This window comes from Nocardioides acrostichi (genome assembly GCF_015319165.1).
GTDB classification, from domain to species: Bacteria; Actinomycetota; Actinomycetes; order Propionibacteriales; family Nocardioidaceae; genus Nocardioides; species Nocardioides acrostichi.
The window spans coordinates 796453-853461 of the sequence record NZ_JADIVZ010000001.1; the positions used below are offsets into that span (position 1 = coordinate 796453).

General features: G+C 71.1%; 56 protein-coding genes (2 of these 56 cut by a window edge). 45 read left to right on the plus strand and 11 right to left on the minus strand.

Annotated features, from left to right (window positions below; genetic code table 11):
• The 3 genes from ISG29_RS03735 to ISG29_RS03745 form a co-directional block, all read left to right on the plus strand.
• On the plus strand, nt 1–156 hold the 3' portion of the coding sequence (locus tag ISG29_RS03735; RefSeq protein WP_194501964.1) for a TetR/AcrR family transcriptional regulator. The gene continues 411 nt to the left of window position 1, outside the view; the window shows 156 of its 567 coding nt (coding positions 412–567); the start codon falls outside the window, past its left edge; the stop codon is at nt 154–156.
• A gap of 340 nt (nt 157–496) precedes the next feature.
• A complete protein-coding gene (locus ISG29_RS03740) occupies nt 497–2305 on the plus strand; it encodes a hypothetical protein (protein WP_194501965.1) in 1809 nt (602 codons plus the stop codon).
• Nucleotides 2302–3756, plus strand: a complete 1455-nt coding sequence (locus ISG29_RS03745; RefSeq protein WP_194501966.1) for an alpha/beta hydrolase domain-containing protein — start codon at nt 2302–2304, stop codon at nt 3754–3756. Before ISG29_RS03740 ends, ISG29_RS03745 begins: the two co-directional genes overlap by 4 nt.
• Before the next feature lie 262 nt (nt 3757–4018).
• Here the strand turns inward: ISG29_RS03745 and ISG29_RS03750 are convergent, their stop codons facing one another.
• On the minus strand, nt 4019–5203 hold the full coding sequence (locus ISG29_RS03750; protein ID WP_328827840.1) for a CaiB/BaiF CoA transferase family protein: 1185 nt from the start codon (nt 5201–5203) through the stop codon (nt 4019–4021).
• Nucleotides 5200–6294 carry a phosphotransferase family protein gene (locus ISG29_RS03755; protein ID WP_194501967.1) on the minus strand — a complete coding sequence of 365 codons (1095 nt, stop codon included), beginning with the start codon at nt 6292–6294 and terminating at the stop codon, nt 5200–5202. The genes ISG29_RS03750 and ISG29_RS03755 overlap by 4 nt, the downstream gene beginning before the upstream one ends.
• A gap of 183 nt (nt 6295–6477) precedes the next feature.
• Here ISG29_RS03755 and ISG29_RS03760 point away from each other — a divergent pair, with 183 nt between their 5' ends.
• The 7 genes from ISG29_RS03760 to ISG29_RS03790 all read left to right on the plus strand — a co-directional run bounded on the left by ISG29_RS03760 (nt 6478) and on the right by ISG29_RS03790 (nt 15241).
• Nucleotides 6478–7698 carry an ABC transporter substrate-binding protein gene (locus ISG29_RS03760; protein WP_194501968.1) on the plus strand — a complete coding sequence of 407 codons (1221 nt, stop codon included), beginning with the start codon at nt 6478–6480 and terminating at the stop codon, nt 7696–7698.
• A gap of 26 nt (nt 7699–7724) precedes the next feature.
• Nucleotides 7725–8597, plus strand: a complete 873-nt coding sequence (locus ISG29_RS03765; RefSeq protein WP_194501969.1) for a branched-chain amino acid ABC transporter permease — start codon at nt 7725–7727, stop codon at nt 8595–8597.
• Nucleotides 8598–8602: 5 nt separating this feature from the next.
• A complete protein-coding gene (locus ISG29_RS03770; protein ID WP_194501970.1) occupies nt 8603–10636 on the plus strand; it encodes a branched-chain amino acid ABC transporter ATP-binding protein/permease in 2034 nt (677 codons plus the stop codon).
• The gene (locus ISG29_RS03775; RefSeq protein ID WP_194501971.1) at nt 10633–11349 is read left to right on the plus strand and encodes an ABC transporter ATP-binding protein; all 717 of its coding nucleotides are present in this window, start codon (nt 10633–10635) and stop codon (nt 11347–11349) included. The genes ISG29_RS03770 and ISG29_RS03775 overlap by 4 nt, the downstream gene beginning before the upstream one ends.
• Before the next feature lie 75 nt (nt 11350–11424).
• Nucleotides 11425–12561, plus strand: coding sequence for an acyl-CoA dehydrogenase family protein (locus tag ISG29_RS03780; protein WP_194501972.1), 1137 nt, complete (start codon nt 11425–11427; stop codon nt 12559–12561).
• Between the two features lie 2 nt (nt 12562–12563).
• The gene (locus tag ISG29_RS03785) at nt 12564–14237 is read left to right on the plus strand and encodes a class I adenylate-forming enzyme family protein (protein WP_194501973.1); all 1674 of its coding nucleotides are present in this window, start codon (nt 12564–12566) and stop codon (nt 14235–14237) included.
• A complete protein-coding gene (locus tag ISG29_RS03790) occupies nt 14234–15241 on the plus strand; it encodes an NADPH:quinone oxidoreductase family protein (protein WP_207792657.1) in 1008 nt (335 codons plus the stop codon). The genes ISG29_RS03785 and ISG29_RS03790 overlap by 4 nt, the downstream gene beginning before the upstream one ends.
• A gap of 146 nt (nt 15242–15387) precedes the next feature.
• On the opposite strand, the gene ISG29_RS21505 is transcribed toward ISG29_RS03790, so the two are convergent.
• Nucleotides 15388–15534 carry a hypothetical protein gene (locus ISG29_RS21505; RefSeq protein ID WP_328827845.1) on the minus strand — a complete coding sequence of 49 codons (147 nt, stop codon included), beginning with the start codon at nt 15532–15534 and terminating at the stop codon, nt 15388–15390.
• A 12-nt stretch (nt 15535–15546) separates the two neighbouring features.
• Between ISG29_RS21505 and ISG29_RS03795 the strand changes: the two genes are divergently transcribed.
• Nucleotides 15547–17340 carry a helix-turn-helix domain-containing protein gene (locus tag ISG29_RS03795; RefSeq protein WP_328827848.1) on the plus strand — a complete coding sequence of 598 codons (1794 nt, stop codon included), beginning with the start codon at nt 15547–15549 and terminating at the stop codon, nt 17338–17340.
• Nucleotides 17341–17440: 100 nt separating this feature from the next.
• Nucleotides 17441–18580 carry a thiolase family protein gene (locus tag ISG29_RS03800; RefSeq protein WP_456237955.1) on the plus strand — a complete coding sequence of 380 codons (1140 nt, stop codon included), beginning with the start codon at nt 17441–17443 and terminating at the stop codon, nt 18578–18580.
• Nucleotides 18581–18710: 130 nt separating this feature from the next.
• Here ISG29_RS03800 and ISG29_RS03805 read toward each other — a convergent pair whose 3' ends face one another.
• Nucleotides 18711–19478 carry an enoyl-CoA hydratase-related protein gene (locus ISG29_RS03805; protein WP_194501976.1) on the minus strand — a complete coding sequence of 256 codons (768 nt, stop codon included), beginning with the start codon at nt 19476–19478 and terminating at the stop codon, nt 18711–18713.
• Between the two features lie 173 nt (nt 19479–19651).
• Here ISG29_RS03805 and ISG29_RS03810 point away from each other — a divergent pair, with 173 nt between their 5' ends.
• The 10 genes from ISG29_RS03810 (at nt 19652) to ISG29_RS03855 (ending at nt 28791) form a co-directional block, all read left to right on the plus strand.
• Nucleotides 19652–20944, plus strand: a complete 1293-nt coding sequence (locus ISG29_RS03810; protein WP_194501977.1) for an acyl-CoA dehydrogenase family protein — start codon at nt 19652–19654, stop codon at nt 20942–20944.
• 54 nt (nt 20945–20998) lie between these two features.
• Nucleotides 20999–21907, plus strand: a complete 909-nt coding sequence (locus tag ISG29_RS03815; protein ID WP_194501978.1) for an SMP-30/gluconolactonase/LRE family protein — start codon at nt 20999–21001, stop codon at nt 21905–21907.
• Entirely contained in the window at nt 21904–22737 is an 834-nt protein-coding gene (locus ISG29_RS03820) for an enoyl-CoA hydratase/isomerase family protein (RefSeq protein ID WP_194501979.1), read from the plus strand. Before ISG29_RS03815 ends, ISG29_RS03820 begins: the two co-directional genes overlap by 4 nt.
• A complete protein-coding gene (locus tag ISG29_RS03825; protein ID WP_194501980.1) occupies nt 22734–23528 on the plus strand; it encodes an SDR family NAD(P)-dependent oxidoreductase in 795 nt (264 codons plus the stop codon). The genes ISG29_RS03820 and ISG29_RS03825 overlap by 4 nt, the downstream gene beginning before the upstream one ends.
• A gap of 11 nt (nt 23529–23539) precedes the next feature.
• A complete protein-coding gene (locus tag ISG29_RS03830) occupies nt 23540–24397 on the plus strand; it encodes an SDR family NAD(P)-dependent oxidoreductase (RefSeq protein WP_194501981.1) in 858 nt (285 codons plus the stop codon).
• On the plus strand, nt 24382–25626 hold the full coding sequence (locus tag ISG29_RS03835; protein WP_194501982.1) for an acyl-CoA dehydrogenase family protein: 1245 nt from the start codon (nt 24382–24384) through the stop codon (nt 25624–25626). The genes ISG29_RS03830 and ISG29_RS03835 overlap by 16 nt, the downstream gene beginning before the upstream one ends.
• A gap of 17 nt (nt 25627–25643) precedes the next feature.
• Entirely contained in the window at nt 25644–26420 is a 777-nt protein-coding gene (locus ISG29_RS03840; RefSeq protein WP_194502276.1) for an SDR family oxidoreductase, read from the plus strand.
• Nucleotides 26417–27445 (plus strand): phosphotransferase family protein, encoded by a 1029-nt coding sequence (locus ISG29_RS03845; protein ID WP_194501983.1) that lies wholly within the window; start codon nt 26417–26419, stop codon nt 27443–27445. Before ISG29_RS03840 ends, ISG29_RS03845 begins: the two co-directional genes overlap by 4 nt.
• A 39-nt stretch (nt 27446–27484) precedes the next feature.
• Nucleotides 27485–27946, plus strand: coding sequence for a MaoC family dehydratase (locus ISG29_RS03850; protein ID WP_194501984.1), 462 nt, complete (start codon nt 27485–27487; stop codon nt 27944–27946).
• 71 nt (nt 27947–28017) lie between these two features.
• A complete protein-coding gene (locus ISG29_RS03855; protein WP_194501985.1) occupies nt 28018–28791 on the plus strand; it encodes an SDR family NAD(P)-dependent oxidoreductase in 774 nt (257 codons plus the stop codon).
• Nucleotides 28792–28888: 97 nt separating this feature from the next.
• Here the strand turns inward: ISG29_RS03855 and ISG29_RS03860 are convergent, their stop codons facing one another.
• Entirely contained in the window at nt 28889–30073 is a 1185-nt protein-coding gene (locus ISG29_RS03860; protein ID WP_207792658.1) for an excalibur calcium-binding domain-containing protein, read from the minus strand.
• A gap of 123 nt (nt 30074–30196) precedes the next feature.
• Between ISG29_RS03860 and ISG29_RS03865 the strand changes: the two genes are divergently transcribed.
• Nucleotides 30197–31450 carry a cysteine desulfurase-like protein gene (locus tag ISG29_RS03865; RefSeq protein ID WP_328827860.1) on the plus strand — a complete coding sequence of 418 codons (1254 nt, stop codon included), beginning with the start codon at nt 30197–30199 and terminating at the stop codon, nt 31448–31450.
• A 10-nt stretch (nt 31451–31460) separates the two neighbouring features.
• A complete protein-coding gene (locus ISG29_RS03870) occupies nt 31461–31853 on the plus strand; it encodes a YchJ family protein (protein WP_194501987.1) in 393 nt (130 codons plus the stop codon).
• Here the strand turns inward: ISG29_RS03870 and ISG29_RS03875 are convergent.
• Nucleotides 31835–33127, minus strand: coding sequence for an MFS transporter (locus ISG29_RS03875; protein WP_194501988.1), 1293 nt, complete (start codon nt 33125–33127; stop codon nt 31835–31837). The two genes, ISG29_RS03870 and ISG29_RS03875, sit on opposite strands and share 19 nt — an antisense overlap.
• Before the next feature lie 66 nt (nt 33128–33193).
• Between ISG29_RS03875 and ISG29_RS03880 the strand changes: the two genes are divergently transcribed.
• The 3 genes from ISG29_RS03880 (at nt 33194) to ISG29_RS03890 (ending at nt 37034) form a co-directional block, all read left to right on the plus strand.
• A complete protein-coding gene (locus ISG29_RS03880; protein ID WP_194501989.1) occupies nt 33194–34243 on the plus strand; it encodes a helix-turn-helix domain-containing protein in 1050 nt (349 codons plus the stop codon).
• A 201-nt stretch (nt 34244–34444) separates the two neighbouring features.
• A complete protein-coding gene (locus ISG29_RS03885; RefSeq protein WP_194501990.1) occupies nt 34445–35725 on the plus strand; it encodes an HNH endonuclease signature motif containing protein in 1281 nt (426 codons plus the stop codon).
• A gap of 328 nt (nt 35726–36053) precedes the next feature.
• Complete coding sequence (locus ISG29_RS03890; protein WP_194501991.1) at nt 36054–37034, plus strand: ADP-ribosylglycohydrolase family protein; 981 nt, start codon at nt 36054–36056, stop codon at nt 37032–37034.
• 170 nt (nt 37035–37204) lie between these two features.
• On the opposite strand, the gene ISG29_RS03895 is transcribed toward ISG29_RS03890, so the two are convergent.
• Together ISG29_RS03895 and ISG29_RS03900 are read right to left on the minus strand one after the other, a co-directional pair.
• Entirely contained in the window at nt 37205–37627 is a 423-nt protein-coding gene (locus ISG29_RS03895; RefSeq protein WP_194501992.1) for an organic hydroperoxide resistance protein, read from the minus strand.
• A 29-nt stretch (nt 37628–37656) separates the two neighbouring features.
• Nucleotides 37657–38061, minus strand: a complete 405-nt coding sequence (locus tag ISG29_RS03900) for a MarR family winged helix-turn-helix transcriptional regulator (protein ID WP_194502278.1) — start codon at nt 38059–38061, stop codon at nt 37657–37659.
• Nucleotides 38062–38297: 236 nt separating this feature from the next.
• Here ISG29_RS03900 and ISG29_RS03905 point away from each other — a divergent pair, with 236 nt between their 5' ends.
• The 12 genes from ISG29_RS03905 (at nt 38298) to ISG29_RS03960 (ending at nt 48913) form a co-directional block, all read left to right on the plus strand.
• Nucleotides 38298–39122, plus strand: coding sequence for an amidohydrolase family protein (locus ISG29_RS03905; protein ID WP_194501993.1), 825 nt, complete (start codon nt 38298–38300; stop codon nt 39120–39122).
• A gap of 86 nt (nt 39123–39208) precedes the next feature.
• Nucleotides 39209–39733, plus strand: coding sequence for an MSMEG_0572/Sll0783 family nitrogen starvation response protein (locus ISG29_RS03910; protein WP_194501994.1), 525 nt, complete (start codon nt 39209–39211; stop codon nt 39731–39733).
• Nucleotides 39734–39749: 16 nt separating this feature from the next.
• Nucleotides 39750–40892: an MSMEG_0568 family radical SAM protein gene (locus ISG29_RS03915; RefSeq protein ID WP_194501995.1), complete on the plus strand. Its 1143-nt coding sequence runs from the start codon at nt 39750–39752 to the stop codon at nt 40890–40892.
• On the plus strand, nt 40889–42340 hold the full coding sequence (locus ISG29_RS03920) for an MSMEG_0567/sll0787 family protein (protein WP_194501996.1): 1452 nt from the start codon (nt 40889–40891) through the stop codon (nt 42338–42340). The genes ISG29_RS03915 and ISG29_RS03920 overlap by 4 nt, the downstream gene beginning before the upstream one ends.
• Nucleotides 42337–43215, plus strand: coding sequence for a carbon-nitrogen hydrolase family protein (locus ISG29_RS03925; protein ID WP_194501997.1), 879 nt, complete (start codon nt 42337–42339; stop codon nt 43213–43215). Before ISG29_RS03920 ends, ISG29_RS03925 begins: the two co-directional genes overlap by 4 nt.
• A complete protein-coding gene (locus tag ISG29_RS03930) occupies nt 43208–43510 on the plus strand; it encodes an MSMEG_0570 family nitrogen starvation response protein (RefSeq protein ID WP_194501998.1) in 303 nt (100 codons plus the stop codon). The genes ISG29_RS03925 and ISG29_RS03930 overlap by 8 nt, the downstream gene beginning before the upstream one ends.
• Nucleotides 43507–44838: an MSMEG_0569 family flavin-dependent oxidoreductase gene (locus ISG29_RS03935; RefSeq protein ID WP_194501999.1), complete on the plus strand. Its 1332-nt coding sequence runs from the start codon at nt 43507–43509 to the stop codon at nt 44836–44838. The genes ISG29_RS03930 and ISG29_RS03935 overlap by 4 nt, the downstream gene beginning before the upstream one ends.
• Before the next feature lie 9 nt (nt 44839–44847).
• The gene (locus ISG29_RS03940) at nt 44848–45741 is read left to right on the plus strand and encodes a carbon-nitrogen hydrolase family protein (RefSeq protein WP_194502000.1); all 894 of its coding nucleotides are present in this window, start codon (nt 44848–44850) and stop codon (nt 45739–45741) included.
• A 1-nt stretch (nt 45742) separates the two neighbouring features.
• Entirely contained in the window at nt 45743–46837 is a 1095-nt protein-coding gene (locus tag ISG29_RS03945) for an MSMEG_0565 family glycosyltransferase (RefSeq protein WP_194502001.1), read from the plus strand.
• A 29-nt stretch (nt 46838–46866) separates the two neighbouring features.
• Nucleotides 46867–47838, plus strand: coding sequence for an aldo/keto reductase (locus tag ISG29_RS03950; RefSeq protein ID WP_194502002.1), 972 nt, complete (start codon nt 46867–46869; stop codon nt 47836–47838).
• Nucleotides 47835–48470, plus strand: coding sequence for a DUF305 domain-containing protein (locus ISG29_RS03955; protein WP_194502003.1), 636 nt, complete (start codon nt 47835–47837; stop codon nt 48468–48470). Before ISG29_RS03950 ends, ISG29_RS03955 begins: the two co-directional genes overlap by 4 nt.
• Nucleotides 48471–48484: 14 nt before the next feature.
• Complete coding sequence (locus tag ISG29_RS03960; protein WP_194502004.1) at nt 48485–48913, plus strand: GNAT family N-acetyltransferase; 429 nt, start codon at nt 48485–48487, stop codon at nt 48911–48913.
• 74 nt (nt 48914–48987) lie between these two features.
• Here ISG29_RS03960 and ISG29_RS03965 read toward each other — a convergent pair whose 3' ends face one another.
• Nucleotides 48988–49311, minus strand: a complete 324-nt coding sequence (locus ISG29_RS03965) for a hypothetical protein (RefSeq protein ID WP_194502005.1) — start codon at nt 49309–49311, stop codon at nt 48988–48990.
• A 49-nt stretch (nt 49312–49360) separates the two neighbouring features.
• Here ISG29_RS03965 and ISG29_RS03970 point away from each other — a divergent pair, with 49 nt between their 5' ends.
• Nucleotides 49361–50143 (plus strand): GNAT family N-acetyltransferase, encoded by a 783-nt coding sequence (locus tag ISG29_RS03970; RefSeq protein ID WP_194502006.1) that lies wholly within the window; start codon nt 49361–49363, stop codon nt 50141–50143.
• On the plus strand, nt 50140–51354 hold the full coding sequence (locus ISG29_RS03975) for an MFS transporter (protein WP_328827876.1): 1215 nt from the start codon (nt 50140–50142) through the stop codon (nt 51352–51354). Before ISG29_RS03970 ends, ISG29_RS03975 begins: the two co-directional genes overlap by 4 nt.
• A gap of 34 nt (nt 51355–51388) precedes the next feature.
• On the opposite strand, the gene ISG29_RS03980 is transcribed toward ISG29_RS03975, so the two are convergent.
• Nucleotides 51389–52216: an undecaprenyl-diphosphate phosphatase gene (locus tag ISG29_RS03980; protein WP_328828012.1), complete on the minus strand. Its 828-nt coding sequence runs from the start codon at nt 52214–52216 to the stop codon at nt 51389–51391.
• A gap of 109 nt (nt 52217–52325) precedes the next feature.
• On the opposite strand from ISG29_RS03980, the gene ISG29_RS03985 reads away from it, so the two are divergent.
• From ISG29_RS03985 to ISG29_RS03995, 3 genes are read left to right on the plus strand one after another with little or no spacing between them, the layout of a single operon-like run.
• The gene (locus ISG29_RS03985; protein WP_194502008.1) at nt 52326–53351 is read left to right on the plus strand and encodes a lysylphosphatidylglycerol synthase transmembrane domain-containing protein; all 1026 of its coding nucleotides are present in this window, start codon (nt 52326–52328) and stop codon (nt 53349–53351) included.
• The gene (locus ISG29_RS03990) at nt 53348–54493 is read left to right on the plus strand and encodes a glycosyltransferase family 4 protein (protein WP_194502009.1); all 1146 of its coding nucleotides are present in this window, start codon (nt 53348–53350) and stop codon (nt 54491–54493) included. Before ISG29_RS03985 ends, ISG29_RS03990 begins: the two co-directional genes overlap by 4 nt.
• Nucleotides 54490–55317: a PIG-L deacetylase family protein gene (locus tag ISG29_RS03995; protein WP_194502010.1), complete on the plus strand. Its 828-nt coding sequence runs from the start codon at nt 54490–54492 to the stop codon at nt 55315–55317. The genes ISG29_RS03990 and ISG29_RS03995 overlap by 4 nt, the downstream gene beginning before the upstream one ends.
• A gap of 59 nt (nt 55318–55376) precedes the next feature.
• Here ISG29_RS03995 and ISG29_RS04000 read toward each other — a convergent pair whose 3' ends face one another.
• Nucleotides 55377–56864: an aldehyde dehydrogenase family protein gene (locus ISG29_RS04000; protein ID WP_194502011.1), complete on the minus strand. Its 1488-nt coding sequence runs from the start codon at nt 56862–56864 to the stop codon at nt 55377–55379.
• Nucleotides 56865–56928: 64 nt separating this feature from the next.
• Here ISG29_RS04000 and ISG29_RS04005 point away from each other — a divergent pair, with 64 nt between their 5' ends.
• A protein-coding gene (locus ISG29_RS04005) for a hypothetical protein (protein ID WP_194502012.1) crosses the window boundary here: on the plus strand, nt 56929–57009 show its start. It continues 642 nt past the right edge of the window; the window shows 81 of its 723 coding nt (coding positions 1–81); it begins with the start codon at nt 56929–56931; the stop codon falls past the right edge of the window.

The window sequence follows — 57009 nt, forward strand, 5'->3', positions numbered from 1 at the left end:
GGCGAGCACCGATCGGCGCTTCCGGAGCGCTACCTGGTCTCGTGCGTGCGCGCGCTCGTCGTCTCCGCGGTGCTCGACGAACGCCCGGTCGATCCGGCGGCCACCGAGCTGGCCACGGCCCTGCGGCTGCTGCTGGGACTCCCGCCGCACGGATGAGCCACGACCCTCGGCTCGTGCTTCCGGGGTGAGTTTCACGTGCGTGGCCATAACCCCGGGCCACCGAGCGCCGTTCTAGCCAGAGACGTCGTGACGATGGTCACGACCGGCAGTGAGGAGACGGTGGATGCCAGCAGCGGATCCGGCAGCGGATCGGTCAGGGTCGGACGCCGTGTCGGGGCTGCCCCGCACGTCTCGTCGCGGTCTGATCGGGGGAGCAGGCGTGGCCGGTGCGGCGCTGGTCGGTCTCGGCGTGCCGGGCGCACGCTCGCGGGCGGATGCTGTGGCGTCCATCCGGCGAACGCGTGTGCGGCCGGTGCCGCTCCCGTCCCCTGCGCGCGTGCGACGTGACTTCACGACGATGGTGGAATTCGGACCGCGCCTGACGGGCAACGCCTCGCACCGGGCCTTCACCTCCTGGCTCGAGCGCGAGTTCGTCCGGGCCGGCGCCGTGCTGCGTCCCTGCGACCAGTACGCCTACCGGCGCTGGAGCGTCCGCGACGTCGACCTTCACCTGCTCGAGGGCCCGCAGGCCGGTCCGACTCGGGTGGCGACCTACTACCCGCGATCGCGACAGACTCCGCAGGCGGGCATCGAGGCGCCCCTCGTGTACGGCGGCACGCTGCCCTCGCCGTCGGTGGACCCGGCCGACCTGGGTTCGCTGCCCGAGGCCCTGGCCGCCTACCCCGGCCGGCTGACCACCTGGGCGCAGGGGCTCTCCGGCACGCTCGGCGGCCCCGGCTCGCTCCAGGGCTCGGTGCTGCTGGTCGACCTGCCAGTGCCCGTGCCGCTCACCGCCGGTGCCTTCTTGCCGTTGACCACCTACCTGCACTGGCCCGGGCACAGCGAGGCCGACGTGGCGGTCAGCGACTACAGCCGTTCGTGGAGCATGCCGGGACTCGGGGTGCCGTTGGCCCCCTTCGAGGAGCTCGGCGTCGCTGCCGTCGTGTTCGTCGTCGACCGCTCCTTCGAGGCGCTCCAGGGCAACTACCTGCCCTTCGACAGCGGCCACGAGCCCCTGCCCGCCCTCTACGTCGACCGAGACGAGGGCGCTCGGCTGCGCGCCGCCGCTGCGACCCGGCCCACGACGAGGCTGCGCCTGACTGCCGGCGAGAAGGACGTGTCGGTGCCCTCGGTGACCGCCGTGATCCCCGGGCGTGGCGACGAGACCCTCATCTTCAACACCCACACCGACGGACAAGGGTTCGTGGAGGAGAACGGCGCCGTGGCCCTGGTGCACCTGGCCCGGCACTTCGGATCCCTCCCACCGGGCCGACGCCTGCGGCGGACGCTGGTGTTCGCCTGCTGGCCCGGCCACATGAGCGGCGAGCTGCCCGAGCTCGAGGGGTGGATGGCCGCCCACCCCGACCTCGTGGCGTCCGCAGCCGCTGCCATGACCATCGAGCACCTGGGGTGCACCGAATGGCTGGATTCCGCGGCCCTCGGCTACCACGCAACCGGCGAGAACGAGTTCTTCGGAGTCTGGACGACCCAGGGGCCCATGTTCGAGCTGGCGCGGGACTCACTGGCGCCGCGCCCGAAGCTGGCTCGCACCGCTCTGCTGCGTCCGCCCGTGCAGTTCGGAGTGGGAGGGGCCTTCCAGGACAACGGCGTCCCGCAGATCGGGGCCTTGGCCGGGCCCGAGTACCTGCTCACCGTCAGCGAGAACGGCGACCTGGACAAGCTCGACGAGGCGCTGGCGGCCGAGCAGATCGCCTGGTTCGCCGACATGGCCCGGCGCATCGACGCGCTGGACGCCGAGACGCTGCGCAGCGGGGATCCGACCCTCGGCGACCAGCAGTACACCGACGACCCCAGCACCCCGACGCAGTGCGGCCCGGGCGGCCTGGTCGTGGCCGACGCCGGGGACGGCCGTTCGCTGCGCATCGACCTCGGCGACCGCGTCGACGCAGGGCGACGGCTGGTCGCGACGGTGAGCGCGATGGGTGCCGCGGTGCGCGACGTCCGGATCGAGCTGCGCCGCAACGGCGTGCGTGTGGGCGCGGCCCAGCTTCGGCGAGTGGGTCGACGGGGCGCCCGGCTGCGACTGCGGCATCGGGCAGGCGCCCACTGGCGCCGAGGTCGACACGTGCTGGTCGTGTCGGTTGAAGGCCGGCAGGTGCTGCGGCGTCCGGTGCAGCTGCGATGACGGCGGGGTCGCGACGGAGCCGGGCACTCGGCCTCCTCCTAGCCGCCCTCACGACGGCCCTCGGCGCCTTGCTCGTGGTGGGGCTCGGGACGGGGCTCGAGCCCGCGGCGTCCGCCTCGGACGGCGCCGCGCGGTCCGGCCCGCTCCTCGATCCCGTGGTGCCGGTCCCGAGCCCCGCGGTGACCGGGCCGATCCCGGCCGACGCCGTGGGCTCGCCGGACCACGACTACCCCTTCGGCGCGGCGTCACCACGCGCACTACGGCGACACGGCTACGTCGAGCGGGAGTTCTTCTTCTCCGGCACGGCGGCGGGGCAGCCGTACACCTCGCGGATGGTGGTGCGGCGTCCGGCCCGGGCACGACGGTTCAGCGGCAACGTGGTGGCCGAGTGGACCAACGTGACCAACGGCTTCGACCTCGACTGCCTCTGGGCGCGCTCGGGGGAGCACGTGATGCGTCGACGCGACGCCTACGTCACCATCGACGCCCAGACCGCGGGTATCGACACGCCGCAGACCGGTTTGAAGGCCTTCAGCGAACAGCGATACGGCTCACTGAGCATCCCGACCTCGGGAACGTTCGTGGCCGAGGCCGGCAGCTACGACATCTTCGCCCAGGCACTGCAGGCGATTCGTCGCCCGACGGGCACCGCCCCGCTGGGGCCTCTCAGGACGCGGCACCTGGTCGCCACCGGGTGCTCGCAGTCGGCCGGCACCATGAGCATCTATGCCAACGCGATGGGCGCTGCGCAGAGCCTCGCGGACGGCTACCTGATCGCCGCACTCTCCTCGGCGACCCTCGACGTGCCGCCGACCGGCGTGGTCTTCCCCGTGCCGTCCCCGGCGCTCACGGGCGCGAAGGTGATGCAGGTCAACACCGAGACCGACGAGGGCCACCTGCGCGTCGAGCCCGACAGCGACGCCTACCGCTACTGGGAAGTGGCCGGTGCCAGTCACGAGGACGCTCGCCTCTCGGCCTACGGCGATCGGGTCGTGCACCGCGACCTGGGCATCACCCGGGTGCATCGGTGCACGCTGCCGCCCTTCAGCCGGATCCCGTTCGCACACGTGCAGGACGCCGCGATCGACGCCCTCTTCGGCTGGATCGCGACGGGGTCGCCGCCACCCTCGCAGCCGGCGTTCCGCTACGAGAGCGACGGCTCACTGGCGCGCGATGCCGACGGCAACGTGCTCGGCGGCATCCGGCTGCCCGAGCACGCGGTGCCCACGGCGACCAACAGCAGCCTGAACTCCGGCTCCGACTTCTGTGCCTCCTTCGACGGCAGTCATGTGCCGTTCAGCCGACGCCGCCTGCGCGAGCTCTACCCGAGCCACCACGCCTACGTGCACCGTTTCGTGCTCGCCACGCGGGCGGCTCGTCGAGCCGGCGTGCTCGGTGCCGCCGACGCGCGTCGGAGCGTGGCCCGGGCCCGGCACTCCGACATCCCCTGAGGACGTCGCGCGGCTGCTCGACGGTGTCCGGGCGTTCTGCGGGAACGGGTGAGCGCGGCCGCGTGCGTCATGCCACTCCCGGGCCGCGAGGGGCGTACCGATCAGGACCGTTCCCGCGACGGCGACGGCGACGGCGACGTGACGGCGACGGTAACTGCCGCGGGCGCTTCGATGCGGTCGGCCAGGAGGCCGGCGGCCACCGGGCCGACCCCTTGGCCGGTCATGGTCCCAAGCGCCGGCTGGAAGGATCGCTGACCTGCGGTCACGCGGGCGGATCTTCTCGCTTTCTGGCTTGCACGACTCCCCGCCGGACGAGATCGCGCACGCGCTCGTCCGGCACGCCCCAGTCGTGCAGGACAGCTTCTGAGTGCGTGCCCGGCACGGGTGGGGGCAGGCCGAGGCGACCAGGGGTGCGGGCGAAGCGGGGGACGGGAGCCGGCTGCAGCATGCCGTTGCGGCGCACGTAGGTGCCTCGGGAGCGAAGGTGGGGGTGTTGCTCGACCTCGTCGTAGGTGAGGACCGGGGCGATGCAGGCGTCTCGGCCCGCTGCGCGCCTCACCCACTCCTTGAGGGGGAGCGAGGCGACGGCGTCGCTGAAGGCGGTGCGCAGCACGGGCCACCCGGAGCGGTCGGTCTGCTCGGGCAGCTCGGCCTCGTCGAGGCCGAGCACCTCGAGCATCTCCCGGTAGAAGCGCGGCTCGAGGGCGCCCAGGGAGAGCCAGCGACCATCGCTGGTCTCGTAGACGTCGTAGTACGGGGCCCCACCGTCGGTGATGTTGCTGCCTCGGAGAGGAGACCAGTCCTGGGTCTGCCAGTACCCGAGGAACGGCGTGGCCAGCGTCGCGGCGCCGTCCACCATGGCCCCGTCGACCACCTGCCCCAGGCCGGAACGCTGACGCTCGAAGAGGGCGGCCACGATGCCGAAGGCCAGCACCAGCCCACCGCCACCGAAGTCGCCGAGCAGGCTCAGGGGCGGCCGAGGGGGCGAGCCCTCTTGGCCGAGCAGGCCGAGAACGCCGGTGATGGCCAGGTAGTTGATGTCGTGTCCGGCGGTCATGGCATCGGCACCGCTCTGCCCCCAACCGGTGGCCCGGGCATAGACCAGGTGCGGCGCACGCTCGCGCACGTCGTCGGGGCCGAGCCCCAAGCGCTCGCATACGCCTGGTCGGTACCCCTCCAGCAGCACGTCGGCGGACTCGCACAGCGTGAGCAGCACGTCGCGTCCCCCTGGATCCTTCAGGTCCAAGGCCAGCGAACGCCGACCACGATGCATCAGCTCACGGGTGTGATCGTCGTTCGGGCCGATGAGCGGGTTGTCGTCGGCGCGGTCGACTCGCACCACCTCAGCGCCGAGGTCGGCCAGGAGCATGGCGCAGAAGGGACCCGGGCCGATGGAGCCCAGCTCCACGACGCGTAGGCCGCTCAGCGGTCCGGAGCCCGCGATCACGACGAGCCCCTCAGCGTCGTGAGGGCCTTCTCCGCAAGGAGGCCGACCTGTTTTGAGAGAGTGCCCACGTCCAGTCCCGCCGCGCGATCGCGCACACAGATGCCCTCGCCGATGCACGCGAGCTTCCACAGACCGAAGGCCATGTAGAAGCCGATGCGGTCCAGATCGAGGTCGGTGCGTTCGCGGTAGCGCTCCACCAGCTCATCCCTGGTCGCGAAGCCGGGGGTGGTGGTGGGGACGCTGGTGTAGAGGTGCGAGGTGTCCTCACCTGGTTGGGTCCAGTAGACGAGGAACAGGCCCAGGTCGGCGAGCGGATCCCCGAGGGTGCACAGCTCCCAGTCCAGCACGGCTCGTACGTCGCCTTGCGGTCCGAGGACCACGTTGTCGAGTCGGAAGTCCCCGTGCACGATCGACACCCGTTGCTGACGCGGGATGTCGGCGGTCAAGCGCTGGTGCGCCTCGTCCAGAGCGGGCAGGCGGCGCGTGCTGCTGGACTGCCACTGCCGGTGCCACCTGGTCAGCTGACGCTCGAGGTAGCCGTCACGCCGGCCGAGCGTTCCGAGGCCTACGGCCTCGGGGTCGATGCCGTGCAGATCGGCCAGGACGTCGATCATGGCGTGTCCGACGCGCGCACGCCCGCCGTCGCTCAACCCGGCCGTGTCGTCAGGACTGCGCAGCACGAGGCCCGGCTCGAACGCCATCGTGTAGAAGGGCGCGCCCAGGATCGATGGAGACTCACACAGCGCCAGGGGCGCCGGAGTCGGCACCGGCTGCCCTCGGAGCGCGGAGAGGATGCGGAACTCTCGGAGAACGTCGTGCGCCGAAGCCAGCAGCGGTCCTTCGGGCGGACGGCGGAGGATGAAGGCGTGCCCGCGTGCGTCCGTGACGTGCAGCGTGATGTTCGAGCGGCCGCCTGCGATGCGTGACCAGGCGAAGGGACCGACGTGGTCGCCGTGCCGAGAGACCAGCCAGTCCGTGAGGCGCCGGGCGTCGACGGCATCACCTGCCGCAGCGCCCTCGGGGGCCGAAGGGTGCTCGATGGACTTCGCCCTCGCGGGCACGGCATCCAGTCCGTTGCGGTTGCCAGGCACGCGCCCATCATCTCTGCGACCCCGGGTGTCATCTCGCGATGCGGGCCCCTGGCTTGTGGGAACACACAAGTGCCCCGGTTGCTCGCAGCGTGATGGCGGTCACGTGGGTGCTGTACTCCTCTGCACCACACGCCGCATGACGGTTCGGGACTCGGCCGACCGGCAGACTTCATGGAGGAACAGATGAGTGCACGCCGTCTCGCCAAGGTGGGAGCGCTGTTGCTGACTGCGTCCGTCGCGACTGCTTGTGGCTCGGGTTCGTCCGAGTCCAGCAGTTCTCGCGATGCAGCCGACAGCGCAGTGATCGGTGTCATCGGCCCCAAGACCGGGCCGGCGCCGCAATTCTGGACCGAGACGAACCGAGCCATCCAGCTCTTCGCGCCCAAGATCGAGAAGCAGTACGGAGTGCACCTGACGTTCACGTACGCCGACGACGCCGGCACACCCGCCGGTGCCTCGCGGGCGGTGCAGACGGTGCTGAACGAGGACAACGTCGATGCCGTGATGGGGCCGCCGCAGTCGGCTCAAGCCCTGCAGGTGGCCGACGTCGTCGGACGCGCGCAGCGCCCCTGGCTCCTGCACTCGGCGTCCAATGCCACCCTGGTGCCGACCGCCGGTGACACCAACTGGGCGTTCCGGACGGCCTACAACAGCGACGACCTCTCGGACGTGAGCGGGCAGGTTCTGTTCGCCCCCATCGACGGCAAGGATCCGGTGGTCGGCATCATCTACTCGGCCGATGCGTTCGGGCAGGCAGCGCTGGAGACCTTCAAGACCTACGGCGAGCAGCACGGCGTCCAGGTCGTGGGGGAGAGCATGCAGACCGGAGCCACGGACTTCAACAGTGGCATCAGTCGGCTCAAGGCAGCCGGCGTGGACTCGCTGTTCATCAACATGACGTCAGGCGCCGACATCGCGACGGTGACCGAGTCGATGGCCGTCGATGACTTCGACCCCGTGCGCAAGTACGCGACGGCGAACGTGCTGGCCGACTACCGAGGTCTCGCGTCCCCTTCGGAGTGGAAGGGCCTCTACTTCATCGACCCCGAGAACTTCAACGGGTCTGCCTACAAGGCGATCCTGAGTGCCTACAAGAGCAGGTTCGGCGGGGTACCGGACCTCTACACCACCGTGTTCAACACCTACGCCATGCTCGACGCCTACGCCCAAGCCGTCAAGACGGCCGGCAGCGGTGACGACTACAGCGCCGTCCGCGACGCGCTCGAGAACCTGCCGGCCGTGCACGTCGAGGACCAGTCCTACGAGAAGCCGTTCGGGCCCGGAGACGGAGAGCTGGACGAGCCCGACGCGGCCGACTGGTACGTGATGGGCTTCGACGACACACCCCAGGGCAACATCGTCACGCTCGGCACCGTCCAGCACTGCATCGACAAGGGCTGCTGAACCGCTCCGACAGTGATGGAGAAGTCATGATGGATGTCGTTGTCACCGGGCTGGTGACCGGCGGACTGTACGCCCTGATCGCCCAAGGATTCGTCCTCACCTACATCACCACGAACACGCTGAACTTCGCGATCGGGGAGTTCATGGTCGTGGGCGCCTTCTTGGCCATGTTCCTGCACGGCAACGTGGGTCTCACCGGCCTGCTGGCGATCGCGGTCGCTGTGCTGGTCACTGGCCTTCTCGGAGGACTCACCTACCGGGTGCTGGTGCTCCCGTTCAGCACGGAAGGCAAGCACGACACGAGGTGGCTCCTGACGACCGTCGGGCTGTCCTTCGTCATCGTCAACCTCACCACCAACGCGGAGGGGGCCAACCGGCAGCCGCTCGGCTTCGGGAACGTCGACAGCATCGTCACCGTGCTCGGTGAGCGCGTGACCGGGCAGCAACTCCTCCTTGCCGTCGTCGCGGTCGTGGTCACCGTGCTGCTGGTCGTCGTGATCTCACGGACCCGGCTCGGTGGTGACATGCGGGCCGTCTCCGAGGACGCCGAGACCACGGCGCTCATGGGGATCTCGCCGCGTCGCATCGGCGCCTTGTCCTACGTGGTCGCCATGATGCTCGTAGGGCTGGGCGGGATTCTGTGGGCTGCGCAGACCGGAGTCTCGCCGGGGCTAGGCCCGCCGCTGCTGATCGCCGCGTTCTCGGCCGGCATCATCGGCGGCCTGACCTCTCTGTGGGGCCCCCTGCTGGGCGGAGCCGTCTACGGCCTCGTCACGGCCGCGGTGGGCACGGCCCTGGGCAGCCTGTGGGGCGAGGTCTCTGGCCTGCTCGTCGTCATTGCCGTGCTCATCGTCCGACCCGAGGGACTGCTCGGCCGCCGAGTCGAGATCAAGGTCTGAGGAACATGAAGCCCACCAACAGCCCCCGCACCACCGCTCAGCGCTGGACAGGCCGGAGGCCGGGACGACGCCACGCCGGTCTGCGCATCGGGGCACTGCAGCGTGACCTGTTGTTCCTCGTGGCGGCGGCCGTCGTGGCGGCCCTCGCGATCCTGCCGGGCCGCACGGGGGAGGGAACCTCGATCGCCACCATGCAGCTGGTCGGGCAGATGGCTGCCATGATCGTGGCCGCCATTGGGCTGAACCTGGTGGCTGGGCTGACGCGACTGGTCTCGCTCGGGCAAGGGGCGTTCTACGCCCTGGGCGCCTACGCCTTCAGCTACCTGCTGCTCGACGTCGGCCTGCCGGCGCTGCCCGCCATGCTCGTCACGGTCCTCGGCTGCGCCGGAGTCGGTGCCGTGGTGGCCCTCGGCAGCCTGAGGTTGCGCGGGCCCGAGTTCACCATGATCACCCTGGCCCTGGCCGTGCTAGTGCAGCAGATCCTCCTGCGGTGGCCTGAGCTGGGGGCTGCCTCCGGCTACCCGAACCCCCTGCAGCACGGGACCGGGCTGCTGGACCCCGTGTCCGTCCTCGGCTTCGAGTTCGACCCACCGCTCACGGGTGGTGTGGTCGCCACGGCCATGGTGCCCATCGCCGTGATCACGGTCGTGGCGCTGGTGCTCTACCGCAACCTGTGCCGGTCCGCGTGGGGTCGATCGCTGCGCGCGGTGGGCGAGAGTGACATGCTGGCCGCGCACCTGGGGGTCAACGTGTTCTGGCGCAAGACCGCCGCCTTGGCGCTCTCGAGCGCCCTGGGCGCCGTAGGGGGGATCTTCTACGTCTTGATCTACGCCCACGTGCAACCGGAGTCCTTCGACCTCTTCCTCTCGATCTCCATCCTGCTGGCCGTGCTGCTCGGCGGAGGCGGCACGGTCCTAGGCCCGGTGATCGGGTCCGCGGTCATCGTCTGGCTCCAGCAGTCCCAGGTGCTCGACGGCGTCACATCCTTCGAGCAGGAGCACCTCAGCTCGTCGTGGTACCTCTCGACCCCAGGGCTGCTGGGCGTGCTGCTGATCCTGGTGCTCTTCTTGATGCCGCAAGGCATCACCGGCACTCTCGCCAAGCTGTGGAGCCATCGCGCGGGTCAGACCACGAGTGTCGAGACCGAGCCCGGCATCGCCGGCGGGGGCGACGAGCGACGCGTGGTTCGCCTCCTCGAGCAGCCCGATCAGATGCGCGACGGGGCGCAGGCCCTGCTGCTCACCGACGTCACCAAGCGCTTCGGCGGCCTGGTCGCGGTCGATGCTCTCGACCTGAGCGTGGACTACGGATCGGTCCACGCGATCATCGGCCCCAACGGAGCCGGCAAGAGCACCGTGGCGAACCTCGTCACCGGCGTCTATCGCCCCGGGAGCGGCTCGGTCGCCTTCGAGGGCACCGAGCTCTCCACGAGGCGGCCTCACGACATCGCCAGGCTGGGGGTGGCGCGGACCTTCCAGACCCCGCAGCTGTTCAGCTCCGAGACCGTCTTGGAGAACGTGAAGGCCGGCTTCGCCGACACGGCCTCGCTGCCCTGGTGGAAGGCCTCGCTCAAGCCTCCCGGCCAATACCGGCGGGAGGCCGAGCTCGACCGGGATGCCCGGGCACTGCTGGCCCGGGTCGGGCTCGCGCACGACGAGCGGACGCTCGCAGGAGCCCTCGCGTACGGCAAGGCCCGTGCGCTGGAGATCGCCCGGGCGCTGGCGCGCCAACCGAGGCTGCTGATCCTCGACGAGCCGGCGGCCGGGCTGAACTCGACGGAGGTTGCGGTCCTCGGCGAGCTCCTCATGGAGCTGCGTCGAGACGGCATGGCCCTCGTCGTCGTCGAGCACCACATGGATCTCGTCGCCAGCGTGGCAGACGTGGTGACGTGCATGGCCGAGGGCCGCGTCCTCGCCAGGGGCACCGCCGCAGAGGTTCTGGCCGACCAGGAGGTCGTCGCCGCGTACCTGGGGCGTCCTGCCGAGGACGGCGGCGAGACCCTCACGGATCCGCGCCCGGCAGGGGGTGGTCAGGCATGACGCTCCAGGCGCGTGGTCTCGAGGCCGGCTACGGTCGGGCCGCGATCCTGTCGTCCATCGACCTCACCCTCGAGCCCGGCGGCATCGTGGCCGTGATCGGGTCCAACGGCGCCGGGAAGTCGACCTTGGCGCGCACGCTCGCGGGCCTGCTGCGGCTCAAGCAGGGTGAGATCGAGGCCGACGGGGTACTGGTCCAGGACCACTCGGCCGAGCGGCGCGCGCGCAGCGGACTCATCCTGGTGCCCGAGGGACGTCGGCTCTTCGGGCGTCAGACCGTCGCCGAGAACATCCGGATCGGCGGCAGAGCCGCGAGTCGTCGTTCGCCCGAGCGAGCCAGGCAGAACGTCGAGATGCTCCTCGACAGCTTCCCGGTTCTGCGAGAGCGCTGGAACCAGAAGGCCGGTCTCCTCTCGGGCGGCGAGCAGCAGATGGTAGCGCTGACGCGGGCCGTGGCCTCCGAGCCTCGCTACCTCCTGCTCGACGAGCCGTCGCTCGGGCTTAGTCCGAGGCTGACCCAGGAGGTCTTCAGGCTGGTGACCCTGATCGCCCGGGAGACCGGCGCCGGCATCCTCCTCATCGAGCAGATGGCCGAGCAGGCCCTGCAGATCGCCGACTTCGCCTACGTGCTCGAACAGGGCCGCATCACGGCCGAGGGGCCCTCATCCGAGGTGGGGAGCTCCGAGGCTGTGCGCACGGCCTACCTAGGCAAGTAGCCCCCTGGAGGAACCTCCAAGGCGCTGCGGTCGGCGTGGCGCGACGGGTGCCGGCGCCGCACTACCTTCTCCGACATGGTCCTCACCGACGAACAGAAGAGCTTCATCTCCGCAGTCCGCGCCTTCTGCGCGAAGGAGGCCGGAACGATCGAGCAGCGCGACGCGCTGTCGGACGACCGGCGTGCCAAGGACAACGTCGAGCTGACGAAGAAGCTCGCGGGGATGGGATGGCTGGGCATCTCCCTCCCCGAGGAGTACGGCGGCTCCGGGCGCGGGCTCGTCGACGAGCTGCTCTTTCTCGAGGAGACCGAGCGGGCCCTGCTGCCGATCCACGGCTACTCGACCGCCATGACGATGGGCGGCTACTACCTGTCGTTCGGCACGGAGGAGCAGAAGCAGCAGATCCTGCCGGGCATACCTCGGGGCATGTACGGCTCCATCGCCCTCAGCGAGCCCGAGGCCGGCTCCGACCTGGCTGCGTCGGGTTGCAAGGCGGTCCGCGACGGCGAGCACTACGTCCTCAACGGCCAGAAGACCTGGATCTCGGAGGCGCATCTCGCCGAATACATGCTCGTCCTGGTGCGAACCGACTCCAGCGGTGACAAGCACCGAGGTCTGTCGATGATCACGGTGCCGACCGACCTCCCGGGCATCGAGGTGCGCCCGATCAACACCATGGGCGCCCACATCGTCAACGACGTGTTCTTCTCAGACTGCCGAGTTCCGGCTTCGGGCGTCGTCGGCGGTGAGGGCAACGCCTGGTCGCTCCTCACCCAGGGTCTCGCGGTCGAGCGGCTCTACATCGGGGCGATGTCGCTGGGACTCGCCCAGCGCTGCTTCGAAGATGCGATCTCCTACCTCAAGCAGCGTCAGCAGTTCGGCCGACCCATCGGCAGCTTCCAGGTTCTCAAGCACCGCGCGGCCGACATGGCCACGGAACTGGAAGCGATGCGGGCCCTGCTGTACGACGTCGCCCAGATGATCGACCTTGGCCTGGTTAAGGACGCCAACCGTCAGGCGTCGATGGTCAAGCTGAAGGCCACGACCCTGGGGCGCGACATCGCCATCGAGTGCATGCACATGATGGGAGGCGCCGGTTACACCCGGGACTTCGAGATGGAGTTCCACCTCCGGACGGCTCTGGCGCCGCCGGTCTACGGCGGCAGCAGCGAGATCCAGCGGGGCATCATCAGCAAGTCGCTCGGGCTGTGACCGTGACGGCCTCCGTGTCGGCACCCGTCCGGCCGCACCAGAACCTGGGCTGGCTCGTCGAGCGGCACGCGCGCGGTCCGGGTGGGTCCCGCGTCGCCTTCGAGTTCGAGGGGGAGCCGCGCACGTTCGCCGCTCTCCACGACCGCAGTCTGCGTCTCGCCGCCGGGCTCGCCGACCGCGGCGTCCGTCGTGGCGATCGCGTGGGAGTCCTGCTGGGCAACGGGCACGCCTGGGTCGAGGTCCTCTTCGGGCTCGCAGCCCTGGGAGCCGTCACGGTCCCGGTCAACGTGCTGCTCAGGTCCAGCGAGGTCGAGCACATCATGGAGGACGCGCAGGTGACTTGCCTCGTCGCCGACGCGTCGGCATCGGGATGCATCGCCAAGATGAGCGGCCTCCCACCCCTTGTCGTGGCAGTCGGCCCCCTCGAGGTCCCGGCAGGCACTCGCGTCCCCCTTGTCGTGGCAGTCGGCCCCCTCGAGGTCCCGGCAGGCACTCGCGTCGTGCGCTACGACGACCTCTTCGAGCGGCGCCCTGCGTCCGGTGCGCGGGCGTTCGCGGGAACCGATGCGGGGACCGAGTCCGACCTGGCGATGCTCTACTACAGCTCCGGGACGACCGGCCGCCCGAAGGCCGCGGCGCACACGCACGAAGGCGTCTTGTGGAACACGTTCGGCCAGGTGGCCGGACTCGATCTCACGCCGGACGACGTCAACCTCATCGTCCCGTCGATGTCGTGGGCGGCGGGCTTCCACACCGCAGCGCTGGCGCTGGCCTGGCTGGGGGGTCGCAACGTCGTCCTGCCGACCGGCAGCAACTCCATCGGACAGATCGCCTCCGTCGTCGAACGCAGCCACGTGACGCACACGTTCTTGGCGCCGACCCTCCTGCGCCGCCTCCTGGCCTCGGCGAGCGACATCGAGCGACTGCGTAAGTCCTCCCTGCGCTGGATCATCACCGGTTCGGAGCCCGTGCCCCTCTCCGTGGTCGACGCCCTGGCGACCGAGCTCCCCGGATGTGCGCTCATCCAGGGCTACGGGCTCTCCGAGTTCCCCAACATCGCCACCTCCCTCCGGGCCGACGAGGCCCGGACCCACGCGGGGAGCGCGGGTCGGGTGCTGCCGCATACCGAGATGGCGGTACGCACGGACAGCGATGAGATCGTGGCCGCCGGCGAGGGGGAGATCCTGCTCCGGTCCCCGGCCACCATGCGGGGCTACTTCAACAAGCCGGCGGAGTCCGAGGCCGCGTTCCGCGACGGGTGGCTCAACACAGGTGACCGCGGGTCGGTCGACGACGAGGGCTACCTGACGCTGACCGGCCGGGTGAAGGACATGATCATCTCCGGTGGCCTCAACGTCTACCCGGCCGAGATCGAGGAGACCCTGCACCTTGTGTCGAGGCGTGCCGGATTCGTGCTGAGCGAGGTCACGGTGGTGGGCGTGGCCGACGACACGTGGGGTGAGATCCCGGTCGCGGTCTGTGGTGAGGATCTGGCGCGCGACAAGGTCGACGCGCTGCTGTCGGGGTGTCGCGAGCACCTGGCCTCCTACAAGGTCCCGAAGGCCCTCCTGCACTACGAGCAGCCCCTGCCACGCACCGCCACCGGCAAGATCCTCAAGCGGGAGCTGCGCCCGTGGGCCCAGGCGAACATCCGACACCGAGAGGACGCACGATGATGCAGGCCCTGGAGCTGATCGCCCTGCGCGGCCCGGATGGCCTGCGCCTCGGCGAACGCCCTGTTCCCAGCCACGAGGGGATGGTGGTGATCGAGACGCACGCAGCCGGGGTCTGCTTCCCCGACCTCCTGATGAGTCGGGGCAAGTACCAGGTCAGTCCGCAGCTCCCGGCCGTCATGGGCCAGGAGGTCGCAGGCAGGGTTCTCGAAGCCCCACGGGGCTCGCGCTTCTCACCCGGTGACCGGGTCTGGGCGCTCCTCGAGAGCGGTGGCCACGCGGAGGTGGTGGCAGCGCCGCCGGAGCGTACGTTCGCGCTCCCTGACGACGTCGACTACGTCGATGGGGCCGCGCTGGGCGTGAACTACCTGACCTCCGCTTTCGCGCTCCACCGGCGAGGCGACCTGAGGGCCGGGGAGAGCATCCTGGTCCTGGGCGCTGCCGGAGGACTGGGTACCGCCATGGTCGGGATGGCCCGGGCGATGGGAGCGGTGGTGCACGCGGTCGTCTCGACGGACGACAAGGTCGCCACGGCTCGCGAGGCGGGCGCCCACCAGGTGTACGTCGGCGACGGATTTCGGGACGCCGTGATGGCCACGACCGGTGGGCGCGGCGTCGACTGCGTCGCTGACATCGTCGGCGGGGATCTGACGGTCCAGGCCGTCCGCTCGACCAGGCCGGAGGGGCGCGTCCTCGTCCTGGGGTTCACGAACGGTATCGGGGCCGTCCCCAGCAATCGACTGCTGTTGCGCAACGTGTCGCTCGTCGGGGCCGGCATGGGACCGCTGATGGCTCACGTGCCCGACCTGCTGACCGGGCTCTCGGTGACGGTCGTTGAAGCCCTCGCCGCAGGGCTGCGGCCGCTGATCGACTCGACCTTCCCCCTGGCTCGAGGCGCAGAGGCCCTGCGCCGCATGGAGGATCGAGAGGCCCGTGGGAAGCTCGTCCTCCAGGTGCGCTCCGATACGCGTGAGACGGCGGAGCCCGCACTGACCGGCGGGCAGTGAATCCGCACGGCTGCTTTGTGGGTTCGTCCAACCGGCCGTGTGCGGCGCTCTTCACGTTCTCCTAGGCCTGGCCTACTGTGACGTTGGTTACAGCTAGAGGACGGTAGTGGAGGGCGGAGTTCCACATGAGTGCTGGTCAAGCCCCTTCACGTCGCGACAACTATCGCCCGTGCCCCCCGGGTGCTCGCCTCGACCACCACACTCGGGTTCTCGGCGCTTTCGAGGAGGTCGCCGCGCTCGCCGCCGGTGAGGGCGTCTCCCTCGACGAGATCCTCAGACTCGTCGGGCGTCACCTATGCGAACTGTTGGGTGTCAGCCGGTGCTCGGTGTATCTGCGCATCACCAACGGCCTCTTCCAAGGGCGCGCCGGCTACTGCGCGCGCGAGGGCTGCATCGACAAAAAAGTCAGTCGCCTCGTGTCGGGAGTCCAGGGCGACCAGTTCACCTCGGAGATCGTCCAGGGTGCGACGCCCGTCTTGGTGCAGAACGCCGCGACGGATCCCCGGACCATCCAGAAGACGATGAGGCGCTGGGGGGTGTGCGACATGCTCGGCGTCCCCTTGGTGGTGGGCGAAGAGGTCATCGGCATCATCTACGCCGACTCCCCGGGCCAGCACCACCGCTACCAGGACGCCGACGTCAGTCTGGCGCAGGCCTTCGCCGGCCTCGCGACCTTGGTCGTCGTCCAGAGCTGGAGACGCGAACAGGCCGAGGCTCAGCGCGAGAAGCTGGAACGACGCACCGAGGATCTCGGTCTGCTGCTGACCGTGGGTGATCTGGCGACTCGACTGATCTCAGAACGACGCCCGCTTGCGGACCTGCTGAGGCCGCTGGTCACCATCATTGACAAGCCGGTCGCCGTGCACGATGCCAGCGGAGCGACCGTTGCCTGGGCGGCGCCCCAGCGCGACTCGCTGAAGGCCGCACCCGGCCTGACGCCCGAGGAGTTCGAGTTGCCTTGGGTGGCTCAAGCACTCAGCGAGTGCCCCGAAGACGCCAGTGTCGTCCTCAAGGCGCAGCCGCGGCTTCGGTATCGCCGACTGGTCGTTCCGGTGGTCGTCTCGGACGCCGTGAGCGGCTACCTCGAAGTCTGTGAGCTGGGGCGCCGGCTCACCGCTCGAGACGCCGCCGTGCTGGAACGAGTCGCGCGCACGTACCGGCTCGCCCGCCACGCGGAGCCAGGGGACGGGCAGGCTACCTGCGACAGCTCCGCGTTCCTGTCGGGCCTGCTGTCGCGGCGCGGCGAGCCAGAGTCCCTGCCTGACCGGGCCGAGGCCGTGGGCATCGACCTGACCCATGCCCACGTTTTGCTGCACGTGAGCCAGGTCGTTCCCGACGACCCCAATCTCGGTGGCCGTCGGGAGAGCGTCGCCGACGTGATCGGTCGCGCCGGGGGGAGTTGTGTAGCGCACACGTCCCGGCACGGAGCCGACCTCTTCCTGATCGAGTCCAGCCGACGTGGCGCCGCGGACATCTCGGACGAGGTCGCCGGGGCGGTCGATTCCGCCCTCCGGGCGGTAGAGGCTCGAGGTGAGCAAGTCGGATTCGTCATCGCCTCTCACCCGCTTCGGTCGTTGCAAGAGGTGCCGTCCGCCGCCAGCCGTCTAGAGCAGATCGCCGAGATCCTGGAGAAGGTGCCCAGCGCCGTCAACGCATGGGCTCCTCAGATCGTCCACGAGCGCGACTTGCAACTGGTGCGACTCATCGCCAACCGCGAGGGCCTGCAGGGAGCGGTCCAGGACTCACGAGGCCTGCTGGCCCCGCTCCTGGAGCACGATCGCGTGCACGACTCCCAGCTGGTCACGACCCTGCGGGCCTACCTGGCTGCCCAAGGTCGGATCCGCCCTACCGCGCTGGGGCTGGCCGTGCACGAGAACACCGTGCGCTACCGTCTCGGACGGATCCGAGAGTTGTCGTCCGTCGAGCCGGAGCGGCTCGACTCCCTGCTGGGCGCAGCCGCCGCCTTCCAGATTCTGGATCTGCTGGAGTCGCGCGAGGCCGTGAGCAGTGCGACCGCGTTGCCGCTCTTAGATGATCCTTGTGCAATCGGCCAACAGCCGCCCATGAGCGACGCGCCGACGGTCACGCGCCGGGCCTAGCCTGCCGTCACCGGATCTCTTCCGGTGCGGTCTGAGATGCAGACCGTTGGGCGACCGGAGGTGGTAGCAAGTGTCGGTATCTGGACGTGACGCCGTGATCGTGGGTGCCCTTCGGACTCCCGTGGGGGTAGGCAAGCCTGGCAAAGGTGTGCTGGACCATTGGCATCCGGTCGACTTGTCGGGTGAGCTTCTGGCCGCCCTCGTGGCGCGTGCCGCCATCGATCCGGCCCTGATAGACGACGTCATCTGGGGTTGTGTCACGCAGGTCGGTGAGCAGAGCTCGAACGTCGGCCGCCTCGCGGCTCTGGCGGCGGGCTTTCCCGAGTCAGTGGTGGGCACGACGATCGATCGTCAGTGCGGTTCTTCCCAACAGGCTGTGCATTTCGCCGCCGCCGGCGTCGTGGCAGGTCACTACGACCTGGTCGTCGCCGGAGGCGTTGAGTCGATGTCTCGCGCCCCGATGTTCTCCAACGTGCACGGGGGCGACGGCCCCGTGGGACCGCGGGTCAACCAACGGTTCGACCTGGTGGGCCAGGGGACGAGCGCCGAGCTGATCGCGTCCTCGTGGGGCATCTCGCGCGGAGGGGCCGACGAGTTGGCGGTCCGCTCGCACGAGCGTGCTGCGGCGGCCACCGCAGACGGACTCTTCGAGGCCGAGCTGGTGCCCGTCCCGGGCAAGGACGGACAGCAGGTCCAAGCCGACCAGGGCATCCGTCCCAGCACCTCCCTCGAGACGCTGGCCGCGCTTCGTCCTGCCTTCCGCAGTGACGGCGTCGTGACGGCCGGCAACTCTTCCCAGATCTCCGACGGCGCGGCGGCGCTCCTCATCACCACCAGCGACATCGCGGCTGAACTCGGACTCACGCCCCTCGCCCGCATCCACACGGTCGCGATGGCCGGGGTGGACCCCGTCATGATGCTCACCGGACCGATCCCCGCCACCGCTCGCGTCCTGAGTCGTTCCGGCCTGACGATCGACGACATCGCGGCGTTCGAGGTGAGTGAGGCCTTCGCCCCGGTGGTCGGGGCGTGGCTGCACGAGACCGGAGCAGACCCGCGACTCACGAACCCCATGGGAGGTGCCATGGCGATCGGGCACCCGCTCGGCGCCAGCGGCGCCCGCCTCATGACCACCTTGGTGCATCACCTGGCCCGGACCGGTGGACGCTACGGCCTTCAGACGATGTGCGAGGGCGGCGGAATGGCCAACGCCACCATCATCGAGAACCTGCAGTTGTGAGCGTCGGCCCGGCTCGCCCTGGCCGGAAAGGCGCGGCGGTGCGCGCTCGGTCGACGACCGTCCGGCCGGGGCGCGTACTCGGTGACGGACCAGGAGCTCGACGCGGGTTGCGCCTGTGTTCGACGTGGGCCTAGCGGCCCGTCCAGACCGGCTCGCGCTTCTCCATGAAGGCGCGCGGCCCCTCAGCGAAGTCGGCGGTCAGTTCGATCGCCCGGGAGGCAGCGTCACTGAGCTCCCACAGACGCTCGTGATCCACGGTAGAGGCCTCGACGACGAGTCGGCGGCTGGCCCGGACCGCCAGGGGTGCGTTACGGCAGATCTCCTCGGCCAGGCGGACTGCTCCTGCCTCGGCGTCACCGTCCCCGACGAGACGGTTGACCAGACCTAGGTCGTACGCGCGGCGCGCGTCGATTGGAGAACCCGTCAGCGCCAGCTCCATGGCGATACGCTGAGGAAGCAGACTGGGAAGGCGGATGAGTCCGCCGCCACCTGCGATGAGTGATCGCTTGACCTCGGGTATGCCGAAGGAGGCCTGCTCGCTGGCGACGATGAGATCGCAGGCCAAGGCCAGCTCGCAGCCTCCGGCCAGCGCCGGACCGTCGACGGCAGCGACGAGGGGTGTCTCCCTGGCCAGTCTGGTGATGCCGCCGAAGCCCCCGGCGGCAGTGGACAGACTGTCGAGTCGTCCGGCCGAGATCTCCTTCAGGTCGGCGCCTGCGCAGAACACCGGGCCGGACGCCGACAGAACGCCCATCCAGATCTCGGGGTCGGCGTCGAGGCCACGGACCCAGGACTCCAACGCGGCGGCGGTCTCACCGTCTATCGCGTTGCGCGCCCGGGGCCTGTCCAAGCGGAATACGGACACTCGACCGGCCGCTCGGGCCTCGACATGGACCATGCGCCGAGCATCCTGCCCGGGCCACGGTGAAGGCCACATCGCGCATCGGGCGTCCTGGTGATTCCTCCAAAGCGGACATCGTCCTGTGCTGGACGTTGGCCGCAGACACGCCGCAGGCTCGGGTCGAACGACGGCTCTCAGAAGCCGTTCCCCGACCTGAGCAGGAGGAACCGGTGACCTGGGACTTCTCGACCGATCCCGCCTTCGAGTCCAAGCTGCAGTGGATGCGCGAGTTCGTGCGGGAGGAGATCTACCCGCTCGAGACGCTCCCGCTGACGTGGCACTCGTTCCGGCGGATGATCGAGCCGCTGAAGGAGCAGGTGAAGGCGCAGGGGCTCTGGGCCGCTCATCTCGGACCCGAGCTCGGGGGCCAGGGCTACGGGCAGGTGAAGCTCGGCCTCATGCACGAGATCCTGGGTGGCAGCGAGCTCGCGCCCCCGGCCTTCGGGAACCAGGCGCCCGACTCGGGCAACTCGGAGCTGGTGGCCTTGGCCGGTACCGAGGAGCAGAAGCAGCGCTGGCTGACACCCCTGCTCGCCGGTGACATCTACAGCGCCATCTCGATGACGGAGTCCGGCACCGGCTCGGACCCGCGACAGTTCACGACGCGTGCGGTGCGCGACGGCTCGGATTGGATCCTCCACGGGACGAAGTTCATGGTCGGCAACGCCAACCGCAGCGACGTCCACTTCGTGATGGCCAGGACCGACCTCGACCCGGAGGCGAATCCGTACTCGGCGATGTCGATGTTCATCGTGCCCACCGACCTGCCCGGTGTCTCCTCTCGCTTCCTGGGCACGATGTCGGACCCCGAGGCCCGGGGTGTGGTGCACACCCACGGTGAGGTGACCTACGCCGACGTCCGCCTGCCGGCGGAGTCCCTGCTCGGCGCGGAGGGCGCGGCGTTCACCCTGGCCCAGCAGCGGCTCGGGCCCGGGCGGATCCACCACTGCATGAGGTGGCTCGGTGTCTGCCGACGCGCCTTCGATGCCATGTGCGAGCGCGCCGTGAGCAAGTCGCTGCGTGGCGGGCTGCTCAGCGAGAAGCAGACGATCCAGAACTGGGTGGCCGACTCTGCGGCAGCCATGGAGGCCGCGCGGCTCCTGACATTGAAGACGGCATGGAAGGTCGACACCGAGGGGGTCGCGGCGGCGCGCACCGAGATCGCGATGATCAAGTACTTCGGGGCCACGGTGATGCACGACGTGCTCGACCGGGCCATCCAGATCCACGGCGCTCTGGGCTTCTCCACCGACCTGCCCCTGGAGGAGATGTATCGCTGGTCGCGAGCCGCGCGTATCTACGACGGACCCGACGAGGTCCACCGCATGGTCGTGGCGCGCAATGTCTTGCGTGGCTACACGCCTCGCCCGGTACCGACGGAGCACGTACCCACGCGTCGCGTGAAAGCGATGGAGCGGTTCGCATCCCGACTTGCCGAGCTGCCGCCTGATGCGGGGCGCTGACGTGCGACCGCCCACCTCCCACAACACCCCACCACTGGCGATCGGAGCACCCAGATGACCACCACGCCGAACCGACGTGCAGACGAGTTGACCCTGCTCCACCACGGAGGCAAGGGGCTCATCGAGGGGCCTCGCTACGACAGTCGACTCGGACTCGTGTTCTCCGACGCTCGGCGAGGTGGCGTGTACGCGCTGGACGACCACGGTGACGTCTCGGTCCTCTGGCCCCACCGCCGAGGCATCGGGGGTATCGCCCTCCACGCAGCGGGCGGCATGGTGGTCTCGGGACGCAACCTGGCCTATCGAGACGCTGGCGGCGGCGACACGGTCGTGCTGGTGGAGCAGAGCCCGGAACAGGGCCTGGCGGGTTTCAACGACCTCACGGTGGACAGTCGGGGGCGCGTCTACGTCGGCTCGGTGGCCGAGGTCGCCGTCGACGGCCGCGCGGACGACCCCGACCGCAAGGCCGGCTGTCTCTACCTCATCGGTACCGATGGGACGGCCGAGGTCGTCGCCGACGACATCCAGCTCTCGAATGGTGTCGGCCTGTCTCCAGACGGCGGAACCCTATACATGTCGGACTCCGCACGAGGACACGTGCTGTGCTGGGACGTCGACGCCGACTCCGGGAGGCTCTCTGCTCGCCGCGTCTTCCACTCCCTCACGGCCGGACTCCCCGACGGTCTGGCGGTCGACGAGCACGGGCACGTGTGGGTCACCGCGGCTCGCGCCGGCCAGGTTCTCGAACTGACACCCGACGGGGTTCTGGTCTCCACCATCGAAGTTCCGTCGCCGATGGTCACCAGCGTCGTGTTCGGCGGAGAGGATCTCACTCGGCTTTTCATCGTCACCGGAGCGGAGAGCCCTGAGGATCCGCACGACGCACTGATCCTCAGTCTTGAGCTGTCGGTCCGCGGGATGCAGGTGCCGCGGGCCGAGACCCCGACCCGGGTCGGGCCGTGAGCGACGACGGGGCCCGCGCCCCAGTCTCGCTCATCGTGACCGACGGCGTCGCCACGCTTTTGTTGGACCGACCGGAGAAGAGCCATGCCTGGCTGGGGTCGATGTACCGCACGGCTGCCACCGAGATCGAGGCGCTGGCCGGACGCGTTGACGTCGACGTGCTGATCGTCGACTCGACCGGCGACACCGTGTTCAGCGGCGGCGGAGACCTGGCCGAATTGGCAGCACTGCGTGACGCGGGGGACCGCCGGGCAGTGACGGCGCTGCTGCACGACTTCGAGCGACTCTTGAGGTCGATCCAGGATCTACCGCAGGTGACGATCGCCGCCATCACCGGCTCCGCTCTCGGCGCCGGACTCGAGATTGCCTGCGCGTGCGACCTGAGGGTGGCCTCACGGACAGCCACGCTCGGCATCCCGGCTGCCCGCATCGGCGTCGTCATTGCACGCCCGGATGTCGCGCGACTCGTGAGGGTGGCCGGACCGGCGCTCGCGACCGAGATGCTGCTGTGCGCGCGGATCCTGACCGCTCAGGAGGCGCTCGAGCACGGATTGGTCTCGCGGGTCGTCGACCCGGGCAAGGTGAGGTCCGTCGTGGGTGCCATGGCCACCGAGGTCACCGGCTTCGCGAGCGACGCGGTGCGTGCGATGAAGCAGCACCTCGCTGCTGTGTGCACGCGCTGGGACGAGATGGGAGCCGAGCTCGAGCCCTCGGCCGACGCGCTGCTGTCCCAAGAGCTCGGCCAGCGGGTGGCGCGCCACCTGCGTGGTCTGTCCCGACGTGACGCCGCCGCAGAGGACACCACCCCCGACCCTGGAGTGCCCACATGAACACACGACCCGGACCGACCGACCCGACGTCGACGGGGCAACGTCCCCCTCGGACAGCTCTCGTCACCGGCGGTGGCCGTGGCATCGGAGTGGCGATCGTCGAACGACTCGCGACCAGCGGGATGAAGGTGGTCGTCGCCGACCTGAGGCACGACGAGGCCGTCGCGGTCGCCGAGTCGGTCAAGGCCGCGGGCGGCAGGGCGCTGGCCGTCGAGACAGACGTGACGGACTCCGCCAGCGTCGATGCGGCCGTGGCTCGCGCGGAGGAGGTGTACGGCCCGGTCGAGGTGCTGGTGAACTGCGCCGGTTGGGACGACCTGCAGCTGTTCGTCGACACCGACGAGGACTACTGGGACCGCGTGATCGACATCAACTACAAGGGAGTCCTCCGCACGGTGCGTCGCACCCTGCCTGCGATGAACCGGGCCGGGTGGGGCCGCATCGTCAACGTCGGCTCCGACGCGGGTCGTGTCGGCTCCTCGTTCGAGGCCGTGTACTCAGGCGCCAAGGGTGGCGTCGCGAGCTTCACCAAGACCATCGCCCGCGAGTCGGCTCGCCACGGGGTCACGGCCAACACGGTCTGCCCCGGTCCCACAGACACGCCGCTGGTGCAGGAGAGCATCGCCAGGCGGGGCGACAAGGTCGTCAACGCCATGGTCCGCGCCGTCCCGATGCGGCGTCTGGCAACAACGGCCGAGGTTGCCGAGGCCGTGGGGTTCTTCGCCTCCGAGGGGGCCGGTTTCGTCACGGGGCAGACGCTGTCGGTCAGCGGCGGCCTGGTGATGAGCTGAGTGAACGGGAGATGAGACTTCTCGACCGGGTGGCGGTGGTGACGGGCGCCGCTGCGGGCATCGGCGCGGCCGTGGGACGCGAGCTGCACCGTGAGGGGGCCCGGGTGGTCTTCGCTGACGTGGAGGAGCAGGGTGTCCGTGAGGCGGCGGCGGACCTGTCGGCGGACGGAGGACGCGCCGTCCCGTTCGTCGGTGACGTGTCTCGCGAGGACGACCTGCGGCGGCTGATCGCGTTCGCCGAGTCCACTTTCGGGCCCGTGGACCTCTTTCACGCCAATGCCGCGATCAGCGGTCTGGGTGGGCTGGAGCTAGCCGACAGCGACTGGGAGGCCGCGTGGCAGGTGAACGTCATGGCGCACGTTCGCGCCGCTCGACTGCTCGTGGACGGGTGGGTCGAGCGCGGGTCCGGCTACTTCGTGTCCACGGCCTCGGCCGCCGGCCTGCTCACGCAGCTCGGCGCCGGCCCCTACACCCTCTCCAAGCACGCCGCGGTCGCGTTCGCGGAGTGGCTGTCGGTTACCTACGGCGAGAGCGGCGTGCGCGTCAGCTGTCTGTGTCCACAGGCAGTGGACACGCAGATGTTGGCGACCGCCCACGAGCACACCTCCGCGGGAGCCCTCGGTGCGCGGGCCATCGAGGCATCCGGCGTGGTGGTGACACCCGAGTACGTGGCGGGGTGCGTTGTCGAGGCCATCACGTCTGAGCGCTTCTTGGTTCTCCCGCACCCCGAGGTAGCCGAGTACGCGCTGCGCCGGGCGCAGGACCACGACCGCTGGCTGGCCGGGATGCGTCGCCTCGGGGCACGCCACCGCAGCGACGCGACCACCGACGAAACACACCACCGAGGAGAACGATGGACTTCCAGCTGAGCGCACGAACCCTCGAGCTGCAGGGGAGGCTCTGGTCCTTCATGCTCGACTCTGTCGCCCCCGCCGAGAAGGTATACGCCGAGCAGATGCGGGCCTCCGGCGACCCCCATCACTACCCGGCGGTCATCGACGAGCTCAAGAGCAAGGCTCGTGCCCTCGGGTTGTGGAACCTGTTCCACCCGGACGAGCGCTACGGAGCCGGGCTCACCAACCTGGAGTACGCGACCCTGTGCGAGATCCTCGGGCGTAGCCCGATCGCCCAGGAAGCGACGAACTGCTCGGCTCCGGACACCGGCAATATGGAGGTGCTGTCCATGTTCGGTACCGAGGAGCAGAAGCGCACCTACCTTCAGCCGCTGCTCGAGGGCACGATCCGCTCGGCCTTCGCCATGACCGAGCCGGCCGTCGCCAGCTCCGATGCCACCAACATCAGCACCCGCATCGAGCGAGACGGCGACGAGTACGTCATCAACGGCCGCAAGTGGTGGACCTCTAGCGCGATGCACCCGCACTGCAAGGTCTTGATCCTCATGGGCAAGACCGATCCCACGGCCGACCGGCACCGACAGCAGAGCCAGATTCTGGTGCCGCTCGATACGCCCGGAGTCACCGTCCTGCGCAGCCTGCCCGTCTTCGGGTACCACGACCGTGAGGGGCACGGCGAGGTTGACTTCGACGACGTCCGCGTGCCGGTGGGCAACCTCATCGCCCAGGAGGGTGACGGCTTCGCCATCAGCCAGGCCCGCCTCGGACCGGGGCGCATCCACCACTGCATGAGGGCGATCGGTGCTGCGGAACGAGCACTGGAGCTCATGGTTGCCCGGATGAAGTCCCGCACTACCTTCGGCCAGCCGCTTTCCGCCCGGTCCAACCTGCGTGACTGGGTGGCCGAGTCGCGGGTCGAGATCGAGATGGCGCGCCTGCTGACGCTCAAGGCGGCCTGGATGATGGACACCGTCGGGAATCGCGAGGCGCGGATGGAAATCTCGGCCATCAAGGTGGTCGCTCCGCAGGTGGCCCTTAAGGTCATCGACCGTGCGATTCAGGTGCACGGTGGGGGCGGGCTCAGCGACGACTTCCCCCTGGCCGAGATGTACGCCTACAACCGAACCCTGCGGCTCGCCGACGGTCCTGACGAGGTGCACCGCGAGTCCCTGGCGCGCCAGGAGCTGTCCGCCGACCGAGCCGCCCAGCACGAGGCACTCGCAGTGGCTGGCAGAGAACAGTGAGTAGCCCACAGGCGTCCGTGGCTCGGGCCGGTGGCTCACTCGTCGGGAAGACCGCCGTCGTCACCGGCGCTTCGCGGGGGATCGGGTTGGCCATAGCCGCGCGCCTCGCCAGCCAGGGGGCCAGGGTAGTGCTGACGGCGCGCACGCGGTCAGCCGCTGTCGAGGCCGCGGCATCGATCGAGGGGCAGACTATGGGCTGGGCGGCCCACAGCGCCGACGAGGCGCAGGCACGTGCCTGTCTCGACGCAACCGTGGATCGCTTCGGCTCCATCGACATCCTGGTCAACAACGCCGGCACCAACCCTGCCTACGGGCCGTTGGTGGAGGTCGACCGCGAACGGTTCGCCAAGACGCTCGACGTGAACGTCTGGGCCCCCGTCCTGTGGACGGGCCAGGCGTGGCGTGCCTGGATGCGAGCCCACGGAGGGTGCGTCATCAACACCGCTTCGCTGGGGGCCTACGTCGTGGGCGCCAACCTGGGCGCCTACAACGTGTCCAAGGCCGCTCTGGTTCACGTGACTCGCCAGCTCGCGCTCGAGCTCGCGCCTGGTGTGCGGGTCAACGCCCTCGCGCCCGGAGTGTGCCGGACCAAGCTGGCGTCGACACTGTGGCAGGACCGTGAGGACGACGTCCGGCGCGTCACCCCCCTCGGACGCATCGGCGAGCCGGAGGACGTCGCCGAGGCGGCTCTCTTCCTGACCGAGGCGTCGTGGGTCACGGGACAGACCATCACCGTCGACGGGGGCCAGGTGCTGGTCGCCGCGGTCGGCGGGGACCAGCCGGGGTCTCGGTGACGACGGGGCGCACCGGTCTCGACCCCGGTGCCTTCGCAGACTGGTGGCGCTCCCACGATGCCCGGGTCGAGGCCCCCGTGGCGGTGACGGGGCTCGGCCGCGGCATGTCCAACGTCACGGCGCGCGCCGTCGATGCCCGGGGGCGGGTGGTGGTTCTGCGACGGGCTCCCTTGGGTGCCGTCCTGAAGTCGGCACACGACACGGCCCGCGAGTTCCGCATCCTGCAGGCCCTCGCCGCCACCGAGGTGCCTGCCCCTCGCGCGCTCTTCCTGATCGAGGATCCGCGGGTCGCCGACGTACCCGTGATGGGTATGGAGATGGTCGAGGGCCTCACCATCGACGACGTCGCCACAGCGCGACGACTGGAGGAGGCGCAGCGGGCGCGAGTCGGGGCCAGCGTCGTGGACGCACTGGCACGGCTGCACGACCTCGACCTGAAGGGAGTGGGGTTGGCCGACCTGGCGTCGCACGAGCCCTACGCGCCGCGTCAGCTCAGGCGTTGGCGGCGTCAGATCGCGGACGGTCCGATGCCCGCACCTCCGGGTCTGGTCGAGCTGTCGGAGCGCCTCGGCCGTGCAGTGCCGCCGCAGCACGAGGTGACGCTGGTGCATGCCGACTGCCACCTGGCCAACGTCGCTGTCGACGCGCAGGGACGCGTCGCGGCTCTCTTCGACTGGGAGCTCTGCACGCTGGGCGAACCCCTGGCGGACGTCGGAACCACCTTGGCCTACTGGCCCGAGGCCGGCGACGCGGATCCACCTGGGCCGTACCCCCAGACCACGTTGCCCGGCTTCTCGACACGAGCCGAGCTGGCGCAGCGCTACGAGACGGCCACCGGACGGGACACGGGGGCACTCGCCTTCTGGGAGTGCTTCGGCGCCTGGCGCATCGCAGCGATCTACAAGGGCGTCCTGGAGCGACGCGTCTCGCGCGGAGAGCTTTCCCGAGACCAGGCCCTGGCGGATCCGTTGATCCCCGACATGTTGGCCCGAGCCGCCCGCCCCGCCGCCGAGGCCGGCCTCTGAGTCGCGACCGCCGCCACCACCACGAGCAAGGAGACAAGCATGGGTTCGTTCGTCGTCTCGACCAAGGAGATGGCCGATCTCGCCGAGCAGGATCTCGGCGTCAGTGAATGGCTGGAGGTCTCACGCGACCAGGTCCAGCGATTCGCGGACGCGACCCTCGACCACCAGTGGATCCACCTGGACGAGGAACGTGCCAGGAACGGCCCCTTCGGCACGACCATCGCCCACGGCTACCTGACCCTGGCGCTGGTGCCACGGCTGCTGGACTCCGTCTTGTCGATCAGCGACGAGGTCAGGGGCGTCAACTACGGGTTGGAGCGGGTCCGGTTCACCGCGCCCGTGCCGGTGGGCTCCGCCATCCGGTTGGCGGTGCGCTTCGTCATGGCCGAGACGCGACCCGACGGTGCCATCAGGTACCGCCTCAAACTCGAGGTGCAGCTCGAGGGAGGCGACCGGCCCGTCATGGTGGCCGAGGCTTTGTACCTGTCCTACTCCTCTTGATCCGCGCCGGCCTCGACCCGCCTCGGGGCCTGCGCCCATGCAGACCCAACGAACAACGTCGAAGGAGCATCATGTCTGGTCGATACGACGGTCGCGTCGCCCTGGTCACCGGCGCCGCGCGCGGCATAGGTCGAGCCATCGCGTCCCGCTTCGCAGCGGAGGGGGCCTCCGTGGCCATCGTGGATCTCGATCCTGCCGAAGCCGAGGCGACCGCGGAGACTCTTCCCCTGAGCTCGGGAGCCACGGCCGTGGGCATCTCCGCGGACGTCAGCGACCCCGCCTCCGTCGAGCGCGCCGTAGCCGCGACGGTAGGGAACCTCGGCGCCCTCCACATCGTGGTCAACAACGCCGGGGTGACGCGGGACAACCTGCTGTTCAAGATGAGCGACGACGACTGGGACACGGTCATGGCCGTCCACCTGCGCGGGGCGTTCCTGGTCAGCCGAGCGGCGCAGAGCCACTTCGTCTCCCAGCGCTATGGCAAGATCCTGTGCCTCTCCTCGACCTCGGCCCTGGGGAACCGGGGCCAGGCGAACTACTCCGCGGCCAAGCTGGGCGTGCAGGGCTTCGTGAAGACCCTGGCCATCGAGCTCGGACCCTACGGGGTCAACGTCAACGCGGTGGCCCCCGGGTTCATCGCGACGGAGATGACGGACGCGACGGCCCACAGGCTGAACCTCGACGTCGAGGAGTTTCGGCGCCTCTCGGCGGAGGCCAACCCGGTCCGACGGGTGGGTGCTCCCGAGGACATCGCGTCCGCGGCGGCGTTCTTGTGCAGCGACGAGGCGTCCTACATCTCGGGGCAGACGCTGTACGTCGACGGGGGCCTCAGCACGGGAGTGTGAGGCCTGTGTCTTTCGTGCCCTGCGTCTTTCGTGCCCTGCGTCTTTCGTGCCCTGCGCCTTTCGTGCCCTGCGCCCCTCCCGCAGAGGGACGTCGTGATCAGCGGACGAGGCGACCCATGGGCTCGGTTGGGGCCACAGGGGTGGCCGACACCTCGGGCGTCCTGGTCGACACGTTGCCGTGCACGTCGACACTGTCGACCGTGAACCAGTACACGGTGTCGTTCTCGAGGCCCTCGGCGAGGAACGAGGTCGATGTCGTCTCGGTGAGGAGCGCCCAGTCGGTCGTGTCGGTGCGCATCCAGACCTCGTGGTGGGAGAAATCGGCGGGCGTCGAGCGCGACCAACTGAGAGCGACCGTCCCGTCGCCGGGGCTGGCGACCAGATCGGTCGGCGCTGGGGGAGGGGTGACGTCGACCGCGGTCAGATCCCGTGACCGAGACTTCGCCGAGACGGCACCGTGGTAGCGCGCGGCGACCGCACGGTAGGCGTACCGGCCGAGGGCTGGGCGTACGGAGATCTTCGCCCGGCCGCGACGGTCGACGGCGGTGCGCTCGACTGTGCGCCAGCCGTTGCCCGACCGGACCTGAAGCGTGACCGTGCGGCCCTTGCGGACCGGCGAGGCCTCGATGGTGGCCCGGGTCCGGCGACCCTGAGGCACCTGCGTCTTGGCGAAGTCGAGGGTGACCTTCTGCTGCTGCACCCTCAAGGGCCGTGCCGGGCTGGAAGCGCCGGTGTACTTCGTGGAGCCCTTCGTGACCGTCGTGAGGACTGCGCGCAGCGCCAGGTCGCGTCGAGGGGCCCGGAAGCCCTTCGTCACGGTGCCTGACGGGCTCGTCGTAGCCTTCGCGAAGGCCTTCCAACGGCCGCTGACCCTCTTCTGGATCGTGACGGGACGGCTGATGGCCGGGCTCACCGACACCTTGATCTGGTACCTCTCGCCCGCGATGCGACGGTTCGGGGCGACGCGGAGGGCCACCGCGGAGGACACGACCGTGACCTGGGGCTGCGACGGGGTGCCACCCCCGCCGCCCCCGCCAGGCAGCGTGGTGCCGTAGTAGTAGGGCGCCGGGTTCGACTCGCACGCGATCCCGTCGCCGTCGGCGTCGAGGCCGTTCGGGTCTGAGCTCGGGCCACCGGCCTTGATGAAGAAGATCTGCGCGGCCTTCTGGCTGGGGAAGTCGCTGCAGTTCTTGTCCGCGGCGGAGGCGGTCGGTGCCGCGACGGCGCCGACCGTCGAGGCGAGGGCGGTGGCGAGGAGGAGGGTGGCCAGTTGGCGACGCACAGAGGGCTCCAGAAGAGGTCGATCGGGGTGGGGCGCGAACAAGGTAAAGCCTGGTGACCCACCTCGTCCTCGCTTTGCGGACTCGCCGATCCCGAGTGGCGCTGGTCGCGAGAGGATGCGGGGGTGAGCGAGCAGACATCGATGCCCAGCAGCCAGGCCCCGGACGTCGCGGCCCGGCTGCGTCCGAAGGTGCCGGCCCTGGCCGGTGGGACCGCGTTCTTCGACGGCCCCGGCGGCACGCAGACCCCGGCGCCGGTGGCCGACGCGATCCGCAACGCCCTGACGGCGCCGCTGTCGAACCGCGGCAGCCTGACCACGGCCGCGCGCAACGCCGGCGACATCGTCGACGGGTGTCGGAGCGCCTTGGGTGACCTCCTGGGCGTCGACCTCGACACGGTGGCCTTCGGTCGCAGCATGACGGCGCTGACCTTCGACCTCGCTCGCGCGCTGTCGCGCTCGTGGGGGCCGGGCGACGAGGTCGTCGTCACGCGGCTCGATCACGACGCGAACGTCCGGCCGTGGCTCACAGCCGCTGAGCGTGCCGGGGCGACCGTCCGGTGGGTCGACTTCGACCCCGAGACCGCCGAGCTGGACGCCGCGGAGGTCGCCGCGGTGGTGGGGAAGCGCACGCGACTGGTCGCGGTGACCGCTGCCTCGAACCTCCTCGGCACGATGCCCGACATCCCCGCCATCGCTGAGATCGCCCACGACGTCGGCGCCCTGCTCTACGTCGACGGCGTGCATTACGCGCCACACGCCGTCGTCGACGTGCCGGCGATGGGCGCCGACCTGTTCGCCTGCTCGCCGTACAAGTTCCTGGGGCCGCATTGCGGAGCGGTGACGGGGCGGCCGGAGCTGCTCGCGGCGCTGGAGCCGGACAAGCTCGACGCGTCACCCGCGAGCGTGCCCGAGCGCTTCGAGCTCGGCACCCTGCCCTACGAGCTGATGGCCGGGGTGACCGCGGCCGTCGACGTCATCGCCGGGCTGGGCGCCGGGTCCGACAGCGCCGCGAGCGCGTCACGGCGGAGCCGCCTCGTTGCCGGGATCGAGGCGGTCGAGCGTCACGAGACGGAGCTGCGCACCCACATCGAGGAAGGTCTGCGCGCGATAGACGGCGTCGTCCTGCACGCTCGGGCGGAGCGCCGCACGCCCACGCTGCTCGTCTCCCTCGCCCAGGGGTCGGTGGCTGAGCTCTCCACGTTCTTGGCCGAGCGCGACGTCAATGCCCCCGCCGGCCACTTCTACGCCTTCCGCGCTGCCGAGCGGCTCGGGCTCGGGCGCACGGGCGGGCTGCGGGTCGGGCTGGCCCCCTACAACGACGAGCAGGACGTCGAGCGGCTGCTCGACGGTGTCCGGGCATTCTGCGGAACTCGGTAGCGTGGCCGGGATGAGCCCGTCCCACTCGCTCGTCGCCGATTGCCCCTGCGGATCCGGAGAGCCCCTTGCGGTCTGCTGCCAGCCGCTGCACCGCGGTGCCAGGGCGGCGAGCACCGCCGAGGAGCTCATGCGTTCGCGCTACGCCGCGTTCGCGCTAGGCGAGGTCGGCTACCTGACCCGCACCTGGCACCCCCGCACGCGACCGGTGCCGCTCGACCTCGATGCCACCCAGGACTGGCAGGGTTTGAGCGTCCTCGACGTCGCCGCGGGCGGGGCGGACGACGAGACCGGCGAGGTCGCGTTCGAGGCGTGCTACGAACGGGCCGGGGTGCCGGGGGTGCTGGCCGAGCGCAGCCGCTTCGAGCGGCGACGCGGCCAGTGGGTCTACGTCGACCGGGTGTGAGGGCGCTCGGACGCAGCGACCGGGCGAGCGGGGCCGCATGCGGCATGCCACTCCCGGGCCACGAGGGTGAGGCCGTACCCGACCAGGATCGTTCCCGCGGCGGCGACGGCCGCGGACGCTCCGATGCGGTCGGCCAGCAGGCCGGCGGCAACCGGGCCGACCCCTTGGCCGGTCATGGTCCCGGTGCTCAGCAGCCCGAAGGCCTGCCCCTGCTGGCCGTCGGGAACGGCGTCTAGGAAGTCGCGTTGTCGTCCGAGTTGGTAGGCGAGGCCGGCGCTGCCCAGCGTGAACAGTGCCACCGAGACCAGGCCGGGCGGCTGCAGCAGGGCGGTCGCGAGCCCGACCCCCATCAGGCACACCAGCGGCGCGACCAGGCGCCGTTGCGCTCCCTCCCGGCACCAGCGCCCCACCACGACGTCGCCGATCAGGGCTCCGGCGGGGAAGGCCGCCAGAAGCAGCCCGAGCTGGTGGGGCGCGCGGAGCTGGTCGGCGTAGGGGACCATGAGCGACTCGCCGGCGACGAACAAGGTGGGCGGTACCCAGAACAGGAAGAGGAGCGATCGCACCTGCGGCCGGGCCAAAAGCCGACGATTGGTCCGCCACGAGTCGGACCAGCGCCACCGCGCCACGGGTGAGCTCGCCTCGTGGTCGGCGCCTGGCTCGCGGTCGAGCTGATCGCGCAGGGTCGTCGGGACCAGCAGTACGACGAGGCAGAAGGCGCCCGCACACACCAGCAGCGCGGGCCGGGCACCGCACAGCGATACGAGTGCTCCGCCCACGGCGAGGCCGCCCAGCTGGGCCCCGGAGGCCGCCATGGTGAGCATGGAGCGACCCAGCACGTAGCTCTCGGGGGGCAGGATCCTCGCGGCGGTGGCCGACTGCACGCCCGTGAACAGGGGGCTGGTCGTCGCCACGAGCGCCACGACCGCGATCACGGCTGCGGTCGGCAACGGGGCCGCAGCCAAGATGAACGCAGCCGCCGCGCGCAGTGCGGCCCCGCCGGCGAGGAGCACTCGGGGTGACCATCGGTCGGCCAGCGAGGTGAGTGTGAAGCCGCCGACGACCTGGGGCAGGAAGCCCGCGGCGAAGGTGGTGCTCGCCAGGGTGGCGGACCCGGTCGAGTCGTAGACCAGGACCGAGAGGGCCATCACCTGCAGCGAGGTCGCGGTGATGGTGAGCGTCCACATGGTCAGAAGCCCGGGGAACCCGCGGGCGCGCAGAACTCGGGTGTACGTCGGGCTCGCGGAGCCGGTGTCCGCAGCTGTGTCTGTCACTCGGAGAGCCTCGCGTCGGGGAAGAACGGGCACAATGGATTCGCGCCAGAACGAAAGGAGCGAGCCGTGTTCCGGTTCAAGGTCGAGAGTCACGACCTCGCGGCCAGTCGTTTCGCGCTCTCTCCGTTGATGGAGCTCGACGCCGTGCTGCGACTGCTCGGCGGGCTGAGCGACGCGAGGGGCCGACTGCCACCTGCCGTCCATGAGCGTTTCGAGCGCCGCTACGCGCCACTGCGCGGCGACCCGCTCGTGCAGGCTCTGGAGTTGCTGCGCACCCCTCGGCACGGCGTCACGTTCCTCACGCCGCCGCCGGGCAGCCTCGGCCAGACCGTGGACGACGACGTCGCCCAGGTCCGGGCCACCCCGCCCGAGGTGGCCATCGCGGAGATCGCCGAGGCGCTTGCGCGCAGAGCACGTGGCCGGCACGTGGCCGGTCCCGCGGACGCGGTCGCCCGGTGGGTGGAGTCGCTGCCGGGGGAGAGCCTCGTCGGGCAGCTCGCCGACACCCTGGAGGAGCTGTGGCGATGCGTCGTGGGTCCGGACTGGCCACTGCTGCGGGCCGTCGCGGAACGAGACGTGCTGCACCGCGCCCAGCGGCTGACCAGCGAGGGGTGGGCCGGCGCGCTCGACGACATCCACCCGCGAGTGCGCTGGCGGGCGCCCTACGTCGAGGTGCTGGGGCACCCGGCGGGCACCGTGGATCTCGATGGGCGCGGTCTGCTGCTCGTTCCCTCGGTCTTCGTCACGTCCGGGGTGGCGGTCTACGCCGACCGGCAGTGGCGCGCCGCGCTGGTGTACCCGGCGCGCGGTCACGCGGCCCTCTGGTCGAGTCGTCGGCCACCCGGTGCGGCGGTGGAGCGCCTCCTCGGCCGCGGGAGGGCACGCATCCTCTTGGCCGTCGACACGGGAGCCTCGACCACCCAACTCGCCAGGGAGCTCGAGCTCTCGCCCGCCGGCGTGAGCGCGCACCTCGGCGTGCTCCTCGAGGCCGGACTTCTCACGCGCTCACGGATGGGCCGCACCGTGGTCTACCGACGCAGTCCGCTGGGGGATGCCCTCGCCGCGGCGGGCGACGACGATCCCGTCCCGGGCACGGCCGGCCCCGCGACTGGCTAGGTGGTGGTGGTCAGGGTGGCCCGTGGTGCGCTGAGCTGCCACGAGTTTCCGGGTGACCCGTCACCAGTTTTCAGCTGACCTGCCACGAGTTTCGGCGCCGGCGTGGAGCGAGGTCACGGTTGGGTCACGGTCTTCGGTGGGGCCGCCGGATGGGCGGTTTTCGGGGGTTGGTTGTCGGTGGTCGCGGCTTGACTGGACCACATGAGTTCTCTGGTGGCCGAGCCCCTGATCGCGGGCATGTGGCACCCGCTGGGGCGGGTCGTCGAGCAACTCGACGCTGCCTTGGACGACGCCGAGGGCTTGTCTCTGTGGGGGCTGGACCAGGCCTCGACGGCCGGCGCCTTGTCGGTGTTGACGGCGTTGGAGTCACGCCTGGTCGAGCTGGAGCACCGGGTGCTCGCGCATGCGGGCGAGGTCGTCGTCGCGGACACCACCGGCGCCGTTCAGACCTCGGCGTGGCTCGCCGGCACCGCCCGGTTGACGCGTGCCGAGGCGCGGCGGCGGGTGTGGCTGGCCCACGCCCTCGAACGTTATGGGGCGCTGCGGGCTGCCTTCGCCGACGGGTCTGTGAACCGGGAGCAGGCACCCGTGATCGCCGGCGCCCTGGACGACTTGCCTGACGACCTCGATGCCGATGTGGTGGAGAAGGCCGAGCGGTTCCTGGTCGAGCAGGCAGCGCTGCACGATGCTAGGGATCTGCGGGTGATGGGTCGGCATCTGTTGGAGGTCGTCGACCCCGAACGCGGCGAGCGCGAGGCTGCGAAGAGGCTCGAGGCCGAGGAAGAACAAGCTGCCCAGCGCGCACGGTTGACGATGAGCGACGACGGCCACGGGACCGTGTTCGGACGCTTCCAGCTACCCGCCCTGCACGGTGCGATGTTCAAGAAGGCGTTGGATGCGATCCTCGCACCCGGCCACTGGAACAGCGAAGGGCACGCACCGAAGGCGAACCTGACCACGCCGCAGCAGAACGGTGAAGCACTCTGCGAGCTCCTCGAAACGCTCACCGAGCGGGATCTGCCCACCACCGGCGGCCTCGGCGCGACCGTGGTGGTGACGATGACGCTCGATGCGTTGCGCGGTGGCTTGACCGAGGCCGTGCTTGACACCGGCGACCGGCTCTCCGCGGCCACCGCGCGCAGGTTGGCGTGTGGAGCGAATCTGGTCCCGGTGGTCCTGGATGGTGACGGGGTGCCGCTCGATCTCGGTCGTGGGCAGCGGCTGTACTCCAAGGGCCAACGCCTCGTCCTAGCCGTGCGCGACCGGCACTGCACCGCCGAGGGGTGCGAGACGCCTGCGCACCGGTGCCAGGCGCACCACGACCACCCCTGGTCACAAGGAGGGCCCACCGACCTCGCCGACGGCCGGTTGTTGTGCTGGCGGCACCACCGCATGGTCCACGACCCCGGCTGGGCCTACGAGATACACCGCACCGGCCCACCCGGCACCCGATCCACCATCAGGTTCAGACTCCGCAACTGAGCCGAAGGTGTGGGCGCCGTTCCGTCTGGCCGGGTCGCGACGACGTCCGCTGACGCTCACTGCTCGAGCGCCGTCGTGCCAGGAATGGTGCACTCGACCTCGGCGCCGAGACCGAACCCGCGATGGACCAGATCGTGCTCGCACGGGCGCGCGCGACGGCAGCGCCGAGAGCAGCAGAGCATCGTGGAGCGAGCGCCGTGTCGAACGAGTACGCCGACCGGCCGACACCGTGCTGGCAGGGTGATCACTGCACACGCAGCCGACCGATGTGCTTGCGTCCTCTGGCCGACGGTGGACTGGCGTGCGCAGGAGAAGGGGAACCGGGGACATGGAGCTGACGACGGCACAGTTGGACCGCGCGTGCGGAGTGCTGCTGGCCTCCGCGGTGGGCGACGCGCTGGGCGCGGGGTACGAGTTCGAGAGCGCGCCCTACCCGGGGTGGCCGGCGATGATCGGCGGCGGACTCGGTGGCTTCGCGCCGGGGGAGTGGACCGACGACACGGCTCAGGCGATGGCCATCGCGCACGTCGCCGCCACCGGTGCCGACCTGCGCAGCGTCGAGGCACTCGACTCGATCGCCGAAGGCTTTGCCGCGTGGTTCGCGCCCGGTCCGGCCGATGTCGGGATGCAGACCGCGGCGGTGCTGCGCCACGCCGGCCGCGACGCGACCGCGGCGCAGATGGCGGCGGCCGCGCGCGCCGTCCACGAGAGCAGCGGTCGCTCGGCGGGCAACGGATCGCTCATGCGCACCGCCCCGGTGGCGCTCGCGTACCTCGGCGACCCCGCGGCGCTGGTCGAGGCCGCGACGGCGATCAGCGCTCTGACGCACTTCGACCCGATGGCCGGCGAGGGTGCCGCGCTGTGGAGCCTGATGATCCGGCATGCGGTGGTGCACGCAGAGTTCCCGACCGCGGACGACGTGCTGCCCTCGCTCGGAGACACCACACACGACTGGTCGGCCGTGCTGGCCGAGGCCGAGACCTCGCCGCCGTCGAGGTTCACCCAGAACGCCTGGGTCGTCGGCGCTCTCCAGGCTGCCTGGTCGGCTATCGTGCACACTCCGGTGCCCGGCGATCTGCCCTGCCGTCATCTGCAAGACGCGCTCGCCACGGCGATCGGCATCGGGCACGACACCGACACCGTGGCGGCCATCGCGGGCGCGCTGCTCGGCGCCCGCTGGGGTGCCAGTAGCGTGCCCCAGGAGTGGCAGCAGCCGCTGCACGGCTGGGCGCCGCACTCGCCCGCCACGGTGCGGGCCGACGCGGCCGGGCTCCAGGCGCTGGCCACGCTCACCGTGCGCGGCGGTTGAGTCGGCGCGAGTCCTCGGCCAACCGCTCCTGGGGCCGGGCATCGGGCCGCACGCTCGGGACAGCGATCAGGGCTCGGTTCACGTCGGCACCGGTGAGGACGCCGACCCGAGCGGCCACGATGGGGGTGCGGCTCTGCCCCGCGACCCCAGCGGGGCAGAGGAAGTGGCGCTCAGTCGTCGGTGACGGAGAGGGTGACCTCGATGTTGCCGCGAGTCGCGTTGGAGTAGGGGCACACCTGGTGCGCCTTCTCGGTCACGGCGACGGCAGCATCGTGGTCGACGTGGGGGAGGGTGACCTCGAGCTCGACGGCCAGTCCGAAACCACCCTCGTCGTTCGGGCCGATCGAGACCCGCGCCCCGACGGTGGAGTCGGTGGTGTCGACGCCGGCGTCCTTCGCCACGAGGCGCAGGGCGCCGTGGAAGCAGGCGGCGTAGCCGACGGCGAAGAGCTGCTCGGGGTTGGTGCCCTCGCCCGATCCGCCCATCTCCTTCGGGGTCGCCAGGTCGACATCGACCTTGGCGTCGGTGGTGGCGCCGTGGCCGTTGCGGCCGTCTCCGGTGGCGAGGGCCTCGGCAGTGTAGAGCGTCTTCATGGGATGTTCCTTTCGTCGTGGTCGGATGATCAGGCAGTGGAACCGTCGGCGGCGTGCAACGCCTCGGTGACGGCCAGGATGGAGTCGCGCAGCTGCTCGACGTCGAGGCCGTCGACCGAGAAGCGCTCTGCGAGCCGGGTCGGCACGCACTCGGCCTCGGCCCGCAGTGCCGCCCCGGCCGGCGTGAGCGAGACGAGCACCGAGCGCTCGTCGTCCGTCGAGCGACGACGGTCGACGAGGCCCGCGAGCGTGAGCCGCTTGAGCAGCGGCGACAGCGTGCCCGAGTCGAGGTGCAGCCGGCTCGAGAGGTGCCCCACGCTCACGGTCGATCGTTCGCCGTGCTCGGCGGCGTCCTCCCACAGCGCGAGCATCACCAGGTACTGCGGGTAGGTGAGCCCGAGCTCGGCGAGGAGCGGTCGATAGGCAGCCGTCATGGCCCGCGACGCGGCGTACAACGCGAAGCAGAGCTGTCGGTCGAGCCGTAGTGCATCCACGTCTCTTTTGTATTGCGCACAATCAAAAAGGGCAAGAGATAGTTACTCAGGTCACGCGGCAGCGGCGCCGTGGGGTTACACAACGACGCCGCGCGCAACGCAGACGTGACGAGCCGGAGCGCACAACGTCTTCCATCGGAAACCAATCTGAAACGTCGGGGCCGGAGCGTTGAGACATGCCCGCACCGGTCTACGACGCCCACCGCCACATCGGTGTGCTGCCGGCCTTCGGCTTCTACGGAGGCCCGCCGGTCAGCCCCGACACGACGGCGCGCGCCACCGTGGCCGAGTTCGTCGCAGCACTCGACGCCGAGGGCATCGACCGCACCCTGGTGCTCCCGAACTACGGCGTGCCGATCCCCGATGCGGCCTTCGACCTCAACCCCCTGGCCATCGAGGCCGCACAGGCCGACGACCGGGTCCGCTGCGGCCTCTGGGTCAGCCCCAAGGCCAGCGACCGCGAGCGCAACGATGCCGCGCTCGCGCTGGCCGGCGAGGACGGCGTCCGTGCGCTCAAGACCAGCTTCCTGCTCGGCGGCAGCCCGACCGACCCCGACTGTGCCGAGGAGCTGCACCGCATCTTCACCACCGCGGCCGAGCGCGACCTCGTGGTGCACGTGCACACCAGCCCGGGCGCGGCCAGCGACGTCGACCAGATCGGCACCCTGGTGGAGAGGTACGGCGACGACACGAAGATCCACCTGGTGCACCTCGGCGGCGGCATGAGCGGCCACCTCAAGCTCATCGGCGGCCGACTCTTCGACTGGATCGAGGCCGGCAAGCAGGTCTACACCGACACCTCGTGGTCGATCGGCTTCGCGCCCTCCTGGCTCATCGCCGAGATCGAGCGCCGCGGTGTCGGTCACGACCGCATCCTCTTCGCCACCGACATGCCCTGGGGCGACGTCGAGGGCGAGTACCACCGCCTCAGAGCGGCCACCGGCGACGGCGCCCTCGCCGACGCCTTCTTCCACCAGAACTTCGCGGCCCTCTACGACTGAGGCCGCCGAAGAGCAACACCCACCGAGCAAGACCAGCACCACCCGACAGCACCGTCCCCTCCCACCCAGCTCAAGGAGCAGCAGCGATGCCGACGTTCGACGACGAGATCATGGCCAACATCGAGAAGTCGGTGGCCGAGATCCCCCACCCCTCGCAGGCCCCGGGCACCAACCTCTACGGCAGCACCAAGATCTTCCCCGACTACCAGGCCGAAGGCGGCGAGTCCTACTTCACGCTCGTGCACGGCATCCCGCACGAGTCCTCGGTGAGCTTCGTGGCGGTGCTCCAGGCCACGCGCGCCCTGCGCAAGGGGTACGAGTCGGCCATCTACTTCTACGGCCCGGGCGCCCTGGCGTGCATGGACACCCGCGGCTTCCCGACCACCGGCGACGTCGCGTTCCCGGGCAACCAGAACATGAACGACTCGATCAAGACCTTCATCGGCGAGGGTGGCACCGTGTTCTGCTGCCGCTTCGGCATGGCGCTGCACGGCTGCCGCGAGGAGGATCTCATCGAGGGCGTCATCCCGGCGCACCCGCTCGACGTACAGGACGCCGTCATCCACTACGCCCGCAAGGGCGCCATCATCAACAGCACCTACAACCTCTGAGCGGGCGGCCGCGACCATGACTGCCCCGACCCCCTCCGCGCCCCGAAGAGGAGCGGACGCCCGCCGCGTCGCCTCGACCCGCGTCGACGTCGCGATCCAGGGCATCCGGCTGCTCGACGCCCCCGTGGCTCGCCGCGCCGGCGCCGGCCCGAGCGACGACGGCCACGTGCTGCTCGAGGGGGTCGGCGCGGCCGTCCCGCTGAACCCCCGCAGTCCCTACTCGGTGCGCTCGGGTCGGCTGCTCCTCGACGGTGCCGACACCGGCCTCGGGGTCGAGGCCGTCGCCCGACCTCGTTTCTACGACCTCGCCACCGACGACGGCGTGCCCTACGAGAAGATCGCGCGCCTGCACTCCGAGAGGGTGCTGGCCACCACCGTCGTACAGACCTGTGTGCGCTACGAGGAGGCGCAGCGCTGCCGCTTCTGCGCGATCGAGGAGTCGCTGCGCAACGACGCCACCGTGGCGGTCAAGAGTCCGGCGCAGCTCGCCGAGGTCGCGAAGGCCGCCGTGGAGCTCGACGGCGTCACGCAGATGGTGATGACCACGGGCACCAGCAACGGCCGCGACCGCGGGGCCACCCACCTGGCCCGGTGTGTGCGCGCGGTGCGCGAGGCCGTGCCCGACCTGCCGATCCAGGTGCAATGCGAGCCTCCGGGGGATCTGCGCACCATCACCGACCTCTACGAGGCGGGGGCCCGCTCCCTCGGCATCCACGTCGAGTCTCTGGACGACGACGTGCGCCGCCGGGTGATGCCCGGCAAGGGCAGCGTGCCGATGGCGGAATATCGCGCTGCCTGGGCCGAGGCGGTGCGCGTCTTCGGCTGGAACCAGGTCTCGACCTACCTCATCGTCGGCCTCGGCGAGGATCCCGACGAGCTCGTCGCCGGTGCCGAGGAACTGATCGAGATGGGGGTCTACCCCTTCGTGGTGCCGTTCCGCCCCATCGCGGGCACCCTGGCCGTCGAGGTCGACGGCACCACGCCACCTCCGCACGAGGTCACCTACGACGTCACCCGGCGCGTGGCGGCCGCCCTGCGCCGAGCCGGCATGACCGGCGCCGACCAGGCCGCCGGGTGTGCCGCGTGCGGCGCGTGCTCCGCCCTGGGCTCGGCCGAAGAGGAACTGGGTACCACCCGCGCGTGCGAGGTGTCGGCATGAGCGAGCTGTTGGCCCACGAAGTGGTGCTCACCGGAGCACCCCGCTTCACCGCCCACGTCGATGCCGAGGCCTACGTCGTCGTCCCGGCCGAGTCGCTCGGCGATCTCACCGCCTATCGCCGGCTGCGGCGCGAGGTGTTCGTGCACGAGCAGGGTCTCTTCGCAGCAGACGACGCCGACGACGTGGACGACGACCCGCGCACCCGCGTGCTCGTCGCTCGCGCCCCGGGCGGCGAGGTGCTCGGCGGCGTGCGGCTGCACCCGACCACGCATCCCGCGGCCGGGGGGCGTGACCTCGGCTGGTGGACCGGCTCGCGGCTGGTCGTCGCCCGCGAGGCGCGGCTGCACCTCGGCGTCGGCGCCGCGCTGGTGCGCGCGGCCTGCGCCACCGCCGAGAGCCTGGGCGCGCTGCGCTTCGACGCGTGCGTGCAGGAGCCGAACGCCGTGTTGTTCCGCCGCCTGGGCTGGGTCGTGGGTGAGACCCTCGATCTGCACGGGCAGCCCCACGTGCGGGCCGAGTGGCCCGTGCGCCGCGTGCAGCGACTCGTCGAGAGCACCAAGACCGCCCTGGGTGGGCTGCTCGGAGAGCTGACCTCGGCCCCCATGGGCGGTGGTGGGCCGGGCTTCGTCGGCGACGACGGCGCGCCGGTGCCCGGCACCGACCTGGTCGCCGCGTGCGACGCGATCCTGCCCGCGATGGTCGAGCGCGACCCTGAGTGGGCCGGCTGGTGCTCGGTGCTGGTCAACCTCAACGACCTTGCCGCGATGGGTGCCGTGCCGGTCGGGCTCCTCGACGCCGTCGGCGCCCGCGACGCCTCCTTCGCTCGGCGCGTCCTGCGCGGGCTCGCCGACGCCGCGGCCGCCTGGGGCGTGCCCGTGCTCGGCGGCCACACCCAGCTCGGTGTGCCCGGTGCCCTCTCGGTGACCGCGCTCGGCCGTACCCACGCCGGCCTGCCCGCCCCGGTGCCGGGCGGCGGTGGTCGCGTCGGGCACCGGCTGCGGGTCACGGCCGACCTCGGCGGCTCCTGGCGGCCCGGTTACACCGGCCGGCAGTGGGACTCCTCCTCGCACCGCACGCCTGCCGAGCTGCGCGCGCTGCTCGACGTCGTCCCGACCCTGGCGCCGACGGCGGCCAAGGACGTCTCGATGAGCGGACTGGTGGGCACCACCGGCATGCTCGCCGAGGCCAGCGGCTGCCGCGCCGTGCTCGACGTCGCGGCGATCCCACAGCCGCACGACGCCAGCACCGGCGACTGGCTCACCTGCTTCCCGGGGTTCGCGATGATCACCGCCGAGGACACGCCGCGCGACACCGCGGCGCTCCCCGACACCGTGACCTCGCGCGTCTGCGGCGAGCTCGCCGCCGGCTCTGGCGTGGGTCTGCGCTGGCCCGACGGCGTGGTCACGGAGTCGGTCGCGGCCGGCGTCACCGGGATGGGAGCGGCATGAGCAAGCACACCGCGGGGGTCGCCGCCGTCGCCGAGAGCTTCGGCCGCGACGTCGAGGCCAACCTGGCCCGCATCGCCGAGATCGTGGACGACGCCCGGGCGCGCGGCGTCCGGCTGCTCGCCCTGCCGGAGGCGGCACTCGGCGGGTACCTCTCGGTGCTCGGCGCCGGCCGCGACGGCGCCCACGACGAGCGGCCGGACTCCGTGCCGCCGGTCATGGACGTCGACGGCCCCGAGCTGCGCCGGGTCGCCGAGATCGCCCGAGAGATGACGGTCGTGGTCGGGTTCTGTGAGGGCGATCTGGGGGAGCGGTACAACTCCGCGGCCGTCGTCTCCGGCGATGGGGTGCACGGGGTCTACCGCAAGATCCACCAGCCGCTGGGCGAGAGCCTCTACTACGCGCCCGGCGAGACTCTGCGGGCCTTCGACACTCCGGCCGGCCGGCTCGGCATGCTGATCTGCTACGACAAGGCCTTTCCCGAAGCGGCCCGCGCGCTCGCGCTCGACGGGGCCGAGACGATCGCGTGCATCTCGGCCTGGCCCGCGTCGCGCACCGCCACCGCCGGCGACCTCGCCGAGGACCGTTGGACCAAGCGGTTCGACATCTTCGACGCCGCCCGTGCGCTGGAGAACCAGGTCGTGTGGCTGGCCTCGAACCAGTCGGGCACCTTCGGCTCGCTGCGGTTCGTTGCGTCGGCGAAGGTCGTCGGCCCGGGCGGCGACGTGCTCGCCTCCACCGGTCCACGGTCGGGTGTGGCCGTGGCACAGCTCGACGTGTCGGCGGCGCTCGAGACGGCGCGACGCTCGATGTTCCACCTGGGCGACCGCCGTCCGGACCTCTACCCGACGCATGTGAGCGAGGGCAGCTATGCCTGAGATGACCGTGACCGTGCGCTGGCCCGACGGCCGGATCGAGGAGTGCTACTCGCCCTCGCTGGTGATGCACGACCACCTCGAGGTCGGCGCCCGGTACTCCGTCGTCGACTTCACGGTCCGGTCGACCCACGCGCTCGATCTCGCGAGTGAGCGGGTGCGCGCGAGGTTCGGGTTCGCGTGCACCTCGGCCACCGCCAGCGCCGAGCAGATCCGCCGCTCGGCCTCCTCACATCGACCCGACGACCTCGTCGAGGTCGTACGCATGTGGCCCCCTCTCCCGCAGGAGCAGTCATGACCCAGATCTCCCCGGAATCACGCCCGAAGCACGTCGATGTCGCGATCGTCGGTGGCGGCCAGGCCGGACTGGCGACCAGTTGGTATCTCACCCGCGACGGCGTCGACCACGTCGTCATCGAGGCGAGCACGGCAGCGCACGAGTGGGCCGACACCCGCTGGGACGCCTTCACGCTGGTGACGCCCAACTGGCATTGCCGGCTGCCCGGGTACGCCTACGACGGCCCCGACCCCGACGGCTTCATGACGCGCGACGAGGTGGTGGCCTGGCTGGCCGGGTACGCGCCGTCCTTCGGACCGCCCCTGCTCGAGCACACCCGCGTCACCGCGCTGACCCAGACCGAGGACGGCGGGTTCACCCTCACGACCCAAGGCCCGGACGGCGACCTCACCTGGCACGCGGGACAGGTGGTCGTGGCGACCGGCGGCTACCACGTGCCGATCGTGCCGCCGTGGGCTCCGGGGCTCGACCCGTCGATCGCCCAGATCCACTCCGCCGACTACAAGAACCCGCACAGCCTGCCCGAAGGCGAGGTGCTCGTGGTAGGTACCGGCCAGTCCGGCGCGCAGATCGCCGAGGATCTCCACCTCGCCGGCCGACGCGTGCACCTCGCACTCGGTGACGCGCCCCGGGTGGCGCGCACCTACCGTGGCCGCGACGCCATGACCTGGCTGGCCGACATGGGTCTCTACGACACCGCCGTCGCGCAGTACCCGGGCGGCCTCGCGGCGCGGGAGAAGACCAACCACTACGTCACCGGCCGCGACGGTGGTCGCGACATCGACCTGCGCGCCTTCGCGGCCGAGGGCATGCGCCTCTACGGCCTGCTCGACTCCCTCGAGTCGCCCGGTGGCTCGCTGGTGCGGTTCCAGCCCACGATGCGCGAGGCGCTGGAACGCGCCGACTCGGTCTACAACTCCATCTGCGGCGACATCGACCGCTACATCGAGTCCCGCGGCATCGACGCACCGCCCGCCTCGCGCTACGAGCCCGTGTGGGAACCCGAGACCGAGCCCGCCTCCCTCGACCTGCGCGCTGCTGGCGTCACCAGCGTCGTGTGGGCGATCGGCTACCGGCCCGACTACCGCTGGGTGCAGGTCGGCGTCTTCGACGGCACCGGCCGCCCGACCCACACCCGCGGCGTCACCGAGGTTCCCGGTCTCTACTTCCTCGGTCTGCCCTGGCTGCACACGTGGGGCTCCGGGCGGTTCCTCGGCATCGCCACCGACGCCGAGCACGTGGCGGGGCGCGCCGTGGCCCGGGTGCGGCCGCGTCGGTCGTCCGCGCGGGCCGGCATGTCGGTGATGGACGTCGCGGTGGCGGGCTAGGGTCCGCGCGTGGGGCAACTGCGCATCGGGGCCGTCGCGGCGCACTTCGGTCGCGACCTCAGCCGGGCGATCGACAAGCTCGAGGGCATCATCGGCGACGCCCGCCGGGCCGGCGTCGGGCTGCTGGTGCTGCCGGATGCCACGCTCGGCGGCTACCTCTCCGACCTGGCACGCCCCGACCCGATGGCGCTACCGCCGGGGCTGACCGAGAACTCCTTCGAGATCCGCCGGGTCTCGGCGATGGCCGGCCCGATGGTGGTATGTCTCGGCTACGCCGAGGAGGTCGTCGAGGCCGGCCAGGCGCTGCTCTACAACTCCGCGGTGTGCGTGAGCGGCGACGGCGTGCTCGGCCGGCACCGCAAGGTGCACCAGCCCGCGGGGGAGTCGTTGGCCTACGCCGCCGGCACCCGCTTCACCGCGTTCGACACCCCGGTGGGGCGGCTGGGCATGCTCATCGACTACGACAAGACCTTCCCCGAGGCCGCCCGCAGCCTCGCTCTGGACGGCGCCACGACGCTCGCCTGTCTCTCCGCCTGGCCCGCGTCGATCACCGACCGCGCCTCCCGGCTGCCCCAGGACCGGCAGTCGCGACTCTTCGACCTCTACGACCAGTCCCGCGCCGCGGAGAACCAGGTGGTGTGGGTCTCGTCGAACCAGACGGGCGTGATGGGCGGCCTGCGGTTCCTCGGCCAGGCGAAGGTGGTCGGGCCGGGCGGAGAGATCCTGGCGCGCACCACGTCGAAGGGCGGACTGGCCGTGGCCGAGCTCGACGTCGAGGCCGAGGTCGCGCGCTCGCGACGGATCCTGCACCACCTCGCCGAGCTCGCGCCCAGCGCCTACAGCCAGTGCGGCGACCGGGATCTCGGCCGGGGCATCGACCAGTCCGCACGCTCCGGCGGCTGACGTGCGGATCGCGCTGCTCACCTACTCCACCCGACCTCGTGGCGGGGTCGTGCACACCCTCCACCTCGCCGAGGCGCTGGCCGACCTCGGCGAGGAGGTGCACGTGTGGACCCTGGGCCGCGGTGGCGACACCACGTTCTTCCGGTCCGTCGACCCCCGGGTGCACGTGCACGCGGTTGCGTTCGAGGATCCCGACGACGACGTGGGTGCGCGCATCCTGCGCTCCATCGACCTGCTGCGCGGGGCCCTGGCGCCGCACGTGGAGGGCTACGACGTGGTGCACGCCCAGGACTGCATCTCGGCCAACGCGGTGCTCGAGCTCGCTCCGTTCGTGCGCACCGTGCACCACCTCGACACCTTTACCACGCCGGAGTTGGTCGCGTGCCACGAGCGCGCCGTCCGGCGGCCCGATGCGCTGGTGTGCGTCTCTGCCGCGGTGGCTGCGGAGGTGCAGGCGGAGTACGGGCGGCCCGCCACGGTGATCCCGAACGGCGTGGCCGCCGAGCGGTTCGCGGCCGGGGCAACCGACGACGACGGCCGCGCGCTGTGGCGGGCGCAACTGGGTCGCTACGTGCTGGCCCTGGGGGGCATCGAGCCCCGCAAGGGCAGCCTCGACCTGCTCGAGGCGATGGCGCTCGTGCGCCGCTCGCGCCCCACCCTGGCCGACGTCCGACTGGTGTTCGGTGGGGGAGAGACCCTCTTCGACTACCGCGACTACCGCGCCGAGTTCGAGCGGCGTGCGGTCGAGCTCGGCGTCGAGCCGCTGGTGCTCGGGCCGGTGCCGGACGACGACTTGCCGTCGCTGCTGGCGCAGGCCGCCGCGCTGCCGTTCCTCTCCACCAAGGAGGGCTTCGGGCTCGCCGCACTCGAGGCATTGGCCGCGGGCACCCCGGTGGTCGCGCGCGATCTGCCGGTGCTGCGGGAGGTGTTGGGCGAGGCGGTCGCCTACGGCGACGGGCCGTCGTCCTTCGCCGAGGCACTCGCGCGGGTGATCGAGGCACCGCCGCCCGTCGATACCGGGCAGGCGCTGGCGCAGCGCTACACGTGGCCGGCGGCCGCGGCCTCGCACCTGCGGTTCTACGCTGGCGAGCAATAGGACATCCCCTCTCTCGGCAGGAGCCTCACGTGGAGTACACGACCCTCGGGAACACCGGACTGACCGTGTCGCGGCTCGTGATCGGCGCCATGAGCTGGGGCGACCCGGCTCGCGGCGGCCACCCGTGGGTGAAGGACGAGGCGTTCGCCGAGGAGGTGGTGCGCACCGCACTCGAGGCGGGCATCACCTTCTTCGACACCGCCAACGTGTACTCCGGCGGGTCGAGCGAGGAGTTCACCGGCCGCTCGCTGTGGAAGCACGCCGCCCGCGAGGACGTCGTCGTGGCGACCAAGGTGCACGGCCGGATGCGCCCGGGGCCCTATGGGGCCGGTCTCTCGCGCAAGGCGATCCTGCACGAGGTCGAGCAGTCGCTGCGGCGGCTCGGCACCGACTACATCGACCTCTACCAGATCCACCGCTTCGATCCGTCCGTGCCGGTCGAGGAGACGATGGAGGCGCTGCACGACCTCGTGCGTGCCGGCAAGGTGCGCTACCTCGGCGCGTCGTCGATGTGGGCGTGGCAGTTCGCCATGATGCAGCACGCCGCCGAGTTGGGCGGTTGGACGCCTTTCGTGTCGATGCAGGACCACTACAACCTCCTCTACCGCGAGGAGGAGCGCGAGATGCTGCCCCTCTGCGCGCACACCGGCGTCGGCGTCATCCCGTGGAGCCCGCTCGCGCGCGGCCGGCTGACCCGGCCGTGGGGCGCCGAGACCAGCCGCACGGAGACCGACGAGTTCGGCAAGACGCTCTATCGCGACGAGGACGCCGACATCGTGGGCGCCGTGCACGAGATCGCTGGGCAATTCGATGTCCCCGCCGCGCAGGTGGCGCTCGCGTGGGTGCTGCGTCAGCCGGTCGTGACCGCCCCCATCGTGGGCGTCACGAAGATCGCCCAGCTGCACGACGCCGTCGCCGCGCTCGACGTCGAGCTGAGCGACGAGCAGTGCGCCCGGCTCGAGGCGCCCTACCGTCCGCACGACGTGGCGGGTCATCGATGAGGCGGCGACGTCGCGGGGCGGTCGCCACTGCTCTCGTCGTGGCGCTCGGGGCCGGGTTGGTCGGCTGCGGCAACGACGCGTCGTCCGACCCCGCCGCCGTCTCGACGGCCACCGACGGGTCGGTCTACGACCAGGCCGACGTCGACTTCCTCACCGGGATGATCCCGCACCACGCCCAGGCCGTGCAGATGGTCACGATGGCTCAGGGGCGGCAGGTCTCGCCGAAGGTGCGCGCGCTGATGGACTCGATCCGCGACGCCCAGGTGCCCGAGGTCGAGCAGATGAGCGACTGGCTCGAGGGCTGGGGCAAGGCGGTGCCCGCCACCTCCCTCGACCACGCCCACGGCGCCTCCGGCATGGACGACATGGAGGGCATGGAGGGGATGGACGGAGACCAGATGGCCGGCATGATGAGCGGCGACCAGATGAGCGAGCTGGAGCAGTCCTCCGACGCCGACTTCGAGCGCCTCTGGCTGCAGATGATGATCGAGCACCACACCGGTGCCGTCGACAGCGCCGAGACCGAGATCGACGACGGCAAGAACCCCGAGGTGCTCGAGCTCGCTCAGAGCATCGTCACCAGTCAGACCGCCGAGATCGAGCAGATGAAGGCGATGCTCGGCGAGCAGTGAGCAGGGGCAGCACTATGAGCGAGCTGACGATCCGGACGGCGAGCGCGGACGACGTACCCGAACTGATGGCGTTGTGGGAGGTGGCCGGGGAGAACGCTGCACGCCCTGATGACCGCCGCGAGCTCGTGGAGCAGTTGATGGCGCGCGATCCCGACGCCGTCATCGTGGCTGAACTCGGAGGGACAGTCGTCGGCTCGGTCATTGCCGGATGGGACGGCTGGCGGGCGAACCTCTACCGGCTCGCGGTGCATCCCTCCGCACGGCGACGCGGCGTGGCCCGACGGTTGTTGGGGGAAGCCGAGCGGCGGCTGGCGCGCCTCGGTGCCGAGCGCGGCTGCGCGATGGTGCTGGAGGGTAACGACGAGGGCGCGGCATTGTGGCGCGCTGCGGGGTACGCGCCCCAGCAGGAGTGGCGCCGATGGGTACGGCAGCTCGACGCGTGATGTCGTCTCCGGTGGTCGAGCAGCGAGACAGCGCGAAGCGCTGAGTCGCTGCTCGACGGCTGCGTGGTTCGTTGTCACTTGGCTCGTCGGCGGACCAGGCTGCCCGTCAGCAGCAGGACGCCGATCACCGCGCACCCGCCAGCCAGTCCGACACGCACGTGGGCATCGATGGCACACGCACTGCGCAGTGCCGCGGTGTACGCCTCCCGGTGCTCACCGCCGGGAAAGCTGCTCTGCCCGTTGAACACAGTGTCGTACGGCGCCAGGCACTGGCCCGCATGGACCCCTCCGAAGTCGCGCGCGGCGACCTCGACCGTGGGGTTGTGCACCGCGAGCCACAGGCCTAGCACCAGTACGGCAGCCCCGAGCAACACGAAGGTCGCCGTGCGTCTCGACATGGGGTGAGGGTAGGGCCGGAGGCTCCGTGGGGCGTGGAATGCTCGTGCCGTGAGCGAGACCGACCTGCTGAGCGTGTACGACGACGAGGTGCGCGGATCGTTCGCCCACAGGCTGCCACCCGGATGGACCGGTGAACAGGACGGTCCGCTGACGCGGGCGCTGACCCAGCGGTCAGGCTTCGCCATACTCACCGGCTCGGCCTCGCAGCTGGACGAGGCCGAGCTCGCCGCCCTGGTCGATCGCACCGTGGCCTTCTTCGCGGCGCACGAGCGCTGGTTCGAGTGGAAGACGTTCGACCACGACCCGGCCGCGTTGCGACCGCTGCTGCTCGAGGCGGGCGCGGTGCCCGAGGAGCCGGAGGCGATCGTGATGGGGGCGTCCGCCGCGATCGCGCGTGAGCCGGCGCTGCCCCCGGGCTACACGCTGCGCGAGGTGAGCGCGCGGGCCGACCTCGACGCGATCGCCGCGATGGAGGGCGAGGTGTGGGGCGAGGACTGGGGTTGGCTGGCCGACGACCTGGAGTCGCGGCTCGGCGCGGTCGACCCGGTGCGTGTGTTCGTCGTCGAGCACGCCGGGCGAGTGGTGAGTGCTGCGTGGCTGGCGCCGCTGTCCGGCACGAGCGTGGCCGGACTGTGGGGCGGTAGCACGCTGGCCGGGCATCGGGGCCGAGGCGTCTACCGGGCGCTGGTCGCCGAGCGCGCGCGGCTCGCCGTCCGGCTGGGGTACGACTACCTGCAGGTCGACGCGTCACCCGACTCGCGGCCCATCCTGGAGCGCCTCGGGCTGCACACCGTGGGCGGCACGACGCCCTTCGTCATCGGCCGCTCGTGAGCTCACCGGGCGCGGCCGGCACCTGGACGCCGTGGCGCACCGTCGTCGCGTTCGGCGTGGTGTCGCTGGCGGCCGACATGGTCTACGAGGGCATGCGCTCGGTGACCGGCCCGTTCCTGGTCTCGCTGGGGGCCAGCGCGCTGGTGGTCGGGTTGGTGACCGGTGCCGGTGAGGGCGTCGCGCTGCTCCTGCGGCTCGCCGTCGGGCCGGCTGCAGATCGCAGCGGTCGGCACTGGCGCTATGCCACAGCGGGCTACGGACTCACCGCGGTGAGCGTGCCGCTCCTGGCCCTCACCCCCTTCCTGGGCGCGGCCGGGCTCGCGGTCGCGTGCGCCCTGGTGCTGGCCGAGCGCACCGGCAAGGCGGTGCGCTCGCCGTCGAAGTCGGCGCTGCTGGCCGGCATCGCGAAGGACGTCGGCCGCGGGCGTGGCTTCGCGGTGCACAAGGCGCTGGACCAGGTGGGCGCCTTCGCCGGACCGCTCCTTGTGGCCGGTGTCGCGCTCGTGGCCGGGCACCGCTTGTGGGCCGGACTCGCGTTGCTCGCGGTGCCGGGTGCGGTGTCGATGGCCCTGCTGACGAGGTTGCGACGGCGTGCGCCGATCGAGGGGCGACCGCCCTCTCGCCGAGCGGATCGCTCCCCGACGGCCCGGTTGCCGCGGCGGTTCTGGGTGCTCGCCGCGGGCGCCGCCCTGAGCACGGTGGGCCTCATGACGTTCGGCGTGCTCTCGGTGGTCGTGGTGCGTGGCGGCGTGCTCTCCGCGGCGGTCGTACCCGTGGCGTACGCCGGGGCGATGGTGGTCGAGGCGGTGGCGGCGCTCGGCGCCGGGTGGGCCTACGACCGGGTGGGCGCCGCGGTGCTGCTGGGGGTGCCCGTCATCGTGGCCGGGGTGCCGGTGCTGCTGCTCGGTGCCGCGCTCCCGTTGACGCTCGCCACGGTGGGGGTCGGATTGGCGTCGTGGGGCGCGGCGACCGGGCTGCAGGACTCGGTCGTCAAGGCCTTCGTGGCCGACGTCGCCCCGAGCGACCGGCTCGGCGCCGCCTACGGCTGGTTCGCGGCCGTCCAGGGCACGGCCGCCTTCGTCGGCGGGGGTGTGGCCGGCGCGCTGCTCGGTCACCGCGGCGTGCTGGTCGTCGTCCTCGTCACGGCGCAGGTGGCGGCGCTGGTGGTGTTCGCGGTGGCAGTTCTCGACCCCTCGAGGCGCGATTCCTGACCCCTCGGGGGACGATGCGCGACCCCTCGCGGATTCAGGGGCTGACGCTGTGGGTGACCAGGAGGCCGGTCACGACGACGGCGAGCGCCAGGCGGTAGAGGATGAAGCTGGTGAAGTCGTGGCGGCTGACGAAGCGCAGCAGCCAGGCGATCGCCACGTAGGCCACGACGAACGACACCGCCGTGCCGACCAGCACCGGGGCGACCCCGATGCTGCCACCCACGGCGTCCTTGAGCTCGTAGAGCCCGGCACCGGTCAGCGCCGGGATCGAGAGGAAGAACGACAGCCGGGTCGCGGCGACGCGGTCGAGCCCGCGCAGGAGTCCGGTGGAGATGCTGGCGCCGGAGCGGGAGAAGCCCGGGAACAGCAGCGCCAGGATCTGGCTGACGCCGACGACGAAGGAGTCCGCGAAGGTGACCTCGCCCTCGGGGCGCGTGTGCGACCCGCGACGCTCGGCCCACCACATGAAGCCGCTGCCCACCACCAGGGAGGCCACCACGACCCACAGACCCGCGAGCGGACCCTCGATCAGCGGCTTGGCCGCCAGTCCGACGATCACGATGGGGATGGTGGCGATGATGACCCACCACGCGAAGCGGTAGTCGTGGTCGGTGCGGGCCTCGGCATTGGTCAGACCCCGGAACCAGGCGCCGACGATGCGCACGATGTCGCCGAAGAAGTACACGAGCACGGCCGCGATCGCCCCGACCTGGATCACAGCCGTGAACGCCACCACGGAGGTGTCGTCGGTCTGGAGTCCGAGCAGGGACTCGGTGATCTTGAGGTGGGCGGTCGACGAGACGGGGAGGAACTCGGTGATCCCCTCCACCACGCCGAGTAGGGCCGCTGCGCCGATTCCGATGCTCACGGTGCGTCATCCTCCCGTACGGACCTGCAGCCCACCTGACCGACACCCTTCCGTCCCTCGCACGGTCAGGTGGGCGGCAGGATCGAAGGAGCACCGTCGAGTCATGAATCGGATCCCCCCGTCGGTCCTCCGCCGTCTGCTGCTGGTCGGGGCCACGACCACTGCTGTCGCCCTGGCGGTGCCCCGGCTCGTCGGCGTGCCGTGGGGGAACGTCGCGACCGTGCTCACCGCGGTGCCCGCGCCCTGGATCGTCGGACTGGTGCTGCTGTGGGCGGCCGGGCTGGCCACGCACACCGTCACGCTCACCGCGGCCATGCCGGGGCTCAGCCACCGACGGGCGGCCACGCTCAGCCTCACCGGCAGCTTCGTGGCCAACGTGCTGCCTCTCGGTGGCGCCGCCGGCATCGCCCTCAACACCCGGATGGCCCGCACCTGGGGCTTCGGCCCTCGCGAGGTCGCCTCGTACACCTTGGTGACCAACGTCTGGGACGTCCTGGCCAAGCTCGCCGTGGCCAGTGCCGCGGCCGCCCTGGTCACCCGAGCCGGCCTGGTGCTGCCGGGCATCGGGCTCGTGGCCGGTGTCGCGGGAGCGCTGTTCGTGGTGAGCGCCCTGCTGCTGCTCTCCGACCGCTGCGCACGCGTGGTCGCGACCTGGCTCGACGTCTTGAGTGAGCGTCTCTTCCGACGTTGGCCGCGCGTGCCGGCCGGCTGGGGAGGCGCCGTCCTCGCGACCCGGCGGACGGCGGCAGCCACCGCCCGCGAGCAGTGGGCCGGCCTGAGCGGGGGCATGGCCGGTTACACCACGCTGCTGCTGCTGCTGCTCGCGGGCTGCCTGCACGTCACCGGTGCGGGGGTGCCGCTGCTGGGACTGGCTGCCGGGTTCGCGGTCGAACGGGTGCTGACCCTGGCTGCGCTCACGCCCGGTGGAGCCGGCCCGGTCGAGGTCGGGCTCACGGCGGTGCTGGTGGCCTCGGGCGGCGACCCGGTCGGCGTCGTGGCGGGCGTGCTCTGCTACCGCCTGCTGACCTTCGCCCTCGAGATTCCGGTCGGCGGACTGTGGTGGGCGGGCTGGGTGCTCGCCCGGCGCCGGAGCGTCCCGACGAGGCGATCGGTGGTGGCGGCCCGATGAGGGTCTGGCACGTCACCGACACCTACGCGCCGACCCTCGGCGGGATCGAGATCCATGTGGCCGAGCTGGCCCGGCGCCAGCAGGCGGCGGGTGACCAGGTGCGCGTCGTCACCCTGACCCCGGACGACGGCAGCATCCCGCCGGGCGCGACCGGAGGCGTCGACGTGCACCGCCTCGGTGCGCCCGAGCACGCCGGGCTGCCGGTGCTCGGGCACGAGCGACTGCGCGGTCTCACCAGCGAGCTGCGCCGGCTGCTGGCCGAGGGGCGCCCCGACGTGCTGCACGTCCATGCCTCGGTGGTCTCGCCGTTGGCCGCGGCCGCGGTGCGCGTGGCCAGCGCCGACGGCGTGCCGGCGCTCGTCACCGTGCACTCGATGTGGGAGGGCTGCGGCCCGCTGCCGTGGCTGGCCCGGCACGGTCTCGGCCTGCCTCACGCGCGAGTGGTGTGGAGTGCGGTGAGCCGGGTGGCCGCCGACGCGTTGGCGCCCGTGGTCGCGCCCAGCCCGGTGCACGTGCTGCCGAACGCGGTCGACCCGGCCGCGTGGGCGGGCGTGGCCGGGGCCGTGCACGTCGCCCCGCTGCACCTCGTGGCGGTCATGCGGCTGACCCGGGTCAAGCGGGCGGTGCCGCTGGCCGAGGTGCTGGCCGAGGTGCGCGAGATCGTGCCCGACGACGTGCCGCTGCGCGCGACGGTCGCCGGCGACGGTCCCGCTCGGGGGCGGATGGAGCAGCGGCTGGGTCGGCTCGGTGCGGACTGGGTGTCGCTGCCGGGCGCGGCCGACCGCGCCGGCATCCGCAGACTGCTGGCCGGCGCCGACGTGTTCGTGGCGCCGGCGCACCGTGAGTCCTTCGGCATCGCGGCCCTGGAGGCGCGTGCCTCGGGAGTGCCCGTGGTCGCGCCGGCCTGCTCGGGTGTCACCGAGTTCGTCTCCCACGGGGTCGACGGGCTGCTCGGCGACGGCGACCACGACCTGGCCCGGCAGATCGCGCGACTGTGCGTCGACGACGCCCTGCGCGCGCGGATCCGCTGGCACAACCTGGTCACCCCGATCGCGCACGACTGGGAGCGTGCGCGTCGGGGTGCCGAGGATCTCTACGCCGTGGCGCGTCAGCGGGACGCCGCGCTCGAGAGGTCGCGATGAGCCGCCGCGTCGCGCCGGCGTCGCTGCTTCCGGGATCGCCGGGCACCGTCGTCGCCGTGCACGCCCACCCCGACGACGAGGCGCTGTGGACCGGTGGCACCCTGGCCGGCCTGGCCGCCGCGGGGCACCGGGTCGTGCTGGTGATGGCCACCGACGGCGCGCTCGGTCTCGCCGACGACGGGCTGCGTGCTGATCTCGGTCGTCGCCGCTTGGCCGAGCTGCAACGCTCGGCGACCGTCCTGGGGGTCGACCGGGTGCACCGGCTCGGTTACGCCGACAGCGGGTCCGGCACACCGTGCGACGGGGGATTCGCCACCGAGCCCACCGATCAGGTCGGCGCGAGGCTGGCCGCCCTGCTGGCCCGGGAGGACGCCGACGTGGTGCTCTCCTACGACGCGGCGGGCGGCTACGGACACCCCGACCACGTGGCGGTCCATCGGGCGGTGCGGGCGGCCCTGAGTCTCCTCGATTCGCCGCCGCGGCTGCTCGAGGCCACGGTCGACCGGTCGCTGGTGCTGCCGGTCTCGCGCGTGCTGCGCTCGGCGGGGCGGCTCCTGTCCGTGCCCGAGATGCCCGACCTCAGCCACTGCTTCACCCCGCGCGGCCAGATCACCGCACGGGTCGACGTCCGGCCGCACCTCGGGGCCAAGATCGCAGCGATCGAGGCGCACGCCTCTCAGGCCACCGGCGGACCGCGCACGGCGTCCCTGCTCACCTCGCTGCCGTGCCCCCTGCGCTCCCTCGTGCTGGGTACCGAGTGGTTCCACGAGCCCGTGCTGACCCGTCACGAAGTTTCAGCTGACCCGTCACGAAGTTTCAGTTGACCCGTCACGAGTGGCGCAGGCACTGACCCCTCGAGGCGCGATGTGCGACCCCTCGCGGTCTACACCCCGCGGCGCCTGGCGTAGCGCATCTTCACCATGCGCCGCACCTGCTCGAAGTACTCGGGCTTGCGCGGGAAGGACTGCATGTCGGGGCCGAGCTGGAACCGCTTGGCCAGCGTCGCCTTGGGCGAGGTGAACTCGCGCAGGCCGTCCTCGCCGTGGAAGCGGCCGAAGCCGGAGTGGCCGACGCCGCCGAAGGGCACCGAGGGCATGCCGACGAAGGTGAGGCAGGCGTTGATGACCGTGCCGCCGGCCCTGATCTGGGCGGCGATCTCGCGGCCGCGATCGGCGGAGAACACCGAGGAGCCGAGGCCGAACGGCGTCGAGTTCGCACGCCGCACGGCCTCGTCGGTGTCGGGCACCGAGTTGATCACGACCAGTGGACCGAAGGTCTCCTCGGTGAGGGTCACGCAGTCCTCGGGCACGTCGACCAGCACGATCGGGTCGACGAAGGGCTCGCGCACCGACGCCGGACCGCCCACGAGCGCGGTGGCTCCCGCCGCCAGGGCGGCGTCGACGTGCTTGCGCACCGTCTCGATCTGCGACGGCACGATCATCGGGCCGTAGGAGTCGGTGTCGCCGAGTCCGACGGTGATCTGGGCGGCCTTGGCCTTGACCTTCGCCAGCAGCGCCTCGCGCACCGACTCCACGACGTAGACGCGCTCGATGCCGACGCACGCCTGGCCGCCGTTGAAGACCCCGCCCCAGACGATGGCGTCGGCCGCGGCCTCGATGTCGGCGTCCTCGGCGACGATGAGGACGTCGTTGCCGCCGAGTTCGAGCAGCACGGGGGTGAGGTTCTCGGCGCACGCCTGCATGACCTTGCGACCGGTCGGCACCGAGCCGGTGAACGCGAGCTTGTCGACGCCGGAGCGGCACAGCGCGTTGCCGGTGTCGCCGAACCCGGTGATCCACGAGACCAGGCCCGCGGGGGCGTCGGGGTTGGCGCGGTAGAACGCCTCGATCACGAGCACCGTGCCGCCGGGTGCGATCTCGCTGGCCTTGACGACGGCCGCGTTGCCGGCGGCGAGTGCGTAGGCCAGGCCGCACAGGGCGGTGTAGACGGGCACGTTCCACGGCACGATCACGCCCACGACGCCCAGCGGCGGATAGGAGACGTGGGCGTCGAAGTTGAACAGCGCCAGGCCGGGCGGCACTCGCTTGCCGCCGAGCACCTTCTCGGCGTGCGCGGCGGCCCACCGCACGTCCTCGAGACCGGCGATGAGCTCGAACTGGCCGTCGCCGCGAGGTCGGCCCACCTCGCGGAAGGCCAGCTCACAGATCTCGTCGCTGCGCTGCCCGAGGTCGGCGATCCAGCGATTGAGTCGGCGCTTGCGCTCGACCCAGCCGAGGTCGGCCCACCAGCCCTGGGCGAGGCGCGCCTGCTCCACCCGCTCTTCGACGTCGGCTGCGGTGTGCACCGGGTACGTACCGACCTGCTCGCCGGTGGCCGGGTTGGTCACGGTGAACGTCTCCGGTGTGCTCACGCGCCGACCATACAACGAGTGTCCAGGCGGATGGCGTGTCAGGCTCGCGCACTACCGTTGCCCCGTGCCTGCCTGGATCGAGCCCACTCTGCTCGCCCTCGCTGTAGTGGCTCTGCTCGGTCTCGTGGCCGCGGTCGTGCTCGGC

Coding starts and splice junctions, on each gene's coding strand:
- ISG29_RS03745 (WP_194501966.1), top strand. CDS start 2,302: ATGACGGCGGGGTCGCGACGGAGCCGGGCACTCGGCCTCCTCCTAGCC.
- ISG29_RS03760 (WP_194501968.1), top strand. CDS start 6,478: ATGAGTGCACGCCGTCTCGCCAAGGTGGGAGCGCTGTTGCTGACTGCG.
- ISG29_RS03765 (WP_194501969.1), top strand. CDS start 7,725: ATGATGGATGTCGTTGTCACCGGGCTGGTGACCGGCGGACTGTACGCC.
- ISG29_RS03770 (WP_194501970.1), top strand. CDS start 8,603: ATGAAGCCCACCAACAGCCCCCGCACCACCGCTCAGCGCTGGACAGGC.
- ISG29_RS03775 (WP_194501971.1), top strand. CDS start 10,633: ATGACGCTCCAGGCGCGTGGTCTCGAGGCCGGCTACGGTCGGGCCGCG.
- ISG29_RS03780 (WP_194501972.1), top strand. CDS start 11,425: ATGGTCCTCACCGACGAACAGAAGAGCTTCATCTCCGCAGTCCGCGCC.
- ISG29_RS03790 (WP_207792657.1), top strand. CDS start 14,234: ATGATGCAGGCCCTGGAGCTGATCGCCCTGCGCGGCCCGGATGGCCTG.
- ISG29_RS03805 (WP_194501976.1), bottom strand. CDS start 19,478: ATGGTCCATGTCGAGGCCCGAGCGGCCGGTCGAGTGTCCGTATTCCGC.
- ISG29_RS03815 (WP_194501978.1), top strand. CDS start 20,999: ATGACCACCACGCCGAACCGACGTGCAGACGAGTTGACCCTGCTCCAC.
- ISG29_RS03825 (WP_194501980.1), top strand. CDS start 22,734: ATGAACACACGACCCGGACCGACCGACCCGACGTCGACGGGGCAACGT.
- ISG29_RS03830 (WP_194501981.1), top strand. CDS start 23,540: ATGAGACTTCTCGACCGGGTGGCGGTGGTGACGGGCGCCGCTGCGGGC.
- ISG29_RS03835 (WP_194501982.1), top strand. CDS start 24,382: ATGGACTTCCAGCTGAGCGCACGAACCCTCGAGCTGCAGGGGAGGCTC.
- ISG29_RS03850 (WP_194501984.1), top strand. CDS start 27,485: ATGGGTTCGTTCGTCGTCTCGACCAAGGAGATGGCCGATCTCGCCGAG.
- ISG29_RS03855 (WP_194501985.1), top strand. CDS start 28,018: ATGTCTGGTCGATACGACGGTCGCGTCGCCCTGGTCACCGGCGCCGCG.
- ISG29_RS03870 (WP_194501987.1), top strand. CDS start 31,461: ATGAGCCCGTCCCACTCGCTCGTCGCCGATTGCCCCTGCGGATCCGGA.
- ISG29_RS03885 (WP_194501990.1), top strand. CDS start 34,445: ATGAGTTCTCTGGTGGCCGAGCCCCTGATCGCGGGCATGTGGCACCCG.
- ISG29_RS03890 (WP_194501991.1), top strand. CDS start 36,054: ATGGAGCTGACGACGGCACAGTTGGACCGCGCGTGCGGAGTGCTGCTG.
- ISG29_RS03895 (WP_194501992.1), bottom strand. CDS start 37,627: ATGAAGACGCTCTACACTGCCGAGGCCCTCGCCACCGGAGACGGCCGC.
- ISG29_RS03900 (WP_194502278.1), bottom strand. CDS start 38,061: ATGACGGCTGCCTATCGACCGCTCCTCGCCGAGCTCGGGCTCACCTAC.
- ISG29_RS03905 (WP_194501993.1), top strand. CDS start 38,298: ATGCCCGCACCGGTCTACGACGCCCACCGCCACATCGGTGTGCTGCCG.
- ISG29_RS03910 (WP_194501994.1), top strand. CDS start 39,209: ATGCCGACGTTCGACGACGAGATCATGGCCAACATCGAGAAGTCGGTG.
- ISG29_RS03915 (WP_194501995.1), top strand. CDS start 39,750: ATGACTGCCCCGACCCCCTCCGCGCCCCGAAGAGGAGCGGACGCCCGC.
- ISG29_RS03920 (WP_194501996.1), top strand. CDS start 40,889: ATGAGCGAGCTGTTGGCCCACGAAGTGGTGCTCACCGGAGCACCCCGC.
- ISG29_RS03925 (WP_194501997.1), top strand. CDS start 42,337: ATGAGCAAGCACACCGCGGGGGTCGCCGCCGTCGCCGAGAGCTTCGGC.
- ISG29_RS03930 (WP_194501998.1), top strand. CDS start 43,208: ATGCCTGAGATGACCGTGACCGTGCGCTGGCCCGACGGCCGGATCGAG.
- ISG29_RS03935 (WP_194501999.1), top strand. CDS start 43,507: ATGACCCAGATCTCCCCGGAATCACGCCCGAAGCACGTCGATGTCGCG.
- ISG29_RS03955 (WP_194502003.1), top strand. CDS start 47,835: ATGAGGCGGCGACGTCGCGGGGCGGTCGCCACTGCTCTCGTCGTGGCG.
- ISG29_RS03960 (WP_194502004.1), top strand. CDS start 48,485: ATGAGCGAGCTGACGATCCGGACGGCGAGCGCGGACGACGTACCCGAA.
- ISG29_RS03965 (WP_194502005.1), bottom strand. CDS start 49,311: ATGTCGAGACGCACGGCGACCTTCGTGTTGCTCGGGGCTGCCGTACTG.
- ISG29_RS03985 (WP_194502008.1), top strand. CDS start 52,326: ATGAATCGGATCCCCCCGTCGGTCCTCCGCCGTCTGCTGCTGGTCGGG.
- ISG29_RS03990 (WP_194502009.1), top strand. CDS start 53,348: ATGAGGGTCTGGCACGTCACCGACACCTACGCGCCGACCCTCGGCGGG.
- ISG29_RS03995 (WP_194502010.1), top strand. CDS start 54,490: ATGAGCCGCCGCGTCGCGCCGGCGTCGCTGCTTCCGGGATCGCCGGGC.